This is a genomic window from Yinghuangia aomiensis, assembly GCF_039542225.1.
GTDB classification, from domain to species: Bacteria; Actinomycetota; Actinomycetes; order Streptomycetales; family Streptomycetaceae; genus Yinghuangia; species Yinghuangia aomiensis.
In genome coordinates this window covers 1-51,270 of the sequence record NZ_BAABHS010000051.1, presented here as the reverse complement: position 1 = coordinate 51,270, position 51,270 = coordinate 1, and the positions used below count along the sequence as shown (strand labels likewise).

43 protein-coding genes and 1 pseudogene are annotated in these 51,270 nt (G+C 71.9%); 21 read left to right on the top strand and 23 right to left on the bottom strand.

The annotated features are described in order from the left end of the window. Positions 1 to 1,107 precede the first annotated feature (1,107 nt). The 5 genes from ABEA93_RS38760 to ABEA93_RS38740 form a co-directional block, all read right to left on the bottom strand. The gene (locus ABEA93_RS38760) at positions 1,108 to 2,256 is read right to left on the bottom strand and encodes a hypothetical protein (protein WP_345680684.1); all 1,149 of its coding nucleotides are present in this window, start codon (positions 2,254 to 2,256) and stop codon (positions 1,108 to 1,110) included. Continuing rightward, positions 2,253 to 2,813, bottom strand: coding sequence for a UGSC family (seleno)protein (locus tag ABEA93_RS38755; protein ID WP_345680683.1), 561 nt, complete (start codon positions 2,811 to 2,813; stop codon positions 2,253 to 2,255). The genes ABEA93_RS38760 and ABEA93_RS38755 overlap by 4 nt, the downstream gene beginning before the upstream one ends. A gap of 76 nt (positions 2,814 to 2,889) precedes the next feature. Further along, positions 2,890 to 3,153, bottom strand: coding sequence for a hypothetical protein (locus tag ABEA93_RS38750; RefSeq protein ID WP_345680682.1), 264 nt, complete (start codon positions 3,151 to 3,153; stop codon positions 2,890 to 2,892). A 77-nt stretch (positions 3,154 to 3,230) separates the two neighbouring features. Continuing rightward, positions 3,231 to 4,451: a CaiB/BaiF CoA transferase family protein gene (locus ABEA93_RS38745; RefSeq protein WP_345680681.1), complete on the bottom strand. Its 1,221-nt coding sequence runs from the start codon at positions 4,449 to 4,451 to the stop codon at positions 3,231 to 3,233. Positions 4,452 to 4,468: 17 nt separating this feature from the next. Beyond that, a complete protein-coding gene (locus ABEA93_RS38740) occupies positions 4,469 to 5,332 on the bottom strand; it encodes an SAM-dependent methyltransferase (RefSeq protein ID WP_345680680.1) in 864 nt (287 codons plus the stop codon). A 165-nt stretch (positions 5,333 to 5,497) separates the two neighbouring features. On the opposite strand from ABEA93_RS38740, the gene ABEA93_RS38735 reads away from it, so the two are divergent. Continuing rightward, positions 5,498 to 6,820: a DUF445 domain-containing protein gene (locus tag ABEA93_RS38735; RefSeq protein WP_345680679.1), complete on the top strand. Its 1,323-nt coding sequence runs from the start codon at positions 5,498 to 5,500 to the stop codon at positions 6,818 to 6,820. Positions 6,821 to 6,830: 10 nt separating this feature from the next. Then, on the top strand, positions 6,831 to 7,523 hold the full coding sequence (locus ABEA93_RS38730) for a nitroreductase family protein (protein ID WP_345680678.1): 693 nt from the start codon (positions 6,831 to 6,833) through the stop codon (positions 7,521 to 7,523). A 42-nt stretch (positions 7,524 to 7,565) separates the two neighbouring features. On the opposite strand, the gene ABEA93_RS38725 is transcribed toward ABEA93_RS38730, so the two are convergent. The 3 genes from ABEA93_RS38725 to ABEA93_RS38715 form a co-directional block, all read right to left on the bottom strand. After that, positions 7,566 to 8,735 carry a hypothetical protein gene (locus ABEA93_RS38725; protein WP_345680677.1) on the bottom strand — a complete coding sequence of 390 codons (1,170 nt, stop codon included), beginning with the start codon at positions 8,733 to 8,735 and terminating at the stop codon, positions 7,566 to 7,568. 129 nt (positions 8,736 to 8,864) lie between these two features. Beyond that, positions 8,865 to 9,449 carry a hypothetical protein gene (locus ABEA93_RS38720; protein ID WP_345680676.1) on the bottom strand — a complete coding sequence of 195 codons (585 nt, stop codon included), beginning with the start codon at positions 9,447 to 9,449 and terminating at the stop codon, positions 8,865 to 8,867. Between the two features lie 84 nt (positions 9,450 to 9,533). Beyond that, positions 9,534 to 10,391, bottom strand: a complete 858-nt coding sequence (locus tag ABEA93_RS38715) for an enoyl-CoA hydratase/isomerase family protein (protein WP_345680675.1) — start codon at positions 10,389 to 10,391, stop codon at positions 9,534 to 9,536. Positions 10,392 to 10,554: 163 nt separating this feature from the next. On the opposite strand from ABEA93_RS38715, the gene ABEA93_RS38710 reads away from it, so the two are divergent. Further along, positions 10,555 to 11,382, top strand: a complete 828-nt coding sequence (locus ABEA93_RS38710) for a helix-turn-helix domain-containing protein (protein WP_345680674.1) — start codon at positions 10,555 to 10,557, stop codon at positions 11,380 to 11,382. Next, positions 11,379 to 11,654, top strand: coding sequence for a DUF397 domain-containing protein (locus ABEA93_RS38705; protein ID WP_345680673.1), 276 nt, complete (start codon positions 11,379 to 11,381; stop codon positions 11,652 to 11,654). Before ABEA93_RS38710 ends, ABEA93_RS38705 begins: the two co-directional genes overlap by 4 nt. Positions 11,655 to 11,712: 58 nt before the next feature. Here the strand turns inward: ABEA93_RS38705 and ABEA93_RS38700 are convergent, their stop codons facing one another. Continuing rightward, a complete protein-coding gene (locus ABEA93_RS38700) occupies positions 11,713 to 13,326 on the bottom strand; it encodes an acyl-CoA synthetase (RefSeq protein ID WP_345680672.1) in 1,614 nt (537 codons plus the stop codon). Positions 13,327 to 13,481: 155 nt separating this feature from the next. On the opposite strand from ABEA93_RS38700, the gene ABEA93_RS38695 reads away from it, so the two are divergent. The 6 genes from ABEA93_RS38695 (at position 13,482) to ABEA93_RS38670 (ending at position 21,042) form a co-directional block, all read left to right on the top strand. After that, entirely contained in the window at positions 13,482 to 14,915 is a 1,434-nt protein-coding gene (locus tag ABEA93_RS38695; RefSeq protein ID WP_345680671.1) for an aldehyde dehydrogenase, read from the top strand. Positions 14,916 to 15,036: 121 nt separating this feature from the next. Next, positions 15,037 to 15,972 (top strand): SecDF P1 head subdomain-containing protein, encoded by a 936-nt coding sequence (locus ABEA93_RS38690; RefSeq protein WP_345680670.1) that lies wholly within the window; start codon positions 15,037 to 15,039, stop codon positions 15,970 to 15,972. A gap of 187 nt (positions 15,973 to 16,159) precedes the next feature. Further along, positions 16,160 to 17,716: an MFS transporter gene (locus tag ABEA93_RS38685; RefSeq protein ID WP_345680669.1), complete on the top strand. Its 1,557-nt coding sequence runs from the start codon at positions 16,160 to 16,162 to the stop codon at positions 17,714 to 17,716. A gap of 145 nt (positions 17,717 to 17,861) precedes the next feature. Next, positions 17,862 to 19,517, top strand: coding sequence for a PP2C family protein-serine/threonine phosphatase (locus ABEA93_RS38680; protein WP_345680668.1), 1,656 nt, complete (start codon positions 17,862 to 17,864; stop codon positions 19,515 to 19,517). Next, entirely contained in the window at positions 19,514 to 20,623 is a 1,110-nt protein-coding gene (locus tag ABEA93_RS38675; RefSeq protein ID WP_345680667.1) for a cobalamin B12-binding domain-containing protein, read from the top strand. The genes ABEA93_RS38680 and ABEA93_RS38675 overlap by 4 nt, the downstream gene beginning before the upstream one ends. Continuing rightward, positions 20,620 to 21,042 (top strand): STAS domain-containing protein, encoded by a 423-nt coding sequence (locus tag ABEA93_RS38670; RefSeq protein ID WP_345680666.1) that lies wholly within the window; start codon positions 20,620 to 20,622, stop codon positions 21,040 to 21,042. Before ABEA93_RS38675 ends, ABEA93_RS38670 begins: the two co-directional genes overlap by 4 nt. A 629-nt stretch (positions 21,043 to 21,671) precedes the next feature. Here the strand turns inward: ABEA93_RS38670 and ABEA93_RS38665 are convergent. After that, a complete protein-coding gene (locus ABEA93_RS38665; protein WP_345680665.1) occupies positions 21,672 to 23,171 on the bottom strand; it encodes a GMC family oxidoreductase in 1,500 nt (499 codons plus the stop codon). A 259-nt stretch (positions 23,172 to 23,430) separates the two neighbouring features. On the opposite strand from ABEA93_RS38665, the gene ABEA93_RS38660 reads away from it, so the two are divergent. Then, entirely contained in the window at positions 23,431 to 25,074 is a 1,644-nt protein-coding gene (locus tag ABEA93_RS38660; protein ID WP_345680664.1) for a protein kinase domain-containing protein, read from the top strand. 200 nt (positions 25,075 to 25,274) lie between these two features. Here ABEA93_RS38660 and ABEA93_RS38655 read toward each other — a convergent pair whose 3' ends face one another. The 4 genes from ABEA93_RS38655 to ABEA93_RS38640 form a co-directional block, all read right to left on the bottom strand. Continuing rightward, the gene (locus ABEA93_RS38655) at positions 25,275 to 26,417 is read right to left on the bottom strand and encodes an acyl-CoA dehydrogenase family protein (protein WP_345680663.1); all 1,143 of its coding nucleotides are present in this window, start codon (positions 26,415 to 26,417) and stop codon (positions 25,275 to 25,277) included. A gap of 41 nt (positions 26,418 to 26,458) precedes the next feature. After that, positions 26,459 to 27,649 (bottom strand): acyl-CoA dehydrogenase family protein, encoded by a 1,191-nt coding sequence (locus tag ABEA93_RS38650; protein WP_345680662.1) that lies wholly within the window; start codon positions 27,647 to 27,649, stop codon positions 26,459 to 26,461. A 154-nt stretch (positions 27,650 to 27,803) separates the two neighbouring features. Continuing rightward, positions 27,804 to 30,053: an acyl-CoA dehydrogenase family protein gene (locus ABEA93_RS38645; protein ID WP_345680661.1), complete on the bottom strand. Its 2,250-nt coding sequence runs from the start codon at positions 30,051 to 30,053 to the stop codon at positions 27,804 to 27,806. Positions 30,054 to 30,251: 198 nt separating this feature from the next. After that, positions 30,252 to 30,749: a pyridoxamine 5'-phosphate oxidase family protein gene (locus tag ABEA93_RS38640; RefSeq protein ID WP_345680660.1), complete on the bottom strand. Its 498-nt coding sequence runs from the start codon at positions 30,747 to 30,749 to the stop codon at positions 30,252 to 30,254. 260 nt (positions 30,750 to 31,009) lie between these two features. On the opposite strand from ABEA93_RS38640, the gene ABEA93_RS38635 reads away from it, so the two are divergent. Then, positions 31,010 to 31,825 carry an SDR family NAD(P)-dependent oxidoreductase gene (locus tag ABEA93_RS38635; protein ID WP_345680659.1) on the top strand — a complete coding sequence of 272 codons (816 nt, stop codon included), beginning with the start codon at positions 31,010 to 31,012 and terminating at the stop codon, positions 31,823 to 31,825. Between the two features lie 99 nt (positions 31,826 to 31,924). Here the strand turns inward: ABEA93_RS38635 and ABEA93_RS38630 are convergent. Next, positions 31,925 to 33,445 (bottom strand): annotated as a pseudogene (locus ABEA93_RS38630) (MDR family MFS transporter); the annotation flags it as partial. A 280-nt stretch (positions 33,446 to 33,725) separates the two neighbouring features. On the opposite strand from ABEA93_RS38630, the gene ABEA93_RS38625 reads away from it, so the two are divergent. The 5 genes from ABEA93_RS38625 (at position 33,726) to ABEA93_RS38605 (ending at position 38,093) form a co-directional block, all read left to right on the top strand. Continuing rightward, positions 33,726 to 33,968: a LapA family protein gene (locus tag ABEA93_RS38625; RefSeq protein WP_345680658.1), complete on the top strand. Its 243-nt coding sequence runs from the start codon at positions 33,726 to 33,728 to the stop codon at positions 33,966 to 33,968. A gap of 81 nt (positions 33,969 to 34,049) precedes the next feature. Then, positions 34,050 to 35,186: a hypothetical protein gene (locus ABEA93_RS38620; RefSeq protein WP_345680657.1), complete on the top strand. Its 1,137-nt coding sequence runs from the start codon at positions 34,050 to 34,052 to the stop codon at positions 35,184 to 35,186. A 260-nt stretch (positions 35,187 to 35,446) separates the two neighbouring features. After that, on the top strand, positions 35,447 to 36,232 hold the full coding sequence (locus ABEA93_RS38615; RefSeq protein ID WP_345680656.1) for a hypothetical protein: 786 nt from the start codon (positions 35,447 to 35,449) through the stop codon (positions 36,230 to 36,232). A 99-nt stretch (positions 36,233 to 36,331) separates the two neighbouring features. Beyond that, complete coding sequence (gene bioA / locus ABEA93_RS38610; protein WP_345680655.1) at positions 36,332 to 37,660, top strand: adenosylmethionine--8-amino-7-oxononanoate transaminase; 1,329 nt, start codon at positions 36,332 to 36,334, stop codon at positions 37,658 to 37,660. Positions 37,661 to 37,775: 115 nt separating this feature from the next. Continuing rightward, entirely contained in the window at positions 37,776 to 38,093 is a 318-nt protein-coding gene (locus ABEA93_RS38605) for a hypothetical protein (protein WP_345680654.1), read from the top strand. Positions 38,094 to 38,234: 141 nt separating this feature from the next. On the opposite strand, the gene der is transcribed toward ABEA93_RS38605, so the two are convergent. From der to cmk, 3 genes are all read right to left on the bottom strand, one after another. Next, positions 38,235 to 39,728, bottom strand: coding sequence for a ribosome biogenesis GTPase Der (gene der / locus ABEA93_RS38600; protein ID WP_345680653.1), 1,494 nt, complete (start codon positions 39,726 to 39,728; stop codon positions 38,235 to 38,237). A gap of 29 nt (positions 39,729 to 39,757) precedes the next feature. Beyond that, positions 39,758 to 40,426 (bottom strand): lysophospholipid acyltransferase family protein, encoded by a 669-nt coding sequence (locus ABEA93_RS38595; RefSeq protein WP_345680685.1) that lies wholly within the window; start codon positions 40,424 to 40,426, stop codon positions 39,758 to 39,760. Between the two features lie 68 nt (positions 40,427 to 40,494). Beyond that, complete coding sequence (gene cmk, locus ABEA93_RS38590; protein WP_345680652.1) at positions 40,495 to 41,178, bottom strand: (d)CMP kinase; 684 nt, start codon at positions 41,176 to 41,178, stop codon at positions 40,495 to 40,497. A 250-nt stretch (positions 41,179 to 41,428) separates the two neighbouring features. Here cmk and ABEA93_RS38585 point away from each other — a divergent pair, with 250 nt between their 5' ends. Then, positions 41,429 to 42,940, top strand: a complete 1,512-nt coding sequence (locus ABEA93_RS38585) for a hypothetical protein (RefSeq protein WP_345680651.1) — start codon at positions 41,429 to 41,431, stop codon at positions 42,938 to 42,940. Between the two features lie 78 nt (positions 42,941 to 43,018). On the opposite strand, the gene ABEA93_RS38580 is transcribed toward ABEA93_RS38585, so the two are convergent. The 3 genes from ABEA93_RS38580 to ABEA93_RS38570 form a co-directional block, all read right to left on the bottom strand. After that, positions 43,019 to 43,498, bottom strand: coding sequence for a hypothetical protein (locus tag ABEA93_RS38580; RefSeq protein WP_345680650.1), 480 nt, complete (start codon positions 43,496 to 43,498; stop codon positions 43,019 to 43,021). Positions 43,499 to 43,939: 441 nt separating this feature from the next. After that, entirely contained in the window at positions 43,940 to 44,488 is a 549-nt protein-coding gene (locus ABEA93_RS38575; RefSeq protein ID WP_345680649.1) for an LURP-one-related/scramblase family protein, read from the bottom strand. Positions 44,489 to 44,537: 49 nt separating this feature from the next. Further along, positions 44,538 to 44,750 (bottom strand): LapA family protein, encoded by a 213-nt coding sequence (locus tag ABEA93_RS38570; protein ID WP_345680648.1) that lies wholly within the window; start codon positions 44,748 to 44,750, stop codon positions 44,538 to 44,540. A gap of 395 nt (positions 44,751 to 45,145) precedes the next feature. Here ABEA93_RS38570 and ABEA93_RS38565 point away from each other — a divergent pair, with 395 nt between their 5' ends. The 3 genes from ABEA93_RS38565 to ABEA93_RS38560 all read left to right on the top strand — a co-directional run bounded on the left by ABEA93_RS38565 (position 45,146) and on the right by ABEA93_RS38560 (position 47,127). Beyond that, a complete protein-coding gene (locus tag ABEA93_RS38565; RefSeq protein WP_345680647.1) occupies positions 45,146 to 45,628 on the top strand; it encodes a hypothetical protein in 483 nt (160 codons plus the stop codon). Continuing rightward, positions 45,616 to 46,029: a SpoIIE family protein phosphatase gene (locus tag ABEA93_RS42255; protein WP_425585255.1), complete on the top strand. Its 414-nt coding sequence runs from the start codon at positions 45,616 to 45,618 to the stop codon at positions 46,027 to 46,029. The genes ABEA93_RS38565 and ABEA93_RS42255 overlap by 13 nt, the downstream gene beginning before the upstream one ends. A gap of 90 nt (positions 46,030 to 46,119) precedes the next feature. After that, a complete protein-coding gene (locus ABEA93_RS38560; protein WP_345680646.1) occupies positions 46,120 to 47,127 on the top strand; it encodes a DUF389 domain-containing protein in 1,008 nt (335 codons plus the stop codon). 729 nt (positions 47,128 to 47,856) lie between these two features. On the opposite strand, the gene ABEA93_RS38550 is transcribed toward ABEA93_RS38560, so the two are convergent. Next, positions 47,857 to 48,288 carry a VOC family protein gene (locus ABEA93_RS38550; protein WP_345680645.1) on the bottom strand — a complete coding sequence of 144 codons (432 nt, stop codon included), beginning with the start codon at positions 48,286 to 48,288 and terminating at the stop codon, positions 47,857 to 47,859. A gap of 109 nt (positions 48,289 to 48,397) precedes the next feature. After that, positions 48,398 to 50,671, bottom strand: coding sequence for an MFS transporter (locus tag ABEA93_RS38545; protein WP_345680644.1), 2,274 nt, complete (start codon positions 50,669 to 50,671; stop codon positions 48,398 to 48,400). Positions 50,672 to 51,270 lie beyond the last annotated feature (599 nt).

The following is a 51,270-nucleotide window of genomic DNA, read 5'->3' as shown; positions in this document are numbered from 1 at the left end:
CCGGTTCGTGCCCGCGCCGCACTCCGCGGCGAGCGAGCCACGGGCGCGCCTTGGGGCGACGGCGCTTGCGCCGCGGCGGCAGACTGCGCCCCGGGCGGACCAGCCTGCGTCCCGCGCGGCCCCTGCGCCGCGGGCCCCGTCGGCTGAGCCCCGGTCGCGCCGGCTCGTGTCCGCCCGTGGTCCCGCTGCGGAGGCGGCGCGGGCGCAGGCTGCTGCGACTGTGCGCGAGAGCGCGGTTGCGGTTGCCGCTGCGGACGCGCCGCGGGCCGACCCGGCTGCGCCCCGGGCGGACCAGCCTGCGTCCGCCCCGTCTCCTGCTGCTGACGCGCAGCCGTGGGTGCAGCGGTGGGTGCCGGGCCCCTGCTGTTCTGCGGTGCAGGCGCCGCAGGACCGGCGGGCGCCGCACCGCGTTGCGGGCGGCCGGCCGTCGGTGGTGCCGGCTGCTGGGGGGCGTTCTGCTGCGCCTGCGGCCGCCCCTGGGCAGCCTGCGACGGCGCGGGGCCGGGTCCGGCCGCGCTTGCCGGGCTGCCGCTCCCGCCCTCCGCGCGCCTGGCCACCGCCAAGCCGTCGTCCTGCGAGTACGCGAAGGTGAGCGGCGGAGCCGGGCTGCCCCCGCGGTGGGCCGCCGCGACCTGGTCGTTGTACGACTTGAAGGCGTCCCGGTCCTTCTGCGTCACCGTGGCGTTCGGCACGGATGCCGCGTCGGTGTCAGCGACGACGTCCATGGCGATATGGAGGTTCCGGCTGAAGATCTCGTTGTCGATCGCCTGGATCGCCTGGAAGCGCGCCTGTCGGCGGCCGAGGTCCGTCGTGTCGGGCATCGCCGCCAGAACGCCCTGCTCCGCACGCAAACGCGCGTACTCCCGCGCTTGGTCAGCTACCCATTGCCGGTATGCCAGCCGGTCGTCCCCACCCGGCCCTTGCCGCACGAACCAGTCGGTGACACGGAGCCGTTGGACCAACTGACCCGCGGCGTCCGCCGGCGAGACCAGAACGCCAGGGTCAGAGAGCCGCACCATGGATCATGATGCTACTGACCGCCCCGACAACCGAGGCGGTCACCGCGCGATTTGTCTGCCTTCCCCGCACTGCCGCGCGTTGTCCGGCCTACCGCACCACCCGCGCGCTCTGCATCTCGCTCTGCACGAATGTCGTCAGCGCCACCCCGTGCAGTCCGCCGAGGCCCCCGCACACCACCGGCACGAACTGGTCCGGACGGGCGGCCAGCGCCACCCGTCCCTTGTCGTCCACGCGGCCCTTGGCGGTGAGCACGGCCGCGTTGTCGGGGCGGAAGGCGTCGATGGGCTGCCAGGCGTGCTCGCACACGTACTCCTGGAAGTCCGCCGGGTCGGGGAACGCCTCACCGAGGCGGCGCGCCCACATCGGGTTGATCAGCAGCACGATCTGGCCGCTCTCGCCAGTGAGTTCGAGGAACCAGTTGTTGAGCGGGAATGCGACCGTCTTGGCGATCGCGTAGGCCAGGTCCCGCGGGTGGTCGTTGTTGACGTCCGCGAACGGGAACACGCCCTTTCCGCCGTGCACGGTGACCACTTCGTCGTCGGTGCGGAAGCCGCGCCGTTCGGCGAGCGTGGGCCACGGCGAGCGTTCCTCCCACTCGCCGAAGCACAGCCCGAAGCGGGCCGGCTGGCCGAAAACCGTGCGGGACGTCTCCCCGGCCCGCTGCCCGCCGATGTTGCGCAGGCACAGCGCGACCGCGCGGCCGATCGTCATCGAGCCGCGCCCGGCCGCGCCGCCGAGGCAGCCCGCCCGGTAGTCGATACGCAGGTCGTCGCGGGCGGGCCCGTTGACGATGAGCATCGGGAAGACGCTGGACGTCGTGGTGGTCAGGCCGACCGCGTTCCACTCGGGCACCAGCAGCGCTTCCAGTGCCGCGATGACGTAGGGGAACGCCGCCGGTTCCACCCCTGCCATCGCGGCGTTGATCGCCACGAGTTCGACGGTCGCCAGGCCGTGCCGCGGGGGCAGCGCGCCCAGGACGTGGTCGCCGGGGTACGGCGTGGCCGCCAGCAGGGCGTGGATCCGGTCGTCGGTGGCGGCGAGCAGCGGTGCGCCGTCGCCCCAGCCGCCGTCGAGCGAGGCTTCGTAGAGGGCCATGCCGCCGTCGTCGTCGAGTTCGAGGACGGGCGCGGTGAGCTCATATGCGGCAGCTCTCTTGCTGCCTTTCCCGGCGGTCTTGCCGCCGGTCTTGCCGCCGGTCTTGCCGCCGGTCTTGCCGCCGGTCTTGCCGCCGCTCATCGGGTCGCTCCCAGGAGTTCGACGAACTTGGGGTAGTACTCGGCGGCGATGCCCGCGAGTTCGTCCGTGGGGCGGCCTTCGAGCGGATACGGCAGGACGAGGATTTTCAGGCTCGGATGCCCGAGGAACGACGCCATATTGCGGGCGTGCGTCTCGAATTCCTCGCAGACCGCGACGACGGCGGGCCGCCGGAGTTTCTCCAGGGCGACGGCGTCGCTGACGCTGTTGGAGGTGCAGGAGCCGCAGGTGCCGAGTCCGGAGACGCCGCAGTCGACGCGGTTGGCCCACTTGTCGACGTCCTTGCGGGTGCGTTTGCCTTCGTCGCCGACGCGGCCTTTGGCGACCAGGATGTCGGGACGGGCGCCGTCGTCGAGCAGATAGCGCTGCCACGCGTCGACGATCAGCATCCAGGACCGCCACGAGCCTTCGTGGCGCAGTCCGACCGTGCGCCCGCGCAGCGGGCCGTCCACGGTGAAGGACGGTGCGCCGACGTCGAGCGGCGGACGGGCGACCGGCAGCCGTACGCGCAGGCGGCGCGGGGCGGAGGTGCTGCCCATGGTCAGATTCCCCCCTCGGGAAGCGGGTTCGGGGCCTCGGTTCCGGGAGACGGCCGGAACCGCGGGGACGAACGGGTCAGGCGGTTTCCGTGTCCCGCCTGGGGTCGTGCAGCACCAGTTCGAACTCGTCGGGGATGCCGCGCCGCAGCACGCTCTCCACGACGTCGGCGAGGCGGTCGGGCGGCAGGACGCAGTCCCGGCACGTGACACCGTCGAGTTCGAGGCGGAGTTCGACGACGGCGGTGCGCGGATCGGCGCGGATCAGGACGAGGTCGGCGCCGTCGGCCCGGAGGGGCCGGCGGAGTTCCTCGACGGCGGCGGTGACGGTGCTCTCGTCCATCGGTCCTCCGGGCGCCGGAAAGCCCGAACGTCGAACCGTGCGGCGCGATCTGACGGTACGTCGACTGCGTGCGGTGATCAACCGCCACGCGGTGCCGAAGACGCGCCGTATTCGGCCAGCACCTCCGCGGTGTGGGCGCCGACGGCCGGTCCGGCGGCCCGGATGCGGCCCGGCGTGGCGGACAGCCGCGGGGCCGGGGCGGGCATGGTGACGTCGCCGACGGGGCCGGAGTCGACGTCGAGGAGGTTGCCGCGCGCGGCGATGTGGGGGTCCGCGGCGAGGGCCGCGAGGCTGTTGACCGGGGCGACCGGGATCCGTGCGTCGACCAGGGCGGCGACGACGGTGTCGCGGTCGTTTGCGGCGACCCAGTCGGCGACCAGGGCGTCGAGTTCGTCGGCGGCGGCCAGGCGGGCTTCGGACGTCCCGAAGCGGGCTTTGCCGGCGTCGGTGTCGTGGCCGATGACGCGCAGCACGCGGGCGACCTGGCGGTCGGTGGTGCCGGAGACGACGACCCAGTGGCCGTCCTTGGTGGCGTAGACGTTGCGCGGCACTCCCCCGGGCACCCGGCTGCCGGTGCGGCCGGGGGCGTCGGCCGAGCGGTCCCAGCCGGCGACGGTGGGGCCGAGGAGGCCGAGGACGGGCTCGTACATGCTGACGTCGACGTGTTGTCCGCCGCCGCCGAGGACTTCGCGGTTCCGGCAGGCCATGAGGGTGCCGATGACGCCGGACATGGCGGTGAGGCTGTCGCCGAGCGGGATCGACGGGAGCATCGGGGGTCCGTCGGCTTCGCCGGTGAGGTGGGTAAGCCCGGCGTAGCCCTCGGCGAGTGAGCCGTTGCCGAAGCGGTCGCGGTAGGGGCCGTCGGCGCCGTAGCAGCTGACGCTGACCAGGACGAGGTCCGGGTTGATGCCGTGCAGGGTGTCCCAGTCGGCGCCCCAGCGCCGCAGCACGCCCGCCGGGTGGTTCTCGACCACGACGTCCACGCCCGCGGCGATCCGGTGCAGCGCGGCGACGCCGTCGGCGGTCTCCAGGTCCAGCACCACGGAACGCTTGTTGCGGTTGATGTACGGCCACAGCAGGGACTGCCCGTCGCGTTGCGCGCCGATGAACCGCAGCGGGTCGCCCCCGGGCGGCTCCCATTTGACGACGTCCGCGCCGAAGTCCCCGAGGATCGCGGCGATCTGCGGTGCGGACAGCAGCGTGGACAGGTCGAGCACGCGCAGCCCGGTCAGCGGCCCGGCGCCCGAGGCCCCGAGGCCCGCGGGGCGGGCGTGGTCGGGTGCCGGTTCGCCGGTCATCGGATTGCTCCCTCGGGTCACACCAGGTGCGCGACGGCCCCGTAGACGGTCATGGTGTCGAGTTCTTCCGGCGTCGGTTCCGGACCCTCGGGGTCGGGGCGCCAGGCGATGACCTTGACGAGGCCGGGTTCGACCGGGGCGAAGCCGTCGAGCAGTTCCTCGATGCGTTCCCGGGTGCGCGGCACGACGGGGGCGCTGGCCTTGTCGTAGACCTCTTCGGCGAACCGCTTGAGTTCCTCGGTGCGGTAGGTGACGTGCGTGAAGATCAGCATGCTGCCGGGGGCGAGCGCGTCGCGCAGGGTGGCGACGATGCCGTCCGGGTCCTCGCTATCGCGCAGGAAGTGCAGGACCATCGACAGGACGACGACCACGGGCTCGTCGAAGTCGATGACCTCGCGGACCTCGGGCGCGGCCAGGATCTTCTCGGGTTCGCGCACATCGGCCTGCATGATGCCGGTGCGGCCGCGCGGGTCGCCGGCGATCAGCGCGCGGGCGTGGGCGAGCACGATCGGATCGTTGTCGACGTAGGCGACCCGGGCTTCGGGAAGGATCGCCTGCGCGACTTCGTGGATGTTGCCGGGCGCGGGAATGCCGGTGCCGATGTCGAGGAATTGCGTCATCCCGTAGTCGGCGACGGCCGAGCGGACGGCGCGGGCCAGGAAGTCGCGCGAGGCGCGCACCACGATCGGCACTTCCGGGGCACCGGCCATGATCTGCTCGGCGGCGGCGCGGTCGGCGGCGAAATTGTTCTTGCCGCCGAGGAAATAGTCGTACATCCGCGCGGGATGTGCTTTCGAGGTGTCGATGCCTTGCGGCACGTGCGTCTCGACTTCGTCGCCCCGCGGCAGGCGCCAGGGCTCGGATGCCTGTTGGGTCGTCACGACTGTCTCCCGACCTGTGAGTACCGGGCCGTATGGTCAACAGAGAGTATCGCGGGTTTCCTTAACACCGTCATAGAACTCCGGGAACGAGCCGGTTGTTTGAGAAATGCCGACGCCCGGTACCGCCTCCCCGCGGCGCGGGCGCGGCGTGCCGAAAATGGCCCCATGAGCGATCACGACGGTCAGGCGGGCCGCGGCACCCGGACGGCGGACACGCCGCCCCGGTCCGCCTCGCGGACGGCTACGGCGGCGGAGCGGGAGAAGGCGCGCGGCGTCCGCCGGATGAAGGCGATCGCGGCGGCGTTCCTGGGCGCGGCGACGGTCGTGTTCCTGCTGAGCCGCTGGGCCGAGGCGCGCGGCGCGGGCGCCTGGTCGGGCTACGTGCAGGCGGCGGCCGAGGCCGGCATGGTCGGTGCGATCGCCGACTGGTTCGCGGTGACGGCCCTGTTCCGGCGCCCGCTGGGGCTGCCGATCCCGCACACGGCGATCATCCCGACCCGCAAGGACGCGCTCGGCGACAGCCTGGGCGAGTTCGTCGGCGACAACTTCCTGTCCGAGGCGGTGGTCCGCAAGCGGCTCGCGCACGTGGACCTCGTGCGGCGCTTCGGCGGGTGGCTGTCCGAGCCGCGGCATGCCGAACGGGTGACCGAGGAGGTCTCCGCGCTGGCCCGCGCCGCGTTGACGATCCTGCGGGACGAAGACGTGCAGTCGGTCTTCGGCCATGCCATCACCCGGCGCGTCTCGGCCCGGCAGGTCGCGCAGCCGATCGGCGCCCTGCTGGGCCGGGTGGTCGCGGACGGCGGGCACCACGGCCTGGTCGACCTGGTCATCGACAAGGCCTACGCGTGGCTGGTCGACAACCGCGAGGCCGTGCTGCGTGTCGTCTCGGAGGAATCCCCGGACTGGTCGCCGAAGTTCCTCGACCGGACGGTCGCCAACCGGGTGCACCGCGAACTCGTCCGCTTCGCCGCGGACGTCCGCGACGACCCCGACCACGCGGCCCGGCAGGCCGTCGACGCGTTCCTCGCCGACACCGCCGAAGACATGCAGCGCGACCCGCGGATGATCGCCCAGATCGAAGCCCTGCGCGACCGCACCCTCGCCCACCCGCAGGTCCAGGAACTGATCGCGTCGGTGTGGGCGGCAGCGCGCGCGATGCTGGTCGAAGCCACCGAAGACCCCTCCAGCGAACTGCGGGCCCGCGCGACCGCCGCCATCCGCTCCTTCGGCACGCGCCTGGCGGAGGACCCGCGGATGCGCGCGAAGGCCGAGAAGTGGCTGGCGGACGGCGCGGCGTACATCGTCACCACCTACCAGACCGAGATCACCGCGCTGATCACCGACACCGTCCGCGCGTGGGACCCGGCCGAGACGTCCCGCAAGATCGAGCTGCACGTAGGCCGCGATCTGCAGTTCATCCGCATCAATGGCACCGTGGTCGGTTCCCTGGTGGGATTGTTGATCTACACGATCGGGCGATTGTTCTAGGACGGCTGTTGTGGACTTCAGCGACGTAGTGCGGACGACCGGCGCGGTCCGCCGCTTCCGCGCCGACCCGGTGCCCGACGCGGTCCTCGCCCGGGTGTTCGACAACGCCCGCTTCGCCCCGAGCGGCGGCAACCGCCAGGGCTGGCACGTGGTCCTCGCCCGCTCCGAGCCGGTACGCCGGGCCCTGCGCGAACTCTCCTTCGAAGGCTGGACCGAGTACGCCGCCTACGTCGCCGCCGACCGCGTCCCCTTCGCCCCCGACGACGACGGCCGATGGCGCCGCCCGCCCAGCGACGTCGACTTCAGCACCCCGGCCCCCCGCAACCGCTTCGTGGAAGAACTCGAACGCGCCCCGGTGATCGCCGTGCTGGCCGTGGACCTGCGGCAGTTGGCGGTGACCGACGCGGACCTCCCCCGGCAGAGCATCGTGGGCGGCGGCTCGGTCTACCCCTTCGCCCAGAACATCCTGCTCTCCGCCCGCAACGAGGACCTCGGCGGCGTCATGACCACCTTCCTCTGCCGCCGCGAAGCCCAGGTGAAGGAACTCCTCGGCCTCCCCCGCCCCTACGCGGTGGCCGCCATGCTCGCCCTCGGCTACCCGGAACACCACCCGCGCCGGTTGACCCGCCGCCCGGTCCCGGACTTCGTCACCTTCGATCACTTCGAGGGCGAGGGGTTGGCAGGACTGCCCGAATCGCGTTAGACCACCGATTCCCCGCGGACGATTTCCCGCCGGCCTCCGCGGTCAGGCCACCCCGTCGATCCGCAGCATCATGGCCTCCTTCGGACCGACGAACACCACGAATACCGGCTCGTCGAGGCCGAACCAGCCGTCTTCGCCGAGCGCAGCCACAACACACACGCCGGCGTCGCCGTCGGCCGTGCCACCGGTGACACGGCTCACCGGATCGTCGAGCATGTCGCGGAGCAGCTCGTCGACGAGTTCGCCCGCGACGGCTTCGTCGGCTATCTCGGCAAAGGACAGGTACGTCTCACGGCACTCGGCAGCCAAGGCGGCGACTTCGGCGCGCCACGACTTCGGCTCGAACACGATATTGAACTCGCTTCCCCACGCGGCAAGTTCGTCACCCCAACCGGAGTCGGCGATCCAGGACGTCACCGTCTGCGCGTCGACCGCGGTCAAATTGTGGGAAGCGAGCCTCACGGCGAACGATATGTGGGTGTTGTTGCTCACCGGCAGGCCCTCGCTCAGCAGCATGCCCGCGCTCATGGCGCGCAGCGCCGCGTGGACACGGTCGGCGTCGTCGTCGGCCAGGAGATGCCCGTCGGAGCAGCCATGCCCGCCGAACGAGCAGCCGGGGTGCGGCAGCAGCCCTCCACGGCGCACCGGTGCCGGTGCGTACGGGAGCACGCTGAGACGGATCACGTCGTACGCTCCCGCGGACAGGACGTGCAGATCCCCCGGCACCGGGCGGCCGTCGTCGAAGCCAACGGCTTCGACGGCATGGAACTCCGAGCGGTATTCGGTCAACAGGCTCAGGAACTCGTCGAGGAGGGCCGTCACACGGAGGCTCGGTTCCGCACCGTGGTCGCGCCACGGGCGGAGTACCGCCTCGGTGACCGTTTTCCCCAACGCGTCCTTGTCGAGGGGTTGACAGCCCAGGGCTTGGCGCGCGCTGTCGGACGGCGGGTCGATGTGCGGAAACAGGCCCGTTTCGTACACGGTCGCCAGGTTCACCCAGTCACCCCTGGCTCGGCTCGACCGGTCGTGCCTCCGACCCACCGCGTAGAGCCCGGGGACGGCGGACCCGCGCGGCGCATCCTCGGCGATCCAGCGGGACAACAGGTAGGCACGTGCCGCCGCGGCAATCGACGCATCGTCCCACCACGGACCGTCGTCGGCCTCGCCCGGACAACCGTGGTCGAGGAAAGCGCAGAAGCTGATGTGATGCACGCGGAACTCCCGGTCTGGGGGGGCTGATCGGCCTCAGCCTGCCGCGGGCTCCCGACAGTGCGGGGCCAGGTCGTCCACATTCCGCGGCACGTCAGGCGTGACACGTCCCGCCGGGTGTCGAGTCGCCGGTCAGTCCACCACGTACCAGTTTCCCTTCTGGTACTCCATGGTCGAGATGCCGAGTTCGTCCTCGGTGAAGGTCACGGACGCCTTGATCGCGCCCGCTGGGATGTCGACGCGGGTCGTGCCCGACACGGTCACCTTGGCCGGGTCGATCGTCGCGTCCTGGAGTGCCTTCTTCTGCGTGGGCGAGATCATCTGGAGCATCATCGTGAAGCTCTGCCGGCACGAACCCGCGCCCTCGGACTCGGCTTGCTTGGCGGCGGGTCCGGCGATGTCGCACAAGGTGTCGAGGTCTCCGCGCCCGAGGGCGTGCAGCACGGCCTCGTAGCGCTGGATCGCGCCTTCCTTGGTCTGCGGTGCCGAGCCGCCGCCCGCCTTGGTCGTCGCGGGTGCCGCCGAGGCGGGCGCGGACACGGCCGACGAGGTCGCCGGGCGCGGCGCCGCGGCCGTGGACGCGAGTGCCGGCGGTGACGCGGCGGCCGTCGCCGGGGCGCTCGTCGCCGGCTTCGCGTCGTCCTTCGACTTGTCGTCGTTGCATCCCGCCACGAGCAGGATCCCGGCCACCGCCACCACGCCTACCGCCGACCGCACCCGGTACTCCCATCCGCCCCGCGTCGACGCCGATGACGTCAACGGGCCATGACTTGGCTTGGCAAAAGGCCGATGGTAGACGGATCAGCCGTTGTTCGCCCCTTCTTCCCGAAAACCAACCAGATCGGACACCAAGGCGGCCCACCGCTCCGCATCCGCCTCGCAACCGCGCGTCTGGCCTCCGGCCTGCAGGAACGCCGCCATGCGCGCCCGGTGCGCACCCGCGGCCATCAGCGCGTCCAACGCGCGGGTTTCCGCAAGAATCCCGGCGTCAAGGTCACCGAGCGCGATATCCACAACACCCTTCACCGCAACCACGGACGCGGGCGGCATGGCGGCGATCCGCCGTGCGACGGCAATGGCGTGGTCGAGCAACTCCTCGGGCTTCACGACACCTTGCAGCCAGCCCAGCTCGGACAGTTCGGCAGCATGCACGTCCCGGCCGGTCAGCAGGATCTCCAACGCCCGCGCCCGGCCCACCATCCGCGGCAGCCGCGCGGTGATCCCCGAGCCGGGCAGGATCCCCATCGGCACTTCGGGCCAGCCGACGATGGCGGCGGCAGTCCCGTACCGGAGGTCCAACGCGGTGAGGAACTCGGCCCCGCCCCCGCGCGCGGCGCCGTCGACGACGCCGATGTTGACCCAGCGGCTCCGGTGCAGCCGGTCCAGCGTCGCCGCCGCCACGTTCGGCTTCTCCGGCACCGGACGCTCGCCGCCCGGCACTTGCGCCAACGCGGCGACATCCCCGTGCATCAGGAAGAAATCGGGGTCGGCGCTCCGCCACACCACCGCCCGTACCCCGGGATCCGCGTCGAGCCTCCCCAGCAGCCCGATCAGCGCTCCGAAGAAGGCCCCGTCGACCAGCTGCAACGGCGGATGATCCACCGTCACCACCACGACCCCATCGGCCTGTTCGCCATCGAGCCGGAACACGTCACTCATCACACACTCCCGAGATCACCGGCCCCCGGGTCTACCGCGGCAGCCGAACGATCACAAGCACGCGCCTCCTTGTGTAGTCGTTCCATCACGGAGCGAACAGGCCAAGGAGTAGGTTGGGAGGCCTTCCTCAACTCGACGCCGCAACCTCGGGGGAGCCGCGATCATGAGTGCCGAAAAGGCAATCGACCCAACCGAGTCCCTGTGGGCTCTCTTCCGGCACCACCTGCGGTTTCTCCGCCATCGCGCAGGGTTGACCCAAGAGGCGCTCGGCACGCTGGTCCACACATCAGGCAGCCATGTCGGACAGATCGAAACAGGTGAACGGCGCCCGCACCCCGACTTGGTGCCGGTGCTCGACGCCGCACTCGAGGCAAACGACATGCTGAACCACTTGGCCCATTTGGCGCGTGAGGCTCACGATGGCTTCCCCGATTGGTTCGCCGGCGTCGCCCGCGAAGAACAGCGGGCGACACGAATCCGCACCTACCAGCCGCAGATCATTCCCGGCCTCCTCCAGTGCGAGGCATACACGCGTGCGCTGTTCCGCGAATTCCGGGCACCCGGAGGCGTCGACGAGGAGCAGGTCGCGGCACGCATCGAGCGGCAGGGCGTCCTCCACCGCACCGATCCACCGCTCCGGTATTGGGCCATCATCGACGAAGGGGCCCTCAACCGGCTGATGTCGACACCCGACGTGGCAGCCGCACAACTGAGTCACATGCTCAAAATGCTCGAACTGCCCAACGTCGTCATCGAAATCCTGCCTGTCTCGTGCGGATTCCACGCCTGCATGGACGGGAACCTGCTGCTGATGACGCTCCCGAGGCGCGGCGAGGTCGCCTACGTCGAATCCATGGGCGACGGCGACTTGTTCGTGGACGAAGTCCGCGTCGCCGAATTCGAGCGTCGCTACGATCTTCTTCGGGCCGAGACGCTCTCGGCCTCCCGCTCTGCCCAGTTTCTGCGCGAGCTATTGGAGGGTTCCCGATGACGACGCCCACCCCCATGACGCGCATTTGGCGCAAGTCCAGTCACAGCAACCAGCAGGGCGGCAACTGCGTGGAAGTCGCTCCCCTGCGCCGGCTCCGCCTTCCGGCATGGCGGAAGTCGAGCTACAGCAACCAGCAGGGCGGCGACTGCGTCGAAGTGGCCCCCGCCGCCTCCACCATTGCCGTCCGCGACAGCAAGGACCCCCTCCGCGGCGAACTCGCCCTTGCCACTCCGGCGTGGACCGCCTTCACCGCCCGCCTCGTACGAGGCTGAAGCAACAGCAACGGCCACCGCAGGCTCCGAGGGCCCGCGGCGGCCGTTGCGCGTGCGTTTACTGCGCCGAAAGCTCCTCCGCCCGCGACTTCGCCGCGCGGAGGTCGACCTTGCCCGCCGCCGTACGCTCGATCGCGTCCACGAAGTGGATTTCCTTCGGGGCCTTGTAGCCGGCGATCTGGGTGCGGGCATGCGCGCTCAGCTCGTCGAAGCTCGGCGCCGATCCCTCGCGTGGGACCACCAGCGCGGTCACCCGCTGGCCGAAGCGCGGGTCGGGGACGCCGACCACCACAGCATCGAAGACGTCCGCGTGGGACTTCAGCGCGGCCTCGACCTCGTCGGGGAAGACCTTCTCGCCGCCGGTGTTGATGGTGGCGCTGCCGCGGCCGAGGAGGGTGAGGGTGCCGTCCTCTTCGATGAGGGCGAAGTCGCCGGGGAGGACCCAGCGGCGGCCGTCGCCGTCGATGAGGAACGTGGCGCGGGTCTTCTCGTCGTCGCCGTGGTAGCCGAGCGGGATGTGGCCGCTGACCGCGAGGCGGCCGACGATGCCGGAGCCGGGGGCGACGGGCTTGAGGTCGTCGTCGAGGACGGTCGTGGTCGCGGACGACGCGAAGCGGGTCGCGCCGCCGGGGGCGCCCGCCTGACGCGCGGCCGCGCCGGTTTCCGAGGCGCCGAAGCTGTCGATGACGAACAGTCCGGCGACCTTCTCGAGCTGGTTGCGGACCGGCGCGCTCATCGGGGCGCCGCCGTTGCTGACCGCCATCAGGGAGGACAGGTCGTACTTGCCGGTGTTGGCCTCGTACCAGTCGGCCAGCGGCCGGGCCATGCCGTCGCCGACGACGGAGAGCGACAGCACCTTCTCCTGCTCGACGAGTGCCATGACCGCGTCCGGGTCGAAGCGCTTTCCGGTCCACAGCAGGTAGGTGTTGCCCATGTAGAACGTGTTCCACATCGACCACTGCCCGCCGCCGTGCATCATCGGCGCGAGGCCCATCATCACGTGCCCGTTGGACGCGAGGACGTCGCCCGCCAGTTCCTCCGGGGAAGCGAGCTTCGGCTTGCCCGAGCGGCCCGCCTGGAGCGCCGCGAAGAAGATGTCCTCGCTGCGCCACAGCACGCACTTCGGCATGCCGGTGGTGCCGCCCGTGTAGAGGCCGTACAGGTCGTCGCCGCTGCGCTCGCCGAAGTCGCGGGCCGGGGAGGCGGCGGCCAGGGCCTCCTCGTAGCGGGCCTCGCCGGGGACCGCGTGCGACGGGTCGGTGCCGTCCTCCAGCACGACGACGTGGCGCAGCCCGGGGAACTCCGGCGCGAGCCCGGCAACCAGGTCCGCGAACGCCCGTTCGACGACGATGGCGGTCATGCCGGAGTTGTCGAACAGGTAGCGGAGTTCCGCCTCGACATAGCGGTAGTTGATGTTGATCGGCACGGCGCGCGCCTTGTGGACGCCGACCATCGTCTCGATCCACTCGGCCCGGTTCCAGGCGTGGATGCCGACGAAGTCGCCGGGCTTGACGCCCGCGTCGACCAGGTGGTGCGCGACCCGGTTGGCCCGCTCGTCCAGCTCGCGGTAGCTCAGCCGCACGTCGCCTGCGACGAGTGCCGCGCGCTCGGGCACGGCGTCGACGACGACCTCGAAGAGGTCGGCGAGGTTGAACGTCGGGCTGGCGGTCATGGAACCCTCCGCGCGGTCGAGCAGGCATGGAACAGGACTGGAACAGGTTTCAGGCAACATACCCTTGACAAGGTCAAAAACATAGCCGGAGGCTTGAGCCCGGTGCGTCCGGCGACAGGACCGGCCGCGGCAGGGATTTCCACGGGAGTTTCGGGATGCGTGTACACGACAAGGTGTTCATCGGCGGCGAATGGATCGCCCCGGCGGGCACGGGCACGTTCGACGTGCACAACGCCTCGACCGAAGAGGTCATCGGCCGCGTCCCCGCGGGTACGGAAGACGACGTGAACGCCGCCGTCGCCGCCGCGCGCAAGGCGATCGACGGCCCGTGGAAGGACTACACGCCCGACCAGCGCGGCGACGTCATCGCCGGGCTGTCCGCCGGGATCATGGGGCGCCTGCAGGAGTTCGCCGAGATCATCGCGCAGGAGACCGGCTGCCCGATCGACAACTCGGTCGGCGTCCAGGTCTTCAGCTCGACCATGGTCCTCGACTACTACGCCAAGCTGGTCCGCGAGTACCCGTTCGAGGAGCAGCGCCAGGGCGCCATCTTCAAGACGCTGGTGCGCCGCGAGCCGGTCGGCGTGGTCGCCGCGATCGTGCCGTGGAACGTGCCGCTGTTCGTCACCGTCCTCAAGCTCGCCCCGGCGCTCGCCGCGGGCTGCACGGTGGTGCTGAAGCCGTCGCCGGAGACCGCGCTGGACGCGTACCTGCTGGCCGAGGTCGCCATCGAGGCGGGCGTCCCGGCGGGCGTGCTCAACATCGTGGTCGCCGACCGCGAGGTCAGCGAGAAGCTCGTCGTGCACCCGGACGTCGACAAGGTCTCGTTCACCGGCTCGACCGCGGCCGGCCGCCGCATCGGCGCGCTGTGCGGCGAGCGCCTGCGCCCGGTGACGCTGGAGCTGGGCGGCAAGTCGGCGTGCATCCTGCTGGAGGACGCGGACCTCGACGTCGCCGTGCCGGGCCTGCTGCCGGGCTCGTTCAACAACAACGGCCAGGCCTGCGTCGCGCAGACCCGCATCCTCGCGCCGCGCAGCCGCTACGAGGAGGTCGTCGCCAAGCTCGCCGAGCACATCTCCGCGATGACCGTCGGCGACGCGCTGGAGAAGGGCCTGAACATCGGCCCGCTGGTCTCCGGGCGGCAGCGCGACCGCGTCCTCGGCTACATCGAGAAGGGCCAGGAAGAGGGCGCGCGCCTGGTCGTCGGCGGCGGTCGCCCCGAGGGCCTGGACAAGGGCTACTTCGTCGAGCCGACGCTGTTCGCGGACGTCACCAACGACATGACGATCGCGCGCGAGGAGATCTTCGGCCCGGTCCTCGTGGCGATCCCCTACGACGACGTCGACGACGCGGTCGCCATCGCGAACGACTCCGACTACGGCCTGTCCGGCGGCGTCTGGGGCACCGACGTGGAGGCCGCCACCGAGGTCTCGCGCCGCATGGCGACCGGCACGATCAGCGTCAACTCGTGGGTGGCGATGGACTTCGGCGCCCCGTTCGGCGGCTACAAGCAGTCCGGCCTCGGCCGCGAGCTGGGCCCGGAGGGCCTGGACGCGCTGGTGGAGCTGAAGACGGTCGTGCTGCCGTAGTCCCGCGTTTCCCGCCGGTGCCCCGGGGTTGCTTCACCCCGGGGCACCGGCATGTCCACGGACGGGCGCACCTGCGGGGAATCCCCCAGACCCGGCCGCCGACGGCTGCCATCATGCGCACGTGGACACTCGACGCATACGCCGTACTCCTCTGCCCACCCTCGCCGCCGTGGCCCTCACCGGCACCCTGCTGGCCGCCTGCGGCAGCGAGAAAGCCGACGACAACGACCTGTCCGGCGGCAACACCGCCTCGGTCCTGCTCCACCCGGCCGCCGGCGCCACCGCCGGCCAACTCGACGCGACCGCGGCGGTGCTGCGCAAGCGGCTCGAATACGCCGGGGTCAAGAACGGCAAGGTGACCGTCGAGAACGGCACCATCAAGGTCATGGTGCCGGACGGCCCGGGCGGCGGCGCGGACGCGCTCCAGGGGATCGAGAAGGACGGGCGGCTGGAGTTCCGCCCGGTGCTGTCGGCCGCGCGGGCATCCGCCGGGTCGGGGGCGCCGACGCCCGCCGACGCCACGCCGCAGACCGCGGATCCCGCCAAGTACCCGGGCGTGACGGCCGAGTTGGTGGCCGCGTACAACGCCCTCGACTGCACGCGCCCCGGCACCGGGACGGCGAACGCCGGCCAGTCGGCCCAGGTGGTCGCCGCCTGCGAAGACAAGCCGCAGGACGGGACGCCCGAGCGCTACCTGCTCGCCCCCGCCGAACTCACCGGCTCCGACGTCCAGTCCGCCGAGGCGGAGACGCCGACCTCGGGCCAGACCGGCGGCTGGCAGATCGCCCTGACGTTCACCACGTCCGGCGCCGACAAGTTCACCAAGATCACCGGCAGGCTGGCCGACAACTCCCTGCCGACCAACCGCTTCGCCATCACCCTGGACGGCCGGGTCGTCATCGCCCCGTCGGTCATGCAGGAACTCACCGGCGGAAACGCCGTCATCACCGGCCAGTTCACCAAGTCCGAAGCAACCCGCACCGCGGCAGTCCTCCGGACGGGCAACCTCCCGGTGGCCTTGACGGCCGACCCCGTGGTCACCAACAGCGCCAAGTAGCGGACCAGGGGCGGGCCGGCGCTCCGGCCGGACCCGCCCCACCGCGAGCGCACCCCCGACCGGCCTCTTCGCGGTCCGGGCATATCGGCCTCGTGCCCCGGCAGACCGTCGTCGCGCCGCCGCTTCACACCAGCTCCAGACAACCCCCTCGAACATTTGCGATCCATGTGAGACACTGTTGTCTCAAATGACGAATTCAAGTCTCCACCCCGACACCCGCAGCTCCGCAGCCCCGCAGCTGGACCCGCGGCGTTGGATCGTGCTCGCGATCCTCGCCGGAAGCCTGCTGCTCATCGCGATGGACACGACGATCCTCAACGTCGCGTTCCCGTCCCTGGTCGAAGACCTGCAGCCGGGTTCCGTGCAGCAGCTCTGGATCATCGACGCCTACGCCCTCGCGCTGTCCGGACTCCTGGTGACCGCCGGCGCGCTCGGCGACCGGTGGGGACGCAAGCGCCTGCTGATGATCGGCTTCGGCATCTTCGCCGCGGCCTCGCTCGGCGCGGCCTTCGCGACCGAGCCCTGGCACGTCATCGCCGCCCGCGCGCTCCTCGGCGTCGGCGGCGCGGCGATCATGCCTTCCACGCTCTCCCTCCTGCGCAGCGTCTTCACCGATGCGCGCGAGCGGGCGCTCGCCTACGCGATCTGGGCCGCCGTCTTCGGCGGCGGCATGGCCCTCGGCCCGGTCGTCGGCGGTCTCCTCGTCGAGCACCAGGGCTGGCAGTCGGCGTTCCTCCTCAACATCCCCGTCGCCCTCGCCGTGGTCGGGTTCGGCATGTGGTTCATCCCCGAGTCGCACGGTCCGCGCGCCGGAAAGTGGGACTGGTCGGGCGTCGGCCTGTCGATCGTCGGCATGATCGCCCTCGCGGCCGGCATCAAGGAGCTGGGCAAGAACGGCGTGGCCGACCCGATGCCGTGGGTCCTGCTGGCGATCGCCGCGGTCACGCTCACCGTGTTCGTGCGCCGCCAGCTCCGCATCGAGCACCCGCTGCTCCAGGTCCGGCTGTTCGCCGACCGGTCGTTCAGCATCGCCGCGGCGGCGATCTTCCTGAGCATGATCGCCATGGGCTCCGTCATGTTCCTCATGACGCAGTGGTTCCAGTACGCGCAGGGCCTCAGCCCGCTGGAGGCCGGCGTCCGCCTGCTCCCCGCACCGCTCGCGCTGATCGTGACGTCGCTGCTGGCCCCGCGCCTGATGGACCGCTTCCCGATCCGGCACGTGCTGGGCGCGAGCCTGGTCCTCATGGCCGCCGCGCTCGCCGTCCCGTACGTGATCGACCGGTTCGGCACGCTCGGCTACCCGGGCATCGCGGTCTCCCTCGGCCTGCTCGGCACGGGCACCGGCGTGGCGACCACCGTCGCGTCGGTGACCCTGATGGCCGCCACCCCGACCAAGTACGTCGGCGGCGCCGCGGCCATCGAGGAGACCAGCTACGAACTGGGCGCCGCCATGGGCGTGGCCATGCTCGGCAGCCTCGCGTCCGTCCTCTACCGCCACAACCTGGCCGATGTCGGCTCCGGCCCGACCGCCGACTCGATCCGCGACTCGATCGGCGAAGCGGCGCACGCCGCCGACCGCATGGGCGGCACCGCCGGCGCCGACCTGCTGCACAAGGCTTCCGAGGCCTTCACCGCCGGCATGACGCCGACGTTCCTCATCGCGGCCGCCCTGCCGGTCGCCGCGGCGGCACTCGGCTGGGCGCTGATCCCCAAGGACCTGCGTCCCACGGAGGAGGCACACTAACCGCGCCGACACCCCCGCACGCCGCCGCCGGGGCCGGGTCGGGGCCATCCGACACAACCGGTGTGTTTCCCGAGGTGTGAGAGTGTTGGGGGATATGTCTCCGAGGAGGGCGGTCAGGCCGGCGGCGGAACGCGGGCCCGGAATCATGACGAGTACCGAGCGATCCCCGCACGCGACGCGGGACTTGATGGCGTCGTTGGGAACCTCGTGGATGCGGGCGCCCTACCCGGCGTTGGTCGCCGACGCGGCGGGTGTCGTCGTTGCCGCCAACGAGCAGGCCGCACGGCTGTTCCCCACCGCGGTCACCGGCGCACCGCTCGACGGCGCGGTGCCGCGCTGGTTCGTGCGGGCGCACCGGCAAGTCGCGGCCGGTGCCCGGGATTCGGCCGGCCCGGTGCGCGGCTGGCACGGGCGGCGGGCACTGGAGGCGCACGCCACCCACGGATCCGACGGCGAAGTGGTGTGGTGGCTGGTCGACGACACCGACCGGCATCGCGCCGAGACGGCTCTCAAGAGCGAGCAGGAGCGCACCGCGTTCCTCGCCGAGGCGTCCTCGCGTCTACTGGCGTCGCTGAACACCGAACGCTGCATGGAAGTCGCGGTCGAGCTGGCGGCGGAATTCCTTGCCGACGCCGCGGTCCTGGTGGCCCCGTCGGCGGGACGACGGCATTCGATCGCCACCGCCGCCGGCGGCCGGCCGTCCCGCCGGTCGGTGCGGATCGATCCCCAGGCGGTACCGGGGCTGGCGGAGGCCCTCCAGGGCTACCCACCCGTTCCCTCGCGGTGGATCGACCCCGCGGCGGTGCCCGACTGGGCTTTTCCGGAGGGTTTCACCGGTCCGGTCGGATCGGTCGTGGTCACGCCCTTGCCGGGGCACGGCATTCCCGCCGGTGCGCTGATCCTGCTGCGCCGCAGCGACCATGCCGCGTTCGACGCGTCCGAGGAGCTGTTCGCCCGCGTCTTCGCCGCGCGCGCCGGTGTGGCGTTGTCCGCGGCCCGGCTGTACCAGGAGCAGAGCCGTGTCACGGAGACGCTCATGGCCGAGCTGCTGCCGCCGGTGCTGACGCAGGTGCACGGGGTGGAATTCGCGGGAGGCTACCGCGCGTCCCAGGAAACCGAACGCGTCGGCGGCGACTTCTACGACGTCCATCCCGGCACCGACACCGGCCGGGAGACGCTGGCGGTCCTGGGGGACGTGGCCGGCAAAGGGCTCGACGCGGCCGTCCTGACCGGCAAGATCCGGAACACCTTGCAGGCGCTGCTCCCGCTGGCCGACGACCACGGGAATCTGCTGCGGTTGCTCAACGGCGCCTTGCTCACCCGCCTTCATACGCGTTTCGCCACGCTGGTACTCGCCTCGGTGCGCAGACAGGGCGCGGATGCGCACCTGCGGCTCACCTCCGCGGGCCACCCGGCCCCGCTGATCGTGCGTCAGGACGGCACGGTCGACGAAGCGGCGACGGCCGGCACGCTGATCGGCGTGCTGCCGGAGATCACGTCCACGACCGCCGAGGTGGTGCTGCGGCCGGGGGAGACCTGCCTGCTGTTCACCGACGGTGTCACGGAGGCCAAGGGCGGCCCGCTCGGCGACGTCATGTTCGGCGAGGAGCGCCTGCGGGCCGCATTGGCCGAGTGCGCGGGTATGCCCGCAGAGGCCGTCACCGAGCGGATCCAGATGCTCGTCGCCGAGTGGCTGGGCGGAAACCGGCACGACGACATAGCCGTGATGGCCATCACGGCATCGCATTCGGCGCATTTGACGGCGGTGGAAGGGCGGACACCGGGCAGGTTCACCTCATGAACGAACCTGTTGTCACCGAGACGGCGCACGAAACCCAGCTGTTGGAGCCGGCCCGGGAGGCCCTCTGGCAGGCCGTTCGCGGCCGCGACGAGTACGCCGCCCGTGGCGTCGTCTTCGCACTTCAGGACACCGGAGTGAGTGTCGAGGACGTCCTGTTGGACGTCGTCGCCCCGGTGCAGCGCAGAGTGGGCGCCGAATGGGCCGCCGACCGGCTCACCGTCGCCCAGGAGCATGCCGCGACCGCCATCCACGAGCGGGTGATCGCCGCCTTGGCGCATCGCAACGTCGAGCCGGCGCCCGACGGCGCTGCGGGTACGGTCGCGGTGTCCTGCGTGGAAGGGGAATGGCACGCCCTCCCCGCGCGGATCGTCGCCGAAGTCCTGCAGCAGCGGGGTTACCGGGTCGATTTCCTGGGTGCGCAGGTCCCGACCGCCCGCCTGGTCACGCACCTGCACCAGACGGCACCGGTCGCCCTGGCGTTGTCGTCGTCGCTGCCCACACGGCTTCCGGACGCGCACAAGGCGATCACCGCCGCCCAGGCCGTGGGCGTCCCCGTCCTCGCCGGAGGTGCGGCCTTCGGGGCGGACGGCCGCCACGCCCGTCGGCTTGGCGCGGACGCGTGGGCTCCCGACGCCCGTTCCGCCGCGGCCGTGCTCGACCGCGGCCTGCCGCGCCCACGGAGTGGAGCGGTCCGCCAGACCGTCGAGGACCTGCCGCACCTCGCCGACCAGGAGTACACCCTGATCGTGCGCCGCAAGCGGCAGTTGGTGCGCAACACGTTGTCCGGCCTGGACACCCGGCTGCCCGCCATGCGGTCGTACGGCGACGCCCAACGCGAGCGGACCGCCGAAGACATCGGCCACATCGTCGAGTTCCTCGCGGCCGCGCTCTACACCGACGACGCGGACTTGTTCGCCGGATTCATCGGCTGGACCGGAGACATCCTGTCGGCGCGCGGCGTACCCGCCCAGGTCCTCGCTCCTTGCCTGGCCGTCCTCGAGGAGGAACTCAAGGACTTCCCCCGGGCGTTGGGCGTCCTCAAGGTCGGCCGCGCCGTTGTGCGCGGCGCCACACCCCCGGCCCCCGGCGGAGTTCCCACCGCATGACAACACAACCCGAGGAAACCTTCGGCCTGGAGGCCGCACGCGACCCCGCCGGCGACGCGCACATCCGCGTCACCGGCGCCCTGGACTGGGAGAGCGCGGACGAACTCGTCGAGGCGGCACGCACGTTCCTGAACACTGCCCCGGCCCCCGGCACACTTCGGGTGTGCTGCGAACGGCTGACCTCGTGCGACTCCACGGGGCTGACGGCTCTGCTGACGATCCGCCGCGAAGCCACCGAGGCGGACACCGGCCTGTTCCTGGACGATCAACCGCCGCTCCTGAGGCGACTGCTGGGAATCACCGGCACCGCCCACCTGTTCGGCGGCGCGGACCCCGGCGATACCCGCAGGGGAGGCCGCGACCGGCGGCATGCCGCGGACGGCAGCCCCGCACCGTCGCAGGCACCACCCGGGCCGTAGGCCGACAGTCCAAAAGCTGAACAGGCCCGGGACCGGATGCACCGACTTCCGCGAGGGCGCTTCCAGCCCCACGATCGCGTGCGGCAGCATGTGCCACCTAGGCCGAGGAGGGCACGTGTTCGATCCGGATGAGGAAAGACCCCCGCGTCTTCCGATCGAGTACTCCGACCTCGGGGAGATCTACGGGCGATACGGCATCGACCCGCGAGACCCTGACGCCCCCGCGAAGTGGCGTGCGGCCGTGAGGCGAGCCGCGGAGCTCCGAAAGCAGGGTGTCGACCCCGCCCGGCCCGATCGCGAGGGAGAACCGCGCGCCGCCCGACGGGACGCGGACCGCACGAGGGAGGAAGCTCGGCCGGAACGCCCCGGGGCGGCACCGAGCGTAGCCGTCGTCAAGGGGCTGAAGGCGCCGCCGAGTCCGGGCGCGGCACCCTCGCTCCGCAGCCAGGGCACCAACCGGAGCCGGGTGTCCACCGAGGCCGTGGTGTGGGGGGTCGCGGCTCTCGGACGACGCCGGGCGGACGAGCGCGCTCCGAAGCTCGAACGCTCCCGCCTCCCGGGCTCGTAACCCCACAGGCCTGGCGGGCATCACCCGGAACCGCCCTGCCGCGGGCCACCGCAGCCCGAGGTCACATCAGCGCGGCAACCCGCTCCGCCATCATCACGCACCCCAAATACGTGTTCCCCGCCGGCAGCACCGGCATCGCCGACGCGTCCACCACCCGCAGCCCGGCGATCCCCCGCACCCGGCACCGGGCGTCCAGGACCGCGTCGGGCGCGCCGTCGGGGCCCATCGCGCATGTGCCGCCGAGGTGGCCGTAGCTGATCACGCCGCCGTCGGCGAGACCCTCGGCCGCGCCCGAAGCCGCCAAGTCGGCGACCGGGTGCACGCGTTCCGCGCCCAGTCCGGCGAACGCCGGGCCCGACTCCAGTTCGGCGATCCGGGACAGCAGCCAGTCGAGTCGATCGAGGTCGCGTGCCCCGAATTCCGGCATGACCACGTCCGGTTCCGCATCCGGATCCGTTCCGGTGATCGCCACGCGCCCGCGGCCGGTCACGTCGAGCAGGAACGGCACGATCGAGAAGTGCGAGGCGCCGTCCGCGGGCTCGCCGATCGGCAAGGTGAGGACGTGGAAGTCGACCCGGTCCGAGTCCGGCGTCCGCCCCACCCATACCGGCTGCACCGGCCCGCCGCGCAGCGCGGTCCCGCCCGGGTGCCGGTAGAGGAGCGCGATGCCCAGGTGGTCCTGGAGTCCCGTACCCACCCCCGGCAGGTCCGCGACGACGGCAATGCCCAAGGAATCCAGCAGCGCCTTGGGCCCGATCCCCGAACGCTGAAGCAGCGCGGGCGACCCGGTCGCGCCGCAGCTCACCACGACTTCGCGCGCGGTGTGCACTGTCCCGTCGGCGGACACGACCCCCGTCGCCCGCCCGTCCTCGACCACCACCCGGGCCACGGTGACACCGGTGCGGATCGCCAGGTTGCCGCGGGCACGCACATCGGCGGTGAGGTAGGCACGGCTCACCGTCAGCCGTTCCATCCCCTCCCCCTCCCCGGTGACCGTCAGCGGGAAGATCCCGACCCCCGGCAGCTGCCGCGGATCGTTGATGTCGTCCGCCCACGGCACCCCGAGCGCCCGGACGCCCGCCTGGAACGCCCTATGGGATTCGGCCTGTTCGTCCTCCGGCGAGCGGCGCACCGTCAGCGGCCCGGCACCGCCGTGCAGGTCCGACGCCCCGAAGTCCACGTCGCGTTCGACCGCCCGGAACGCGGCCAGGACGTCCGGCCAACCCCACCCGTCGAGTCCGCGCGCCTCCCAGCCGTCGTAGTCGACGGGCTGGCCGCGCAGCGTGGCCAGGTAGTTCACCGCCGACGTGCCGCCGAGCACACGCCCGCGCACCATGCCGACCGTGCGGTCGCCGCCCGTCCGCATCGCGTACGGGCGCGCGAACGGCGTACCCGCCCACACGTCCCCCGCGGCCGCCGGGCGCAGCACGCTCGCGTCGTAGCCGCGGTCGTCCGGACCTTGTTCGAGGAGCAGCACACGCCGCTCGGGGTTCTCCGACAGCCGTGCGGCGAGCACGGCGCCGCTGGTGCCGCCGCCGACCACGATGACGTCCGCGTCCACCGCGTTCCTCCGCCCGCCCATCACATACTTGACTCGGTCACTTTATTGGCCGGTGTCCGGGACGTCGAGACTGCGATCGGGCACCGGCCGAGTCCCATTGCCGCAAAGCGATGTTCACTCTCCGTGCCGCTTCGGTATCTTCCGTTGGTCGGGGAACCGGGCAACACCGAAGGGTGGCGCAGGCCGCGCCCTAGTCTCGTCCAGGAGTTCGTCGGTCCGACGGAGGCCGACGGCCGTGCGATCAAAGGAGTCCCGCCGCATGCGCGTTCTGGCGTCGCGCTATGAGCTGCACGAACCCGTCGGACGTGGCGGTATGGGCGAAGTATGGCGCGGCCGCGACCGCGAGCTGGACCGGACCGTCGCGGTCAAGGTGCTTCCCGCCGAACTCACCCGGCACGCGGAATTCCGCGCGCGCTTCCGGCGCGAAGCCCGCGTCGCCGCGGCGCTGTCCCACCAAGGGGTGGCCGTGCTGCACGACGTCGGCGAAGACGAAGGCGGCGGGGAGCCCGTGCCGTTCCTCGTCATGGAGTTCGTCGCGGGCGCCACGCTCGCGGACGAGGTCCGCGGTGGCCCACTCGCGCCGGACCGGGCCGTGACGATCGCCCGCGACATCGCCGACACGCTCGTGCACAGCCACGGACAGGGCCTGGTACATCGCGACATCAAACCCTCGAACGTGATGCTCACCCCGGCCGGCGGCGTCAAAGTCCTGGACTTCGGCATCGCGAAAGCCCTCGCCGATACCGCGACGCGTCTCACGTCCACCGGCGGCATGGTCGGTACGCCCGCTTACTTGTCTCCCGAACAGATCGACGGGGTCGATGTCGACGGGCGTACCGACGTCTACTCGCTCGGCTGCCTGCTGTATGAATTGCTCACCGGAAGACCGCCGTTCACCGGTGACTCGCCCTTCGCGGTGATGAACCAGCATCTGTCGAAAGCCCCGGCCGCCCCCTCCGCGCTGCGGCCGGAGGTACCCCCGGCCGTCGACGCCGTCGTGCTGCGGGCGCTCGCCAAGCGGACGGACGAAAGGTATCCGGATGCGGCTTCCTTCCGGGCGGCTCTGGAGCAGGTCCAGGAGGCCGCCCGGCACACGGTCGTCGCCGTGCCCGGGCCGCCACCGATCGCCACGGCGCCGACGGCGCACGGGTACCGGCCGGGGCCTGCCTGGGCTCCGGCACCCGGGGCGGCGGCCGGAATGGCCGTACCCGCCGGCGGGCCCCCTGCGGCGGGTGCGGCTTTGCCGGGACCGGGGGCCCCGCCTCAGCCGCCACCCGCGCAGTTCGCCGGGCCTGCGTCGGCCCCCGGCGGCGTGGCTGCGGGCCCGTCCGCACTGCCGGTCCACACCGGTCCCGGCCCCGGCGGATATCCCCCGCCGGCGGGGTCGCTCGCGGGTTCGCGGGGCTCACGCGCCCGGTTCACCCCCGACTCGGTCCTCGCGCTCGTGGGATGCCTGCTGGTTGCGTACCTCCAACTGACGGACAGCGGCGTCTGGTTCCACGCGAGCTTGGAGGGCCCCGCGCAGATCATCTGGTTGGCCGGTTTCGCCGCGCTGCCGTGGGCACCGCAGGTCAGTGCGGCGCTGGTGTGGGGCTTTGCGGCCTTCGGCGCGGTCAATCCGGGCGCCGCCGACGCAAAGGCCCTGGTGGTCGGCGGCTTGTGGGCGGTTGCCGCCGCAATCTGCCTCTGGTTGATCACCACAAGCGCTCCCCGACGCGGCGTGCTCGCGGTGGTGGCCGGATGGCTGCTCTTCCGCATGGGTTTCGAGGTGTGGGCGACGCGTTTCGTCGGCCAATACGAGTACGTGGTGGTCGCCGCGTTCTGGACGATGTTCGTCCTGGTCCTCGTGTCGGCCGCGGCGGTGGACGTGCGGGAGAACCTGGCCCGCCCCCGGGCCGCCTGAGCCGCCGATCCGCGTGGCGGGCCCGCAGCCCCCGCACGCAAGAACGCCGGACGGCGCCCGGGTCTCCTCCCGGGCGCCGTCCGAACGCGCCGTGCCGTCCGCGGCCCCCGCAGCAAACGGGACGCGGTACAGCCGCCGAGCCCGCCCCGCGCGCCCGGAGGACACGCGGGGCGGGGTTGATCAGGGTTGACCAGGGCCGGTCAGACGTACTCGCCCGCCGGGCGCGCCGCGAAGCCCGCGCCGATGCGCAGCGCCTGCTCGGTGGCGCCGCCGAGGGAGAACTCGTTCTGCTTGGCGTGCACGAAGTAGCGGTGCACGAAGTGCTCTTCGGCGATGCCCATGCCGCCGTGCACGTGGACGACGGCGTGCGCGACGCGGTGGCCGCCCTCCGCCGCCCAGAACTTCGCGGTGGCGATCGCCTCGGACGCGTCGGCGCCGGCGCCGACCTGCCACGCGGCCTGCCACGTCGTGAGGCGGATCGCCTCCACGTCGATGTAGCAGTCGGCGAGGCGGTGGCCGACCGCCTGGAACGAGCCGATCGGCCGCTTGAACTGCTGCCGGGTGGTCGTGTACGCGGCGGCCTCGCGCATCGCCCGCTCGGTGGTGCCGAGCTGGAGCGCGCACAGCGCGAGCGTGGCGCGGTCGCGCAGCCACACCGCGACCGCCGTGTCCACGGTGCCGCCGAGCAGCGCGTCGTCGCCGACGACCGCGCCGTCGAGCACGAGTTCGCCGGCGATCTCCTTGGCGGTGGTCAGCTGCGGCTCGATCGTCACACCGGCGGTGCCGGGCGCGACGAGGAATACGCCCACGCCGTCGTCGGTGGCCGCCGGGACGAGGACCACATCGGCGACGGTCCCGGCCGGGACGCCGGTCTTGACACCGTCCAGGCGCCATCCGCCGTCCACGCGCACGGCCTTCGCGGCGGGCGCCGCCGCGTCGCGGCCCAGACGCTCGGCGAGCGCGACGGTGAGGATCTTGTCGCCGGACACGGCGCCCGGCAGCCAGGCGGCCTTCTGCTCGGCGGTGCCGTGCTCCGCGACGGCCGCGGCGGCCACGCTCGACGCGTAGAACGGCACGGGCGCCAGGGTGCGGCCGACCTCTTCGAGGATCAGCAGCTGCTCCAGGACGCCGAAGCCGGAGCCGCCGTGCTCCTCGGGCAGGGCGATGCCGAGGATGTTCGCCTTCGCCAGCTCGCCCCACAGTTCGCGGTCGAACCGCGGCGCGCCTTCGCCGGTGACCTTCGCCTCAAGTGCGGTGAGCGCCTCGTGGGTCACGCGCTCGGTGAGGATCTGCCGGACCAGGCCCACCAGTTCCTGCTGTTCTTCGGTGTATGCGAAATCCATGTCGCAATTCCCTCAATCGGTGGTCTGCGGGTGGGGTCCGGTCAGCGCGGGGGACGGGGCATGCCGAGACCGAACATCGCGATCATGTCGCGCTGGATCTCGTTGGTGCCGCCGCCGAACGTGAGGATCAGCGCCGAGCGGTACATCTTCTCGATACGGCCGCGCAGGACCGCGCCGGGCGCGTCCGCCGTCAGGTAGGCGTCCTCGCCGAAGCACTCCATGAGCAGCCGGTAGGCCTCGGTGGCGAACTCGGTGCCGAAGATCTTGGTGGCGGACGCGTCGGACGGCCCGACCTTCTTGCCGTGGTCCACCGCCCACGCGATCTTCCAGTTGATGAGCTTCAGGTACTCGACCTTGGCGTGCACGCGGCCGAGGTTGAGCTGCACCTGCTGCTGGTCGATGGCCCGGGTGCCGTCCGGCAGCAGGGCCTCCTCCGCCCAGCGGCGGGTCTCGTGCAGCGCGAGCTGCACGCCCGCCGCCGAGCACAGCGCGACGCGCTCGCGGTTGAGCTGGCCGGTCATCAGCGACCAGCCGCCGTTGACCTCGCCGACCACCGCGGACGCGGGGACGCGCATGTCCTCGAAGGTGAGCTGGCTGACCGTCTGCCCGCCGAGCGTCTTGACCTCGCTCCAGCTCAGGCCGGGGGTGTCGGTCGGCACCAGGAAGATCGTCAGGCCCTTGTGCGCCTTCGCGTCCGGGTCGGTGCGCGCGGCCAGCCACAGGTAGTCCGCGACGTGGATCAGCGAGATCCACATCTTCTGCCCGTTGATGACGAAGTCGTCGCCGTCCCGGACCGCGCGGGTGCGCAGGTTGGCCAGGTCGGTGCCGGCCTCCGGCTCCGAGTAGCCGATGGAGAAGTGCAGGTCGCCGGAGAGGATCTTGGGCAGGAAGAAGTCCCGCTGCTCCTGCGTGCCGTACTCCATCAGCGTCGGGCCGACGGTGTTGATGGTGAGGAACGGCACGGCCGCGCCGGCGAGGGTCGCCTCGTCGGTGAAGATCAGCTGCTCCATCATGGAGCGGTCCTGGCCGCCGTACTCCTTGGGCCAGCCGATGCCGAGCCAGCCGTCCTGCCCCATGCGGTTGGCGATCTTCCAGTACGCGCCGTCGCGTCCGGCCAGGGTGGTCTCCCCGGAGGCCTGCTGCTCGCGGACCTCCGTCGTCATGATCCCGGCGAAGTACTCGCGGAGTTCCCGGCGCAGTTCTTCCTGCTCCGGCGTGTAGGCGATGTGCACGGTTACCTCCCGGGACCGGGCGGTCCCTCGTGGATGCTTGCGTGGGGCGTCTCAGGTCGTGCGCGTCTCGGGTGGTGCGTGTCTCAGGTCGTGCGTGTCGCGGGTAGTGCGCGACGGCCGGGACCCGAGTCGGGTCCCGGCCGCCGGGTCCGGATCAGCCGCGCGGCAGGCCGAGGATGCGCTCGGCGACCACGTTCAGCTGGATTTCCCGGGTGCCGCCGCCGAGCAGCACCGCGGGGATGGACAGGTACGCGGTGACGAGTTCCTCGGCGAGCCCGTCGGTCGCCGCGAGCCCCGCTTCCGCGACCCGCTCCAGGCGCGTGGTCTGCACGGCCCGCTGGTGCTCGGTGACCGCGAGCTTGAGCACACTGGACGCGGCGCCCGGGTTGAGCCCGGACAGCTGCTGGAGCGTGGAGCGCAGGGTGAGGGCGCGCAGCGCCCAGTTCTCCGCGGCGTAGGCGCCGAGCTTGACCGCGGTGGCCTGGTCGGCCCGGCTGCCGACGGACGCGCCGATCTCCTCGACGAGCTTGCCGAACGCGGCCATGCCGGGGCCGCCCGCGATCATCACACGCTCGTTGGCGAGCGTGGTGCGGGTGATCGGCCAGCCCTGGTTCACCTCGCCGACGACCATGTCGTCCGGGACGAAGACGTTCTCCAGGAACACCTCGTTGAACTCGGACTGCCCGTTGGCCTGCTTCAGCGGGCGCACGTCGATGCCGGGCGTGCTCATGTCGACGATGAAGTAGGTGATGCCCTTGTGCTTGGCCACGTCCTGGTCGGTGCGGGCCAGGCAGATGCCCCAGTGGGCCTCGTGGGCCTTGGAGTTCCACACCTTCTGGCCGTTGATCTTCCAGCCGCCGTCGACCTTCTCGGCGCGCGTGGTCAGCGACGCCAGGTCGGATCCGGCCCCGGGCTCGCTGAACAGCTGGCACCAGATGATGTCGCCGCGCAGCGTCGCGGGCACGAAGCGGTCCTTCTGCGCTTCGGTGCCGTGCGCCATGATCGTCGGGAGCGCGAACTCGCCGATGATGGTCGAGGGCTGGACGAGCCCCGCGCGGGCGAATTCCTGCTGGATGACGATCTGCTGGGCCGGGTCCGCGCCGATGCCGTACGGCTTCGGGTAGTGCGGGGAGACGTAGCCGCACTCGTCGGCGAGGAACTGCCGGCGCGCGGGCTCCTCCAAGCCCTTCGCCCGCTCCAGGTTCGCGGCCACCTGGGCGCGGAACTCGTCGACATCGCCGTCGAGTTCGAGTTCGAAGCGGCGCACCGGGCCACCGTCGAGGCTCGCCAGGGCGCGGCGGCCGAGGAGTTCGTTCCACTCGCCGGGGCCGCCGAGGAGCTGCGCGAGGAACACCGCGCGGCGCCAGTACAGCTGGATGTCGTGTTCCCACGTGAACCCGATGCCGCCGAGCATGGTGATGCAGTCGAGGGCGATCTCGCGGGCGATCGGCAGGCAGGTGACGGCGGCTTCGGCGGCGGCCAGTTCCAGCTGCGACTCGGCGTCGGCACCGCGCTCGTCGGCGGCGCGGGCGCCGTCCCACGCGGCCGCGGTGGCGACCTGGAGGCGCGTGAAGATGTTCGAGGCCTTGTGCTTGACCGCCTGGAACGAGCCGACGGCGCGGCCGAACTGCTCGCGGATCTTGACGTAGTCGACGGCGGTCTCGAAGCACCACCGCGCGACACCCACGGCCTCGGCGGCGGCGAGGACCGCGGCAAGGCGGCGGACGCGTTCGGTGGTGATGCCCTGCAGCACCTGCGACGAGGTGATCTCCAGGCCGCGCAGCGTGACCTCGGCGACCCCGCGGGCGAGGTCGACGGCGGGCAGCGGGGCGATGTCCACGGCACCGGTGCCGAGGTCGCTGTCCGAGTCGCGGGTCGCGACCACGAACCACAGCTCGCCGGTCGTCGTGGACGCGGCGTCGGTGCGGGCGCCGAGCAGCAGGTAGCGCGCGTTCGCGGCGCCGGGGACGGGGCCGGCCGTGCCGGAGACCTCCCAGCCGACCTGCGTCTGGTGCGCGGTGAGCCCGGCGCGGACGGCGACGGCGCCGGTGGCGCCCTCGGCGAACTCGGGCAGCAGGCGCTTGGCGATGTCGTCGCCGCCGTAGCGGGCCAGCAGCGCGCTCGTGATCACGCTGGGCAGCAGCGGGCCGGGCAGCAGCGCGCGGCCGGCCTCCTCCAGCGCGACGGCGAGGTCGAGGATGCCGGCGCCGGCACCGTCGTACTCCTCGGGCAGGTGGATGGCGGGGACTCCGGTGGCCGCCAGATCCGCCCAGAAGTCCGGGACCCGGCCGGCGGACAGCACGTCGAGGTCGCGGCGCACCGCCTCGATCGGCGCGTGGCGCTGGGCGAAACCGGCGACCGATTCGGCGAAGGTCCGGTGTTCCGGGGTGTATCCGATGGGCACGTGAAATCCCCTATCTGTGCGGGACCCGGGCAAGGGCGTTCCGAGAGCGGCCGGGCCCGCCGATCCTGATGATCCGACAATATCCTTGTCAAGGTCAAAGGAAAAGACAGGAGACCTTAGCTTTTTTCGGGTACGCGTTGCCCGGGCCCACGCACAGGGCGGGGGCCACCGTGTGCTGCCGGTGCTCCCGAGCTGCTGTTACTGCGCCGGCCGCGTCGTCGGCAGGCCCAGCTTGCGGTGGTCCCAGGTGACGATCCTCTCGGGGATCACCTTGATGACGACCCGCTTGTGCAGCATCATCTCGACGGCCGGCCGCATGGCCTCGGTGTACGGCGCGGTGTACCGGCTGAACACGTCGACGCCCAGCTCCCAGATGCGCTCCGGCTCCTCGACGATCTCCGCCTTGCCGACCACGGAGACGCCGCGCAGCTCCTCGTAGTAGTCGCCGGCCTCGACGAGCACCGTGATGTTGGGGTTGCGCCGCAGGTTGAGCACCTTCTGCGCCTTGGCCTTCGACTCGAGCGCGATCTCGCCCTCGAGGAAGCCGTACCACATGCCGATCGAGTGGATCGAGCCGTCGGCGTTGACGGTCGACATCGTCATCGAGTGCCGCTCGGCCAGGAACGCGTCGACCTCCTCCGGCGTCATCTTGACCTTGTCGCGCTGCTTGACACCGTGGCCGATGTGCTCGCCCATGGGGCTCCCCTTTCCACCCGTGGCCGCTTCGGTCGTCGCGCTCGCATCCGCGGGGCGGCTGCGAGTCTTCCGTCACATCCCACAAGTGATTGCTTCAGTCAAACATTGTCGCGGCCACCATGCCACAGCGCCGGGCGCCGTGTCCGCACCCGGCGCGCCTGCCCGCGGATTGCCCCGGCTCCTGCCCGGTGATTGCCGTCTCCCGCGTCCTCGCTCCTCGCTCCCTTGTTCCTTGACACACCGTCAGGTAGGCATGGGGCATGACGCGCACCGACGACACCGAAGTCCCCGACTACCCCGGCCGCCTCCGCCTCGACGGCAAAGGCGTCGTCGTCCTCGGCGCCGGCCAGGGCATCGGCCGCCAGGCCACCCACGCGCTCGCCCAGGCAGGCGCCCGCGTACTGGCCGCCGACCTCGACCCCGACCTCGCCGACGACATCGCGAAGGAGGCCGACGGCATCGCGTGGTCGGGCGACGCCACGTCGCGTGCCGACGTCGAAGCGCTGTGGCAGCGGGCCGAGGCCACGCTCGGCCGCGTGCACGCCGTGGTCGACATCATCGGCATGAGCAAGTACCAGGACCTCCTGTCGGTCACCGACGAGGACTGGACGTGGCACCAGGACATCGTGCTGCGGCACGCGCTGCTGGCGCTGCAGTACGGCGGCGCGCACATGGCACGGCACGGGGGCGGGGCGTTCACGTTCGTCGCGTCGGTGTCGGGCCTGAGCGGCGCGCCGATGCATGCCGCTTACGGCGCGGCGAAGGCCGGGCTGATGTCGCTGGTGCGGTCGGCGGCGGTGGAACTGGGCCCGTCCGGGGTCCGGGTGAACGCGGTCGCGCCGGGGGTCGTGTGGACACCGCGGGTGTCGGCGTACCTGGGCGAGGCGGGACGGGCGGCCAACGCCGAGAACGCGCCGTTGCGCGACGTGGCCCGGCCGGCGGACATCGCGGGGCCGCTGCTGTTCCTGACGAGCGACTTGGCGCGGTACGTCAGCGGGCAGGTGCTGACGGTGGACGGCGGCGTGGGCGTGAAGTTCCCCTACCCGCTGCCGGACATGGACGCCGCTCCGCACTGACCCGCCCTCGCGGCGGCACAGCACACGGGACATGACACGGCCCCGCCCCGGAAGCCTCCGGGGCGGGGCCGTCGTGTCGTGGACGACCGGTCAGGCGTTGGCCTCCTCCGGCTCCTTCTCGAGCGCGGGCTTGGCCTCCGCGGCAGCGGCCGCGACCTGCTTCCCCGTCTGCAGCGGCCGTTCCTTGATCAGCAGCACCGCGATCAGCACCATCAGACCGAACGGCGCCGCGACCAGGAAGATGTCGCCCACCGCGTGCCCGTACGCGCTCTCCACCGCGGTCCGCAGCGGCTGCGGCAGGTGCTGCACGTCCGGAATACCGCCCCCGCCGGAACCTCCGCCGCCGAGGTAGCCCGCGACCCGGTGCGACATGACCGCGCCGAGGATCGAGACGCCGATCGCGCCGCCCAGGCTCCGGAAGAACGCCACGGTGGAGCTGGCCGCGCCGAGCTGGTTCGCCGGCACCGCGTTCTGCACCGCGAGGATCAGGTTCTGCTGCAGCGCACCGACACCCACGCCGACCAGGAACATGTACACGGCCAGCAGCACCAGGCTGGTGTCGTACCGCGCGGTCCCCATCAGCGAGAGCCCCACGGTGAGCGACACGCCGCCCATCACCAGGTACCGCTTCCACCGCCCGGTCGCCGTGATGAGCCGCCCGACCACGGTCGACGTGATGGCCAGGCCCAGGATCATCGGCATCGTCATCAAGCCCGACACCGTCGGCGACTTGCCCCGCGCGATCTGGAAGTACTGGCTGAGGAACACCGAGGCGCCCATCATCGCGAGACCCACGAACAGGCTGCCGATGACCGCGAGCACGATCGTCCGCTCGCGGAACAGCCACAGCGGAATGACCGGCTCGGCGGCCCGGCTCTCGACGAAGAGCGCCGTGGCCAGCAGCACCAGCGCCAGACCGATCAGCGCGCCGGTCTGCCACGACAGCCAGTCGTACTGGTCGCCGGCCAGCGTCACCCAGATCAGCAGCACGGACACACCCGCGCTGATCAGCGTCGCGCCCGCGTAGTCGATCTTGACGCCCTCACGCTTGACCACCGGCAGCTTGAGCGTCTTCTGCAGCATGACCAGCGCGGCGATCGCGAACGGGACACCGACGTAGAAGCAGCCGCGCCAGCCCAGTCCGGGCGTGTCCACGATGACGCCGCCGATGAGCGGCCCGCCGACGGTCGCCAGCGCGAACGTCGCACCGAGGTAGCCGCTGTAGCGGCCGCGTTCCCGGGGCGAGATCATCGCGGCCATGATGACCTGGGCGAGCGCGGTCAGGCCGCCGACGCCGATGCCCTGCAGCACGCGGAAGCCGATGAGCATCCCGGAGCTTTGCGACAGGCCCGCGAGCATCGAGCCGGTCACATAGATGACGAGCGCGAGCTGCACGAGCAGCTTCTTGCTGAACAGGTCGGAGAGCTTGCCCCAGATGGGCGTGGTGCAGGTCATCGCGAGCAGCGTCGCCGTGACCACCCAGGTGTACGCGGACTGCCCGCCGCCCAGGTCGCCGATGATGCGGGGAAGTGCGGTGCTGACGATCGTCGACGACAGAATCGCGACGAACATGCCCAGCAGCAGCCCGGACAGGGCCTCCATGATCTGGCGGTGACTCATGGTCCCCGCGGTCGGTTGCGGTGCGGCGGTGGCGCTCGCCATGCGGTACATCCCTTCGAAACCCGCCCCCGACGGATCTCGCCGTCCGGCAGGTGCCCCTTTTAATCGTTGCTTTGCACAACTGTAGAGCACATTGGTTGCGCCATGCAACTTTTACCATTCCTTGGCATAAGGCGAGATGCCGCAACCGCACCGAATCCGCCCCGGCATTCGGGGGACGTCCGCGCACCCGGCCCGCGCGTCCGGGGCGTGCCCGAACGAACCGTCCTAACCTGAAAACATGGCAAATACCAGCAAGAGCGGGCGAAGCGGGAACTTCTTCGCCGACATCAGCACGCAGACCTGGGTGACGGTCGTCGTCGTCGTCCTCGCCGTCTGGTTCGTGCTGGCCAACACCAAGTCGGTGTCGGTCCGCTTCTGGATCCCCACCGTCGAAGCCCCGATGTGGATCGTCCTCGTCGGCGCGGTCCTCGTCGGCGCCTTCACCGGATGGATGCTCAAGGACCGCCGCGACCGCCGCTGACCCTCCGCCCCGCCCGCCGCCCCACGACCGCACCCATGCTGCGGTCCGTCGGCGCGCCCCGTGCCGATATTCTTCGGAACTGTGTCGACCCGCAGCCGGACCACCGCGTACCTCCGCACCACGGCCGCGGCCGCGCTCGCCGGCGCCGTCCTGCTCACCGGCTGCGGGGTCAACGGCACCGCCGAAGCCGACCCCGTCCCCGCATCCGTCTGCGCCGGGATCCTCCCCGCGGAAGACGTGACGTCGCTGCTCCCCCGCACCCAGGTGTCGGTCCGCGAAGAGCAGAAGCCGATCGCCAAGTACCCGCTGCTGCGCTGCGAGGTGACCGCAGGCGGCGTCAGCTTCGTCGGCTCGGCCTACCTGCCCAACATGGCCGGCCCCGACCTGGTCCAGCTGGCGGGCTCGACGAGTTCGCTGTCCGCGTCGCTCGGCTCCAGCGGAATGACCGGCCCGGACGACGCCTGGTGGATCATCGACGACTGCCGGCTGACCCTCGACGGCACAGAGCAGAAGGTCCCCGTCCTGGTCCGGGCCCGGATCCTGGGCAATCCGACCACCGACCACCGCGACGCCCTCGGGCAGATGGTGGTGCAGCTGGCCAAGGGCGTCGACAAGGCCGCCCAATGCAATTCCGAGCGGCTGAACGACAAGATCCCCGCGCCCCTGCCCGCACCGAAGCCGGTCCCGGTCACCGACGCGCCCATCTGCGCCGTCCTCGATCCGCGGACGCTCGGCCCGGCGGCCGAAGGGGCCCAGCGGGCGCGGTGGACCGCCACCGAGACCCCGATCCCGACCCCGACGTCGGCGTACGCCTACATCCACACGTGCGACCTCTACATCGACGGGATCCGCGCCTTCTCGCTGACCGTCGCGTTCGGCCGCGCCGCCCCGGATGCCGAAGTGCCGGGCGAGCGGCCGAGCTTGTCGCAGCGTCTGCCGGTGCCCCCGGCCGCCACGCCGCAGCCGACCCGCGGTGCGCGGGATGCCACGGCGATGCCGCCGGGCACGGTGATCGCGTCGGTGACCGGCGTCACGGTGAAGTCGAAGGACGAGAAGAGCATGTCCGCGTACCGCATGTCGCGGCACGACAGCCCCGCCCTCCCGGCCGTCGCGTTGAACGTTCCGACCGAGCAGGTGTTCCGCTCCTGGGTCGCGGCGCTGGTGCAGCAGCAGCGCGCGGACGCACCCGCGCAGGACGCCGAGTGGAAGTTCGGCTGACGGCTCCGGCGGGCCGCCGATTGCGCCGCCCGAGCCCGGTGCGGTAGGCCCGCGCGCCTGCGGGATACGCCCGCGCGCGTTGGGCGTTCGCAGGCCGCCAAACCGGAAATCCCCCGTACGGAGCAGGTGCCGCCGCGCCCGGCCCCCCTCGTACGGGTGACGTTCGCGGGCATCGACTGTCACCTTCCGTGACGGCACGGTAACGTCGCGCGGCATATCCCGCCGGACGACCATCTGCGCCACAACGAGGAGCCAAATCCGTGTCACGTTTGCTGGACGTCAGTCCCGAGGTCCGCGCCGAGATCGGCGATGACGAGGCCACCCGTCTGGTGTCCGGGGAAACCGGGCCGCAGACGTACGCGTGCGCGTCGTGCCGGGGCGGCGGCGACACGACCGTCGAAGAGACGAGCGCGCTCCTGTACCTCGCGCAGGAGACCGCGGTGCTCGCGTTCGCGCACGCCCGCTGCATCCCCTCGCAGGTCATCCCGGTGTCGGACGCCGCCGTGGAGCCGCTGATCGCGGCGCAGCAGGGCGACCCGTCGAACGTCCCGACGCCGACCGTGGTGCCGGGCGGGCCGGTCCCGATCTCGATCACCGGCAGCATGATGGTGTGCGACGGGATCACGTACGCCGCCCTGGTCGTCGAGCCGGGTGCGGCGGTGGCGCGGCCCGGTACCCAGGGCGCCCGGGACGAGTTCCTGTCGCTGCTGGCCGAGCGCGGGTTCACCCCGATCGCCGACCCGGACGCGATGCTCCCGCCGCTGCTGAGCGGCTGGTCGGTGGCGCTGGACGGCGGGTTCCTGACCGCGGTGCTGTTCCCGGGCGCGAGCGGCCGCACCGAGGCGTGGTGGCAGGCGCAGGTTCCGGCCGAGGTGCCGGAGGCGTGGCTGAGCGCGGCGCGCAACAACGCCGTGGTGCTGCTGTATGCGGCGCCGGTCGGCACGATCGGCATCCACACGGGCAACGACGAACTGGGTGCGGCGCTGCGCGAGGCGGGCCGCCGCGGGCTGCTCGTCGCGGGATCGGTGCCGATCAGCGGCGTCTGAGCGGGAGCGGGGCGGGGGCGCGGTCACACAGCCGCGTCCCCGCTGTGACGTGTCGCGTCACCGCTGTCACGTTCCGTGTCCCCTGCTAGCGTCGGCCGAATGAACGCGGACCATGGCTTGACCCACCTCCGAGTCGACGGCGACGAACTCGTCGCCTTCGACCGGAGGCACATTTGGCACCCTTATGCGAGCGCGGTCGGCGACGCGCCGTTGTTCCCCGTCGTGTCGGCGGAAGGGGTGCGGCTGCGGTTGGCCGACGGGCGCGAACTCGTCGACGGAATGGCGTCCTGGTGGGCGGCCATCCACGGGTACAACCACCCGGCGCTGAATGCGGCGCTCCGCACGCAGATCGACAGCATGGCGCACGTTATGTTCGGCGGCCTGACGCATCCGCCCGCGGTGGAGCTGTGCCGGCGGCTGGTGGAGCTGACGCCGGATCCGCTGCAGCGGGTGTTCCTCGCCGACTCCGGCTCGGTGAGTGTCGAGGTGGCGCTGAAGATGGCGCTGCAGTACCAGCGGGCGCGCGGGCATGCGGGGCGGACCCGGATGCTGACGGTGCGGGGCGGCTACCACGGCGACACGTTCGCGGCGATGGCCGTGTGCGACCCGGACGGCGGGATGCATTCGCTGTGGTCGGGTGCGCTGCCGGAGCACCTTTTCGCGCCGGTTCCGCCCGCGGGCTTCACCCGGCCGCTGTCCGGCGCGGACACCGAGGAGTTGGCCGCGCTGCTGGCGAAGCACCGGCACGAGATCGCCGCGGTGATCCTGGAGCCGATCGTGCAGGGCACCGGCGGGATGCGGTTCCACTCCCCCGCCTATCTGCGGCGGGTGCGCGAACTGTGCGACGAGCACGACGTGCTGATGATCACCGACGAGATCGCCACCGGGTTCGGCCGCACGGGCGAGCTGTTCGCGTGCGACCATGCCGGGATTTCGCCGGACATCATGTGCCTGGGCAAGGCGCTGACCGGCGGCTACATGACGATGGCGGCGACGCTGTGCACGGATGAGGTCGCCGAGACGATCTCGCGGGCGCACGGCGCGTTCATGCACGGGCCGACGTTCATGGCGAACCCGTTGGCGGCGGCGGTCGCGACGGCGAGCATCGACCTGCTGGTGTCGGGTCCGTGGCGGGAGCGGGTGGCGACGCTCGCCGAGGGGCTGCGCGAGGGGCTCGAACCGGCGCGCGGGCTGCCGCAGGTGGCGGACGTGCGGGTGCTCGGCGGGATCGGCGTGATCGAGCTGCACGAGCCGGTGGACATGCGGAAGGTGCAGCCGGCGTTCGTCGAACGCGGAGTGTGGATCCGGCCGTTCGGGAAGCTCGTCTACACGATGCCGCCGTATGTGATGGGCGCCGAGGATCTGGCGACGGTCACGGCGGCGATGGTCGACGTGGTGGCGACGGTGCACCCGGAACCGGTCGCCTGACCGACGGCGGGGCCGCGCCGAAAACCCGGCGGTTTCCCGGGTTTGTGGGGGGTTTTGCCCGCATCGCAACGGCTTCTTCGTCGTTGGACCTTGCGTGTTCACTTTCCATGACTCCGTGGCCCACGCCGTCCCCGACAACCAGCCGGTGTCCCAAGGGGATTCGCCCACTCCGATCTTCGACCGGCTGATCGAGGAGTGGCAGCGGATGTTCCGGGCCGTGCCGGGCGACCGCTTCGGCGAGGCGTACAACCCGCCGGCGCCGCATTCGGCGTACCCCGGGGGCGGCTACGGGTATGCGGTGCCCGCGCAGCAGGCTGCGCCCGCGAACTCCGCGGTGTACGACACCTACGGCGGCCGCACGCAGCGAAGCGGCCGTGCGGGTCTCGCGCTCATGCCGGTCGCGGGGTATCAGACGCAGCATCTGCCGCTGTGAGCGCACGCTGCTCCACGGCAGCGTGCGGTCGTGCTGCGGAGTGCGGTGCGGCGGCGGGACGCGGTCACGCGAACGAGTGAGGCCCGGAACCTTTCCCAGGTTCCGGGCCTCACTCAAGTCATGACGACCTTCGCACGCGCTCTACTTCCCGGACTTCCCGCCCTTGCGCGAGCGCTTCTCGCGCACCTTCATCCGGATCTCGATCGGCGTGCCGGGGAACCCGAATTCCTCGCGCAGCCGGCGCTCGACGAACCGCCGGTAGCCCGCCTCGAGGAACCCGCTGGTGAACAGCACGAACCGGGGAGGCTTGGTGCCCGCCTGGGTGCCGAACAGGATCCGCGGCTGCTTGCCGCCCCGCACCGGGTGCGGGTGCGCGGCCACGAGCTGCCCGAGGAACGCGTTGAGCCGCCCGGTCGGGATGCGCTTCTCCCAGCTCTCCAGCGCGGTCTCGATCGCGGGTACGAGCTTCTCCATGTGCCGGCCCGTCTTCGCCGACACGTTGACGCGCGGCGCCCACTGCACCTGCACCAGGTCCTGCTCGATCTCGCGCTCGAGGTAGTAGCGGCGCTCTTCGTCGAGGAGGTCCCACTTGTTGTAGGCGATGACGATCGCCCGGCCGGAGTCGATGGCCAGCGAGATGATCCGGGTGTCCTGCTCGGCGAGCCGCTCGCTCGCGTCCACCAGGATGACCGCGACCTCGGCCTTCTCCAGCGCGGCGGTGGTGCGCAGCGATGCGTAGAAGTCCGCCCCGGAGGTGAGGTGCACGCGGCGGCGGATGCCCGCCGTGTCCACGAACTTCCAGGTCTTGCCGCCGAGTTCGATCATCTCGTCGACGGGGTCGCGGGTGGTGCCGGCGAGCGGGTCGACGACGACGCGGTTCTCCCCGGCGAGCTTGTTGAGCATCGAGGACTTGCCGACGTTCGGGCGGCCGAGCAGCGCGACGCGGCGCGGCCCGCCCTCGCGGAACGCGCCGAGGCCGTGCACCGGTGCCTCGGGCAGCGCCTCGAGGACGGCGTCGAGGAGGTCGCCGCTGCCGCGGCCGTGCACCGCGGAGACGGGGTAGGGCATGCCGAGGCCGAGCGACCACAGCGCGGCGGCGTCGGCCTCCAGCGCCAGGTTGTCGACCTTGTTGGCGGCCAGCACGACCGGCTTGCCGGCCCGGCGCAGCAGTTTGACGACGGCCTCGTCGGAGTCGGTGGCGCCGACGGTGGCGTCGACGACGAAGAGCACCGCGTCGGCGTTCTCGATGGCGTATTCGGCCTGCAGGGCGACCGACAGGTCGATGCCCGCGACGTCCTTCTCCCAGCCGCCGGTGTCGACGACGGTGAAGCGGCGGCCGTTCCAGTCCGCGTCGTACTTGACGCGGTCGCGGGTGACGCCCGGGGTGTCCTCGACGACCGCCTGGCGGCGGCCGATGATGCGGTTGACCAGGGTGGACTTGCCGACGTTGGGGCGTCCGACCACGGCGAGGACGGGCATGTGGGCATGCGCCTCGACCTCTTCCTCACCGCCGCCGAGGAGGTCGCCGCCGGCGTCGACCCACTCGTCGGGGTCGTATTCGGCTTCCCATGCCGCGGGGTCGATCATCCCCGGGAACTCGTCGGCGGATGCGCCGGAACCGGCGTCGTGCTGCATGGGTGGCGTCCTTGTGTTCGGTGGTGTTCTCAGGCGGCCGCGTCCGCCGCCGGGACCTCGTGGGTCCGGCCGGTCAGGCGCCGCGCCTCGTGCAAGTGTGCGGTGAGCCGCTCGCGGATGCGTTCCGACGCCTCGGCGACGGCGCGGCGCGAGCGGGTTCCGGTGTCCTCCACCGGCTGGAAAGGCTTGCCGTATACGACGTCGATCTTCGCGCGGAACGCGGGCAGCGCTGCGATGGACGCGCCGCGGTCTCCCGTGCCCAGGCAGGCGACGGGCACGATCGGTGCGCCGGACCGCATCGCGAGGTACGCCAGCCCGTGCTGCACCTCGGCGAAGTCGCCTTCGCCGCGGGTGCCTTCCGGGAAGACGCCGAGCGCGTTGCCGGCCTTGAGCACGGTCAGCGAGTTCATGATCATGCCGCGGTCGGCGCTGCCCCGGCTGACCGGGATGTGGCCGATGCCGCGCAGCACCGGGTCGAGGGGCCCGGCGAACATCTCCTGCTTGATCCAGAAGTGCACGGGACGCGGGCTGAACGCGTACAGCAGCGGCCCGTCCGCGAAGTTCGTGTGGTTGCCCGCCAGGATGACCGGGCCGCCGAGCGGCACGTGGTGGGTGCCGAGCGAGCGGATACGCCAGAACGACCGCAGCAGCGGGATACCGATGCGGTGCGCGGCGCCGGCGAGCGGCGGCTTGGTGATGTCGGTGGGCACCGGCCAGCGCGGGGGACGTGACCCGCCGCGCTGCCCGGGCAGACCCGCGGCAGTGGTCACGACAGGCGGTCCCGGACCAGGCCGAGCACGTGCGCGACGACCTGCTCGCGGTTCATCGCCGTGGTGTCGACGAGGGCCGCGCCTTCGGCCATCGACAGCGGCGAGGTCGCGCGTCCCGAGTCGAGGGCGTCCCGGCGGGCCAGGTCGGCCTGGGTCGCGGCCAGGTCGCGCGCGGGGTCGGTGCCTTCGGCGTTGCGCCGCGCGGCGCGCGCTGCCTCGGACGCGGTCAGGTAGAGCTTGACCGGGGCGTCCGGCGCGACCGCGGTGCCGATGTCGCGGCCTTCGACGACGATCCCGCCGTCGCCGATCACCGCGCGCTGCAGTGCGACCAGGCGAGCCCGGACCTCCGGCACCGCGCTCACCGCGCTGACCGCGCCGGTGACCTCGGGGCCGCGGATGGGCCCGGCGACGTCCACGCCGTCGGCGTGGATGGTCGGGCCGTCCGGGTCGGTGCCGGACACCAGCTCGGGCTTGTCGGCCGCGGCGGCCACCGCGTCGGTGTCGTGCACGTCGATGCCGTTGTGCAGCATCCACCAGGTCATCGCCCGGTACATCGCACCGGTGTCCAGGTAACGCAGCCCCAGCGTCCGGGCGACGTCGCGCGACACGCTCGACTTGCCGGACCCGGACGGACCGTCGACCGCAACCACGATCGTCGCGAGCGGCGTGCGTGTATCCACGGTCGATGACCCTTCGGCAGGCGGGGGGATGTCCCCCCGAGGGTACCGGCAACCCTCACCGTCCATCATCCCCGATTGCGCTTGGGCACCGGACCGCTGCGCGTTCGCGGCCTCACTCCCCTGCCGGGCACCCGTGGGCCCAGGATGGGCGGCGGGGTTCCGGGCGGGTGGCGCGGTCGTTGCCGGGCCTGCCCTCCGCGGATCCCGGTCCGGTGGACCCGGACCCACTCGAGACGGCGTGGAGGCACCCATGAGCAGCACGCAGAGCCGGGCGTCGGGCACCGCCCCGTCCCCGTCGGGTCCGTCGGCGCCCTCGCCGGATCCGACCGCGACGGCGCCGGGGGCAGGCGACCTACGGCGCGTACCCCGGTACGGCCTGGGTGGTTTGTCGGTCCCCGCCACCACCATCGGCGCCGACGGAACGCCACAGGACCCCGACCCGCGCTATGTCGAGCGAACGCACGGCATCCTGACGTACCGCGTGGGCAGCAAGGCGCAGTTCGACGGCGCCGTCCATTTTCTGTCCGAGCAGCCGAAGCCGGTGGTCACCCTTGTCGGGGGAGCGGGCGGGTTCGCCGAGTCCGCCGCCGGTCGGCCGTTGTTCGATGCGATCGTGCGGAGCGCGGCCCGGCATGGGGGGCTGCTGGCGTTCGGCGGCGGCAGTTCGGGGGCGCTGCAGTACCTCGGCGAGGCGAAGGCGCGGCTGATCGCCCGCGGGGAAGTCGAGGAGTTCAAGCCGCTTCTGTTCGGTGTCATCGCCGAGGGCACCCTGGCGCTGCCCGGCGCGCCTTACGACCCCAACGCGCGGGTCCCCGCCCAGCCGGACCAGGAGGTTCTTCTCATCGTTCCGGGGGACCAATGGGGCGACGAGTCGCGCGCGCTCGCCGAGTTCGGGGTCGCGGCGTCGGGAGTGCACGGGTCGGCGACGGTCCTGGTCAACGGCGGCGGCATCACCATCCTCGACGCGGTACACCGGCTGGAGTCCGCGACGCGGGACGACCAGGGGCTGTTCGTGGTCGCGGGCTCCGGTCGGGCCGCCGACGCCATCGCCCAGGCGCACCGCGACATCGCGCACGGGCGGCGCCCCGATCTGTCCGGCCACGGGCTCACCCCGGAGAACGAAGAGCGCGTGGCCCGGGTTGCCGCCGACCCGCGTACCCATGTGGTGCATGACGCCGCCGAGCTGGAAGCGGCCATCGACACGGCGATGGCGCGCGCCGCCGAGGCCGCTGCGGCCCGGCCGGAGAAGCGCGTCGACCGTGCGATCGTCCCGGACGTGGCCCCCGCACGCCTTCCCGCTGTCCTGCCCGGCATGACCCCGCGGGCGGCCTACGAACTGGGCCACGATGCGGTCCGCGGGACGTGGTACGAGACACCGCACGGGCCGGCCAGTACCTCCGCCACCGTGTCGGAGCCCGACCGGGCCCGCTGGAACGCGCTGCCCACGCGGGTCAGGAAGGAAGCGCTCGCCGCGCTCACCGCGCACAACGAGGCTGCCTCCCGAGCCCCGGACACCGACCCGACGACCGCCTACCGTGCGGGTGTCCAGGAGAAGTACTGGACCACGCACGACGCCCAGAGGGAAACTCCCGGCCCGGCGCCGCGCGCGGTCGCCGCCACCCGGGGCTTCGCCCCGACCGGGGCCGCCACCGCCGCCGGCCCCGGCGCCTCTGCGGCGCCACCGGTGTCGGCCCTCACGCAGCCCCTTCGGAAGGGCGCGGAGCAGGTCCCCGAGGGGCCGTCGAACGGCGCGCGGTTCTGACGGACGCGGCCCGGCGCCACCCCCGGGTGCCCGGCTGCCGCCGGGGAACGGCGCTGCCCTCCGTGTCGACTGTCCCGGTCAGGCGGGGGTTTCGACGGCGGTCTCGGGAGCCGCGACGCGGTGTGCGGCGACCGCGCGGCCGCGGCTGCGCGGGAGGCCGAACAGGGCGACGAGGACGACCAGCAGGCCGGCACCCGCGCCGATGGCGAAGGAGGCGGTGAAGGCGTCTTCGGTGGGGATCTTGGCGACGATCGCGGACAGGGCGCCGGGCAGCAGGTAGACCGTCGAGGGTGTCCGGGACCGGGACGCCGAGGCCGTACCTGGAGACCAGGTTGAACACCACGGTGTGCGGCACCGGGTCGGTGCGCGAGAGCTGGTCGCGAACGGCGCCCTCCAGGCGGTCGGCGTTGCCGAAGAAGAGCTGTCCGCCACGGCGGATGACCAGGACACCGGGGGCAGAGAGTACGCCTGGCTGGTCTTCGACGTCCCCGTAGGCGTGGTGTCGGGGATGCGGCCGAGGACGGCGATGCGGGGGCGGAACGAGTAGCCGATGAACATGATCAGCGACAGTCCGGCGGCGATGAGCAGGCCGGGCAGGAGGTCGAAGAGCAGGACGCCGACCAGGGCGATGGCGAAGCTGGGTTTGTCGAGGGTCCCGGCTTAGGCGTAGAGGGCTTGGCGTCAGATTCACACCGATACACGGCATTCGTCATGCGACACGCGCGCCGCCCGGGTATGCACCGCGCCCCGGCCGGAGGAGTCCACTCGGGGCGCCGGAGCGTGTCCAGCATGAGGTCAGCTGGTGGGTCTCCGCCGTGCGATAGGCAATGCCGCGATGGTCCTGATCACCAAGTGGATCACCGTCCACCCGGAGTCTCCGGTGTGGGGCAGCGGGCCCGGGTCAGGGTTGGGCGGGGTTGGGAAGGTGTTTCGTGGCATCGACGGGACTCGCCTCGCTCAGTGCGAACTCATCCGCAGCCGCCGGGCGCCGGTTGTGCGTCAGTCGCCGGGGTGGGCCATGGTGTCGATGGCGATGGCCGCGGCGAGCACGGTGGCGTGGTCGCCGCCGGGGCCGACGGCCAGGCCGTACGTGTCGCGCAGGCGGCCCCACTTCTTGGAGATCTCGGCGACCGTGAAACCGTCGTTCTCGATGGTGTATTCGTGGTCGACGATGTTGCCGTGCACGGTCAGCTCCGGGCCGTTCTCCTGCTTGATGCTCCAGCGGTCGCGGACCGGCCCGACGAGGGCCTTCTTGACCAGGGCAATGCGGTTGCCGTGGGCGTCCTCGATCTCCATCGACTCCTTGATGCGCGCCGGGCGGCTCTGCACCGCGGCCACCCGCTGCCCGTCGCGGTTCTCGAGGACGAAGGTCTTGCGCAGGCGCAGCGCCTTGCCGTCCACCTTGTACAGGTGCTCGCCCTCGTCGTCGTCGATCCAGTAGTCGTCGCCGATGGACAGGGCCTTCTGCCGCATCCGGTAGCGCGTGACACCCTCGCCCCGGTCGAAGGCGCGATTGGCCTTCCGACGCGCCCGCCGTGCACCGAACATCCGCACTTCCTCCGCGTTCCCGGCCGCCGGAGGCAGCCGCAGTGGCCAGCTACTGGGCGCGGCGGCGGGCGATCAGCAAGCCGATCGCCACACCGACCAGGAGGGTGACGGCCAGCACCAGCCACAGCGGCAGGCTGACCGTCGGGATCCACAGGCGGATCTCGACCGACGCGGTGTTCGCGGCGACGAACCAGACCGCCAGCACGCCCAGGACAGCGAGCGCGAGCGTACGCAGACGGTAGTCCTTGCCCCGGACCGTCACCGTCGCCGCACGATCCGCATTTCCTGATTTTCCGCCCATAGATTCAATTATGTGGAGGGTTGTGGGCCCACGCGCGGCGGACCGGGCACGCCAGCGGGCGGCTCAGGGGGCGTGGGCGCGGCAAGCCGAGGGTGTCGCCGCACCTGCTGAAGCCGGGTGCCGTGCGCACAGTGCCGAGCGCTTCGCGCCTGTCACCCGCAAGCCCACCCTTGCGGCCTATCCCGCCGGGTGCCGCAGCGTGATCACCCGCAGGATGGGATCGCGGCCCTTCTGCAGGCGCCCGCGCCACGGCGGTCCGGCACGCCAGTTGCGGCGGTGGGCGTGCCGCACGCGTCTCGTGAGGGGGGCACCGGGTGTGGGTTCGCGGCAGTGAGGCCGACCTCACGGGGCGTCGGGTGAACGCCGTTGCCACGCTGTCGGCGGCGCTGCTGCTGTACGGGGTGGTGGTCGGCGTGCAGCTGACGGCACCGCCCGGCTCGCGGTCCCCCTCCGTACTGGTCGCCTTGCCCGCCGTGGTCGCGCTGTCGTTCGGCCCGGCGGTGATCGTCGGACCGGCGGCTGTCGCGGTGGGGACGCGGTGGGCGTTCCTCGTCCAGGATCCGCGCCGGGTCGGCGCCGCACTCGGCACGACGGCGGCCGTGTGCGTGATCGCGGACCTGGCGTGCTTCGTGGTGCGCCGGCGTGAGCGGACCGCCGCTCGCATGGGGCAGATCCTCGCCGTCGCCGAGTCCGTCCAGACGGCCGTGCTGCGTTCGGTGCCGCCCAGGGTCGGCGGTCTGCGGGCCGCCGCCGAGTACCGTTCCGCAGCCGAGTTCGCGCGCATCGGCGGCGACCTGTACGCCGTGGTCGACAGCCCGTTCGGGGTGTGCGGTGCCTGATCGGGGACGTCCGCGGCAAAGGACTGGAGGCCGTCGCAACCGCCGCTGTCGTCCTCGGATCGTTCGGCGAAGCCGCCCACGACCAGCCCGACCTGGCCCGACTCGCCGAACGCCGCGACGCGAGCGCCCGACGGCACGCCGACGACGACGAAGCCTTCGTGACCGCGCGGCTGGTCGAAGTCGACGCCACCGCGGCGGCCCGCGTGCTCTCCTGCGGGCATCCGGCCCCCTACCTCCGGGCGGTTCTACCCGATCGCGGACCGGCTGGACGCCTACCTGCGCGGCCACCCCCGCGCCGAGGACCCCGCCGGCCTCGTCTGGGACACCGGCCACTGAAGCCGCAAGGGAACCACCGGTGCCCTGCCGCGACAGCACGCCAGCTCGGCCACGGGCCGAGGTGAACAGCGGCCCGAGTGCGGGTAACCGCGCAGACCGGCCGCGATGCTGCCCCCGGCCCTGCCCGATTCCGGATCCGCCGAAGGAGGCACCCGATGCCCGTTCTCGACAGTGCAGCAGTCGAGCGCATGACCGCCGCCCTGTTCATCGAGAAGTCCTGGCGCAGTCCCAGCTCGACCCGCTTCTGGGGCCTCCTTCTCCTCGCCGCGGTCATCGCCTCGGCCGGCGTGGTCGGCGACTCCACCGCCACCGTCATCGGCGCGATGATCGTCGCACCGCTGATGACCCCGATCCTCGGCAGCGCCCTCGCCGTCGTCCTCGCCGACCGGACCCACCTGGTGCGCAGCGTGCTGCTCGTGCTCGGCGGAGCCCTCGTCGTCGTCGCGGTGGGCTTCCTGGTGGGCTGGATCGCCGCCCCGCCGGACGACTTCGCGAGCAACACCCAAGTCTCAGCCCGCATCAGCCCGCGGCTCATCGACCTGCTCGCGGCCCTGGCCACCGGCACCGTGGGGGCGTTCGCCCTCGTGCGGTCCGACATCTCCGACACCCTGCCCGGCGTCGCCATCGCCATCTCGCTGGTGCCGCCCCTCGCGGTCACCGGCCTGCTACTGAACGTCGGGCGCTACCACGACGCCGGGGAGTCCGCGCTGCTGTTCGCCACCAATGTCGCGGCCATCGTCGCCACCGGCACCACGGTGTTCCTGATCTTCGGGGTACGCGTGGCCGCGCGCGGCACGGTCGGCGTACGCGTGGGCGAGCTGCGCGGCAAGACCCTGGCGGCGGTGGCCGCCATGCTCGTGCTCGTGGCCGTCCCCCTCACCACCGGAACCACCGCGGTGGCCCGCGACCGGCAACTAGCGGACGACGCCAAACCCGTCGCCGAACAATGGGCCGCCACCCGGCACTGGGACATCAACTCCGTCGAGGCACTCGGCGGCCGCATCACCGTCACCGCTGTCGGACTGCCGCCCGTACCACCGCTCACGGAACTGCGCACCGCCCTCGACCACGCCGGCATGGAGGACGCCGACCTCATCGTCCACCTGATCGGCGGCGGCACCCGCCACTGCGCATCAACAGCCACCACCTGCACCGACACGTGACACCGCCCCTTGGTGTGCCCCGGGATACCCGCCGCCACGGGTACACACCGGGAGTCGATGACCTGCCCTGGTAGATCTGCGGACCCCGGCCATTCGGCAGCCACCGGTGGCACCGCATATCCATCCGGCAGCCGGGGATGTTCGCCGCTGAGCCGAGTCCGGCTCCCCTGCCTCGCCAAAGCATCGGCTCATCGTCCTCGTCGACGCAACCGCCGACGAGGAGGACCGAGGCGGCAACGGCGATCAGTCGTGTCCTCATTGGAGGATGCTCACCCACGCCGCGCCCCGGAACACCGCGTTCCGCACGGCCTTCGGCGAGGGACCATCGAGGAACGAGGGGAGCGCGCCGCCGAGCCGCGCCGCCAACATCGGTTGCCGTCACACCCGCACCCTGGCGTTCACCGCTGCCATAGTGCTGCCCGGCCACCGCCCTCACGGCCCGCCGCGACATTGGTGCGCGTCCCACGCCCCAGCAACGCCGTTAACCGCCAGCCCCCTGAACGCCCAGCTGTCCCGCGATCCAGCGACCCCAATTCCGAGGCATAGGGGCATAACTCACTCTCACCACCGGAGGCCGGGCCGTAGTCGGCCGTGGAAGCTGCCCTTGGAGGACCGGGTGCCAATGGTCGCCGCGTACCGGCACACCGACTTGACCCCGCGCCGACTCGCGTCGCTCTTCGGCGTGCCCATGTCCACCGACGATCGCGCTGTCGACCGTCTCGTCCGGGGTCAGTCGAGGCAGAATTCGTTGCGCTCGATGTCCTGCATGGTGATGCACGACTCGTTGACGCCGTCGGCGCGCTGCGTCAGCACGTGTTCGGCCCCGAGGGCCATCAGCCGCGCGCATTCGGCCTCGAGTACGGCCAGGCGCTCGTCACCCACGAGCCCAGTGCCGACCCGCACATCGAGGTGCACCCGGTTCTTGACGACTTTGCCTTCGGGAACCCGCTGGAAGAGCAGGCGCGGGCCCCCACCCGAGGGGTCGGTGCACGCGAGGTAGACCTCGTCCTCGGACGGCAGCGAGCGGACGTACTCGTCCCACGTGGCGAAGCCCTCGGGGACCGCCGATACGACGTACCCCAGCACCTCGCACCAGAAGGCGGCGAGGCGCGCAGGCTCCGCGCAGTCGAACGTCACTTGGAACTGTCTGATCGTTGACACCGGCGCACGATAACAGGGGACGAACGCAGGTCAGCGCCCCCAAAGGGGGCCTGGGAGGCGATCCCGGCCAACCAACTCCGGTGTGCTGTCGAAGTCGCCTGCCGCGCGATCAAGCGGGGCCGGTCGGGGTGAGGGCGATGACGGCGATGTCGTCGGTGAGGTGGTGGGTCCAGTTCCGCACGCCATCGTGCAGGTGGCGGACGAGGTGCTCAGGGTCCTGCTGTGGGGCCTGGGTCAGCTGCTGCGTGACCGGATAGAACTCGCCGCTGGAGTTGCGTGCTTCGCTCAGGCCGTCGGTGTACAGCAGCAGGGTGGTGCCGGTGTCGAGGCGGATCCGGAACGGCCTCACCAGGTCGGACGTGCGTCCGTCGGCGTCGATGCGGCCGAGCGTGCCGAAGCCGAGGGGGAGCAGTGTGGGCATGGCGACGTCGTGGACACGTGTGGCGTGGTCCGCGCTGACGGCCAGGGGCGCGAGGTGGCCGCAGTTGATGCCGAGCACGTCGCCCGGATCCGCCGGGGCAAACCCGTCCTGGCCTGTGCCGACTCGGGAGGCGGCGGGACTTCCGAACTGGAGGAGCAGCGCGGTGGCGAATAGTTCGTCGTCGCCGTGCGCGGCGGCGGCACGGGCGACCTGGCGGTCGAGACGGGCGGCGAGTTCGCCGAGGTCGGGGGTCTCGTGGGCCTGGCTGCGGAAGCACCCGAGGAGGTCGGTGACGGTGCGGACGGCATGCAGGCCTTTGCCGCGGACGTCGCCGATGAGGATGCGGGTGCCGTAGTGGGTCTGGAGGGCTTCGAGGAAGTCTCCCCCGATTCCGGTGTCCACGGTGGCGGGGCTGTAGGAGCTCGCGAGCCGGAGTCGCCCCAGAACCGGCGCGATGGGGTGCAGGACGGCTCGCTGGAGCGCGACAGCGGTCTCACGGGTGCGTTCGAGGTGCTCGGCCTGTTCGCGCCGGTGCCACACCACAGCGCCGACGCCGGCGCCGGTGGCGAGGGCCGCTACCGCAGTCACGGACTGGTCGGGGCCGGTGCCGGCCAGGACGTACTGGAGCGCCGCGGCGCCTGCTACCGCCAGCGCGACGACCGGGCGCCCGAGAAGCAAGGCCGCGACCGCGATGACGCTGCTGCCGATCCACAGCAGGCCACGGGCCTCGTCCGGTATCGGCGCGTCCTCCAGGACGGATGCGTGGGGCAGGGCCTGCGCCGCGGCGGTGCCCAGGAGGATCGAAGCCGGCAGCAACGCGGCGTGGGTGCCGAGGTGTCGGCGGGGAATCGTGGCAAGGTACTGGGCCATCCGCGGTGCGGCGGCGAGCATGGTGCCGCAGCCGACGAGGACGACGGCGACGCAGCCGCCGCCGACCGGCTGGCCACCGCGGGCGAGCACGGTGTGCAGCAGGACCGTGCCGAGGGCAGCGAGCGGGAGGCCGAGCGATCCGCCGGTGACCGGTGTGACACGGCGGTACCGGACGAGGAGGCAGCCCACCGCGCCGCCCGCACCGAACGCGGAGAGCACCAGAGCGCCGTCGTCGGGGGTCCCGCCCGCGACCGTGGTGAGCGTGGGCACGGCTGCGGTAAGCACGACCTGGGTGAAGCCGACCGCGACACCGGCGGCCCCGGCGGCCGCGTAGACGATCCCGGGAACGGCAGGCTGGCGCCGGGCTGCTGCGCGGCGGCGGCGCGTCAGGTCGGCGCGGAGCCGAGCAGAGAGCATGACAGCGCCGGCCGCGGCCAGCAACGCCTGGACACGGGCGTCCGACCAGCCCCAGAGCGGTGCGAGGCGCAGACCCGCGGCGGCGAGGATGCCGGCAGTAAGCCAGACGGTCGTCCCGCCGCAGTCGCGGAGGGGCTTGACGCGCGACGGCGCCGTCTCGGGGAGACAGCGCCGTGTCACGAGGAGCGCCGCGACGACGCCGAGCCCCAGAGCCGCCGTGGTGGCGCGCCAACCGGCGACCGACGAGGCGCGCGGAGCGACGTTGACGACCGCGACGAAGCCGAGGGACATCGCGGCGAGCCCACCGCCCACCACCCGCTGGATCCGCCCGGGCAGGTATACGGCCGGCAGGAACGCCAGGCAGCTGACGAACACGGCGGCCAGCCCGGCAACCGCGACGGTACGCCCGAGGATGTAGAACCAGGCGCTGAACGCGGCCGCCAGCATCGCGCAGCCCGCAGCCAGCACGGCCAGCGATACGGTCAGCACCGAACGGCGGCCGCGCAAGTCTCCGGTTCGGCCGACGACGGCGAGCGTGGTCAACGCCACCGGCAGCCCGACCAGGCGAGCGACCGCCTCGTCGCGGCGGGTCAGGCCGAGTTCGTCCTGCATGAGCGGGATCGTGGCCTCGTGCAGCGCGGGCCCGACGACGTAGAGCGCGGCGACAGAGGCCAAGACCAAACCGACCAACCACAACGGAACGGGGCGAAGAGCGGCCGCCCCTGGGTAGGCCTGTCCTTGATACACGGTGTCCTTTCCACACGGCCCGGTCCTTCCGCCACCTCCGGCGGCGGAGCGGGCCTGTGCACATCCAGGGTTCCCCATACATAAAGACCCGATAAGTGCCTTTGGTCACTTATCGGCTTCGAGGTCAGCCGATCGCCATCTTCGCGGACCACGCGACGGCGCTGGATCCCGACATATCCGCGCCCCTGAGGCGAGGACTGGCGGTGGCCACGATCCACCGCCCACGCGGTCGCCGCCGCAGCGGCGCATGGCCCGCCCGCGCCCGCCACCCGGCCATCGCCTTCGGCGCCAGACGCCGGACGCCGGACGCCGGACGCCGGACGCCGGACGCAGCGACACACCGGCCATCCCCTGCAGCCTGTGGCAGCCGTGAAGGAGAAACTTCCGGCTAGGCTCCCCACTAGACGAGTCTTTCCGAATGCCTGCGGGCATGGAGCGAGGGTGTCCAGGATCCGTTTGTGACGACAGACCTCGACACCCTCGCGATCGCACTGTACGTGAAACTCGACGACGACTGGGCGGACTTG

Excerpts from the sequence above, each read along its gene's own strand:
- ABEA93_RS38675 (WP_345680667.1), top strand. The coding sequence starts at position 19,514 with ATGAACGAACCTGTTGTCACCGAGACGGCGCACGAAACCCAGCTGTTG.
- ABEA93_RS38710 (WP_345680674.1), top strand. The coding sequence starts at position 10,555 with ATGAGTGCCGAAAAGGCAATCGACCCAACCGAGTCCCTGTGGGCTCTC.
- ABEA93_RS38705 (WP_345680673.1), top strand. The coding sequence starts at position 11,379 with ATGACGACGCCCACCCCCATGACGCGCATTTGGCGCAAGTCCAGTCAC.
- ABEA93_RS38635 (WP_345680659.1), top strand. The coding sequence starts at position 31,010 with ATGACGCGCACCGACGACACCGAAGTCCCCGACTACCCCGGCCGCCTC.
- ABEA93_RS38660 (WP_345680664.1), top strand. The coding sequence starts at position 23,431 with ATGCGCGTTCTGGCGTCGCGCTATGAGCTGCACGAACCCGTCGGACGT.
- ABEA93_RS38655 (WP_345680663.1), bottom strand. The coding sequence starts at position 26,417 with ATGGATTTCGCATACACCGAAGAACAGCAGGAACTGGTGGGCCTGGTC.
- ABEA93_RS38680 (WP_345680668.1), top strand. The coding sequence starts at position 17,862 with ATGACGAGTACCGAGCGATCCCCGCACGCGACGCGGGACTTGATGGCG.
- ABEA93_RS38685 (WP_345680669.1), top strand. The coding sequence starts at position 16,160 with ATGACGAATTCAAGTCTCCACCCCGACACCCGCAGCTCCGCAGCCCCG.
- ABEA93_RS38575 (WP_345680649.1), bottom strand. The coding sequence starts at position 44,488 with ATGTTCGGTGCACGGCGGGCGCGTCGGAAGGCCAATCGCGCCTTCGAC.
- ABEA93_RS38750 (WP_345680682.1), bottom strand. The coding sequence starts at position 3,153 with ATGGACGAGAGCACCGTCACCGCCGCCGTCGAGGAACTCCGCCGGCCC.
- ABEA93_RS38560 (WP_345680646.1), top strand. The coding sequence starts at position 46,120 with ATGCCCGTTCTCGACAGTGCAGCAGTCGAGCGCATGACCGCCGCCCTG.
- ABEA93_RS38715 (WP_345680675.1), bottom strand. The coding sequence starts at position 10,391 with ATGAGTGACGTGTTCCGGCTCGATGGCGAACAGGCCGATGGGGTCGTG.
- ABEA93_RS38745 (WP_345680681.1), bottom strand. The coding sequence starts at position 4,451 with ATGACCGGCGAACCGGCACCCGACCACGCCCGCCCCGCGGGCCTCGGG.
- ABEA93_RS38670 (WP_345680666.1), top strand. The coding sequence starts at position 20,620 with ATGACAACACAACCCGAGGAAACCTTCGGCCTGGAGGCCGCACGCGAC.
- ABEA93_RS38760 (WP_345680684.1), bottom strand. The coding sequence starts at position 2,256 with ATGAGCGGCGGCAAGACCGGCGGCAAGACCGGCGGCAAGACCGGCGGC.
- bioA (WP_345680655.1), top strand. The coding sequence starts at position 36,332 with ATGAACGCGGACCATGGCTTGACCCACCTCCGAGTCGACGGCGACGAA.
- ABEA93_RS38700 (WP_345680672.1), bottom strand. The coding sequence starts at position 13,326 with ATGACCGCCAGCCCGACGTTCAACCTCGCCGACCTCTTCGAGGTCGTC.
- ABEA93_RS38640 (WP_345680660.1), bottom strand. The coding sequence starts at position 30,749 with ATGGGCGAGCACATCGGCCACGGTGTCAAGCAGCGCGACAAGGTCAAG.
- der (WP_345680653.1), bottom strand. The coding sequence starts at position 39,728 with ATGCAGCACGACGCCGGTTCCGGCGCATCCGCCGACGAGTTCCCGGGG.
- ABEA93_RS38585 (WP_345680651.1), top strand. The coding sequence starts at position 41,429 with ATGAGCAGCACGCAGAGCCGGGCGTCGGGCACCGCCCCGTCCCCGTCG.
- ABEA93_RS38695 (WP_345680671.1), top strand. The coding sequence starts at position 13,482 with ATGCGTGTACACGACAAGGTGTTCATCGGCGGCGAATGGATCGCCCCG.
- ABEA93_RS38735 (WP_345680679.1), top strand. The coding sequence starts at position 5,498 with ATGAGCGATCACGACGGTCAGGCGGGCCGCGGCACCCGGACGGCGGAC.
- ABEA93_RS38625 (WP_345680658.1), top strand. The coding sequence starts at position 33,726 with ATGGCAAATACCAGCAAGAGCGGGCGAAGCGGGAACTTCTTCGCCGAC.
- ABEA93_RS38755 (WP_345680683.1), bottom strand. The coding sequence starts at position 2,813 with ATGGGCAGCACCTCCGCCCCGCGCCGCCTGCGCGTACGGCTGCCGGTC.
- ABEA93_RS38580 (WP_345680650.1), bottom strand. The coding sequence starts at position 43,498 with ATGTTCATCGGCTACTCGTTCCGCCCCCGCATCGCCGTCCTCGGCCGC.